The 51,771-nt window shown below is 57.3% G+C and carries 54 protein-coding genes, 1 tRNA gene and 1 pseudogene (1 of these 56 only partly in view); 27 read left to right on the plus strand and 29 right to left on the minus strand.

The window, feature by feature from the left end:
• From aroC to ACW4YW_RS13045, 3 genes are all read left to right on the plus strand, one after another.
• Positions 1-620: the 3' portion of a chorismate synthase gene (aroC, locus tag ACW4YW_RS13035; protein ID WP_457137948.1), read on the plus strand. 466 nt of this gene lie to the left of the window's left edge; only the last 620 of its 1,086 coding nucleotides appear in the window; the start codon falls outside the window, past its left edge; it ends in the stop codon at positions 618-620.
• Between the two features lie 83 nt (positions 621-703).
• Positions 704-1,855, plus strand: a complete 1,152-nt coding sequence (locus tag ACW4YW_RS13040; RefSeq protein WP_457137949.1) for an MFS transporter — start codon at positions 704-706, stop codon at positions 1,853-1,855.
• Between the two features lie 126 nt (positions 1,856-1,981).
• On the plus strand, positions 1,982-2,623 hold the full coding sequence (locus tag ACW4YW_RS13045) for a retropepsin-like aspartic protease family protein (RefSeq protein ID WP_457137950.1): 642 nt from the start codon (positions 1,982-1,984) through the stop codon (positions 2,621-2,623).
• Between the two features lie 72 nt (positions 2,624-2,695).
• Here ACW4YW_RS13045 and folE2 read toward each other — a convergent pair whose 3' ends face one another.
• The 5 genes from folE2 to ACW4YW_RS13070 all read right to left on the minus strand — a co-directional run bounded on the left by folE2 (position 2,696) and on the right by ACW4YW_RS13070 (position 7,324).
• Positions 2,696-3,496, minus strand: coding sequence for a GTP cyclohydrolase FolE2 (gene folE2, locus ACW4YW_RS13050; protein WP_309566354.1), 801 nt, complete (start codon positions 3,494-3,496; stop codon positions 2,696-2,698).
• Between the two features lie 46 nt (positions 3,497-3,542).
• Complete coding sequence (dxs, locus tag ACW4YW_RS13055; RefSeq protein WP_457137951.1) at positions 3,543-5,387, minus strand: 1-deoxy-D-xylulose-5-phosphate synthase; 1,845 nt, start codon at positions 5,385-5,387, stop codon at positions 3,543-3,545.
• Positions 5,388-5,398: 11 nt separating this feature from the next.
• A complete protein-coding gene (locus ACW4YW_RS13060) occupies positions 5,399-6,289 on the minus strand; it encodes a polyprenyl synthetase family protein (protein ID WP_457137952.1) in 891 nt (296 codons plus the stop codon).
• Positions 6,286-6,543, minus strand: a complete 258-nt coding sequence (locus ACW4YW_RS13065; protein ID WP_457137953.1) for an exodeoxyribonuclease VII small subunit — start codon at positions 6,541-6,543, stop codon at positions 6,286-6,288. The genes ACW4YW_RS13060 and ACW4YW_RS13065 overlap by 4 nt, the downstream gene beginning before the upstream one ends.
• A gap of 112 nt (positions 6,544-6,655) precedes the next feature.
• Positions 6,656-7,324 (minus strand): alpha/beta hydrolase, encoded by a 669-nt coding sequence (locus ACW4YW_RS13070; RefSeq protein WP_457137954.1) that lies wholly within the window; start codon positions 7,322-7,324, stop codon positions 6,656-6,658.
• Positions 7,325-7,469: 145 nt separating this feature from the next.
• On the opposite strand from ACW4YW_RS13070, the gene ACW4YW_RS13075 reads away from it, so the two are divergent.
• Both ACW4YW_RS13075 and ACW4YW_RS13080 read left to right on the plus strand, forming a co-directional pair.
• Complete coding sequence (locus ACW4YW_RS13075; protein WP_457137955.1) at positions 7,470-9,695, plus strand: CHASE2 domain-containing protein; 2,226 nt, start codon at positions 7,470-7,472, stop codon at positions 9,693-9,695.
• The gene (locus ACW4YW_RS13080) at positions 9,692-10,456 is read left to right on the plus strand and encodes a 3',5'-cyclic-nucleotide phosphodiesterase (RefSeq protein ID WP_457137956.1); all 765 of its coding nucleotides are present in this window, start codon (positions 9,692-9,694) and stop codon (positions 10,454-10,456) included. The genes ACW4YW_RS13075 and ACW4YW_RS13080 overlap by 4 nt, the downstream gene beginning before the upstream one ends.
• A 161-nt stretch (positions 10,457-10,617) precedes the next feature.
• On the opposite strand, the gene ACW4YW_RS13085 is transcribed toward ACW4YW_RS13080, so the two are convergent.
• From ACW4YW_RS13085 to ACW4YW_RS13095, 3 genes are all read right to left on the minus strand, one after another.
• Positions 10,618-11,052: a pilin gene (locus ACW4YW_RS13085; protein ID WP_457137957.1), complete on the minus strand. Its 435-nt coding sequence runs from the start codon at positions 11,050-11,052 to the stop codon at positions 10,618-10,620.
• A gap of 227 nt (positions 11,053-11,279) precedes the next feature.
• Entirely contained in the window at positions 11,280-11,810 is a 531-nt protein-coding gene (locus ACW4YW_RS13090) for an SRPBCC family protein (protein WP_457137958.1), read from the minus strand.
• Between the two features lie 99 nt (positions 11,811-11,909).
• On the minus strand, positions 11,910-12,872 hold the full coding sequence (locus tag ACW4YW_RS13095) for a YncE family protein (RefSeq protein WP_457137959.1): 963 nt from the start codon (positions 12,870-12,872) through the stop codon (positions 11,910-11,912).
• A gap of 221 nt (positions 12,873-13,093) precedes the next feature.
• On the opposite strand from ACW4YW_RS13095, the gene ACW4YW_RS13100 reads away from it, so the two are divergent.
• Positions 13,094-13,612, plus strand: coding sequence for an RNA pyrophosphohydrolase (locus ACW4YW_RS13100; protein ID WP_457137960.1), 519 nt, complete (start codon positions 13,094-13,096; stop codon positions 13,610-13,612).
• A 72-nt stretch (positions 13,613-13,684) separates the two neighbouring features.
• Here the strand turns inward: ACW4YW_RS13100 and ACW4YW_RS13105 are convergent, their stop codons facing one another.
• From ACW4YW_RS13105 to nadC, 8 genes are all read right to left on the minus strand, one after another.
• Positions 13,685-14,059 (minus strand): HVO_A0114 family putative DNA-binding protein, encoded by a 375-nt coding sequence (locus tag ACW4YW_RS13105; protein WP_457137961.1) that lies wholly within the window; start codon positions 14,057-14,059, stop codon positions 13,685-13,687.
• Complete coding sequence (locus tag ACW4YW_RS13110; RefSeq protein WP_457137962.1) at positions 14,052-14,393, minus strand: hypothetical protein; 342 nt, start codon at positions 14,391-14,393, stop codon at positions 14,052-14,054. The genes ACW4YW_RS13105 and ACW4YW_RS13110 overlap by 8 nt, the downstream gene beginning before the upstream one ends.
• Positions 14,394-14,425: 32 nt before the next feature.
• Positions 14,426-15,292 carry an archaetidylserine decarboxylase gene (asd, locus tag ACW4YW_RS13115; protein ID WP_457137963.1) on the minus strand — a complete coding sequence of 289 codons (867 nt, stop codon included), beginning with the start codon at positions 15,290-15,292 and terminating at the stop codon, positions 14,426-14,428.
• A gap of 85 nt (positions 15,293-15,377) precedes the next feature.
• Complete coding sequence (gene ilvC, locus ACW4YW_RS13120; RefSeq protein ID WP_457137964.1) at positions 15,378-16,394, minus strand: ketol-acid reductoisomerase; 1,017 nt, start codon at positions 16,392-16,394, stop codon at positions 15,378-15,380.
• A 58-nt stretch (positions 16,395-16,452) separates the two neighbouring features.
• Positions 16,453-16,944, minus strand: a complete 492-nt coding sequence (gene ilvN, locus ACW4YW_RS13125; protein WP_089374550.1) for an acetolactate synthase small subunit — start codon at positions 16,942-16,944, stop codon at positions 16,453-16,455.
• A gap of 8 nt (positions 16,945-16,952) precedes the next feature.
• Positions 16,953-18,659: an acetolactate synthase 3 catalytic subunit gene (locus ACW4YW_RS13130; RefSeq protein WP_457137965.1), complete on the minus strand. Its 1,707-nt coding sequence runs from the start codon at positions 18,657-18,659 to the stop codon at positions 16,953-16,955.
• A gap of 160 nt (positions 18,660-18,819) precedes the next feature.
• The gene (locus ACW4YW_RS13135; RefSeq protein ID WP_457137966.1) at positions 18,820-20,604 is read right to left on the minus strand and encodes a GspE/PulE family protein; all 1,785 of its coding nucleotides are present in this window, start codon (positions 20,602-20,604) and stop codon (positions 18,820-18,822) included.
• Positions 20,605-20,658: 54 nt separating this feature from the next.
• Positions 20,659-21,531, minus strand: coding sequence for a carboxylating nicotinate-nucleotide diphosphorylase (nadC, locus tag ACW4YW_RS13140; RefSeq protein WP_457137967.1), 873 nt, complete (start codon positions 21,529-21,531; stop codon positions 20,659-20,661).
• A 46-nt stretch (positions 21,532-21,577) separates the two neighbouring features.
• Here nadC and ACW4YW_RS13145 point away from each other — a divergent pair, with 46 nt between their 5' ends.
• Complete coding sequence (locus tag ACW4YW_RS13145) at positions 21,578-22,189, plus strand: glutathione S-transferase family protein (protein WP_457137968.1); 612 nt, start codon at positions 21,578-21,580, stop codon at positions 22,187-22,189.
• Between the two features lie 47 nt (positions 22,190-22,236).
• Here the strand turns inward: ACW4YW_RS13145 and mnmA are convergent, their stop codons facing one another.
• Positions 22,237-23,319 carry a tRNA 2-thiouridine(34) synthase MnmA gene (mnmA, locus tag ACW4YW_RS13150; RefSeq protein WP_457137969.1) on the minus strand — a complete coding sequence of 361 codons (1,083 nt, stop codon included), beginning with the start codon at positions 23,317-23,319 and terminating at the stop codon, positions 22,237-22,239.
• A 30-nt stretch (positions 23,320-23,349) separates the two neighbouring features.
• Positions 23,350-23,793: an NUDIX hydrolase gene (locus ACW4YW_RS13155; RefSeq protein ID WP_457138001.1), complete on the minus strand. Its 444-nt coding sequence runs from the start codon at positions 23,791-23,793 to the stop codon at positions 23,350-23,352.
• A gap of 174 nt (positions 23,794-23,967) precedes the next feature.
• On the opposite strand from ACW4YW_RS13155, the gene ACW4YW_RS13160 reads away from it, so the two are divergent.
• The 3 genes from ACW4YW_RS13160 (at position 23,968) to ACW4YW_RS13170 (ending at position 27,013) form a co-directional block, all read left to right on the plus strand.
• Positions 23,968-24,567 carry a Maf family protein gene (locus ACW4YW_RS13160; RefSeq protein WP_457138002.1) on the plus strand — a complete coding sequence of 200 codons (600 nt, stop codon included), beginning with the start codon at positions 23,968-23,970 and terminating at the stop codon, positions 24,565-24,567.
• A gap of 55 nt (positions 24,568-24,622) precedes the next feature.
• Complete coding sequence (gene rng, locus ACW4YW_RS13165) at positions 24,623-26,074, plus strand: ribonuclease G (RefSeq protein ID WP_457137970.1); 1,452 nt, start codon at positions 24,623-24,625, stop codon at positions 26,072-26,074.
• 216 nt (positions 26,075-26,290) lie between these two features.
• Entirely contained in the window at positions 26,291-27,013 is a 723-nt protein-coding gene (locus ACW4YW_RS13170) for an NADPH-dependent F420 reductase (protein ID WP_457137971.1), read from the plus strand.
• A 70-nt stretch (positions 27,014-27,083) separates the two neighbouring features.
• Here ACW4YW_RS13170 and ACW4YW_RS13175 read toward each other — a convergent pair whose 3' ends face one another.
• From ACW4YW_RS13175 to ACW4YW_RS13185, 3 genes are read right to left on the minus strand one after another with little or no spacing between them, the layout of a single operon-like run.
• The gene (locus ACW4YW_RS13175) at positions 27,084-27,659 is read right to left on the minus strand and encodes a YggT family protein (RefSeq protein WP_457137972.1); all 576 of its coding nucleotides are present in this window, start codon (positions 27,657-27,659) and stop codon (positions 27,084-27,086) included.
• Positions 27,660-27,693: 34 nt separating this feature from the next.
• Positions 27,694-28,503 carry a pyrroline-5-carboxylate reductase gene (proC, locus tag ACW4YW_RS13180; RefSeq protein WP_457137973.1) on the minus strand — a complete coding sequence of 270 codons (810 nt, stop codon included), beginning with the start codon at positions 28,501-28,503 and terminating at the stop codon, positions 27,694-27,696.
• On the minus strand, positions 28,500-29,207 hold the full coding sequence (locus tag ACW4YW_RS13185) for a YggS family pyridoxal phosphate-dependent enzyme (protein WP_457137974.1): 708 nt from the start codon (positions 29,205-29,207) through the stop codon (positions 28,500-28,502). Before ACW4YW_RS13185 ends, proC begins: the two co-directional genes overlap by 4 nt.
• 75 nt (positions 29,208-29,282) lie before the next feature.
• On the opposite strand from ACW4YW_RS13185, the gene ACW4YW_RS13190 reads away from it, so the two are divergent.
• The 6 genes and pseudogenes from ACW4YW_RS13190 to ACW4YW_RS13215 all read left to right on the plus strand — a co-directional run bounded on the left by ACW4YW_RS13190 (position 29,283) and on the right by ACW4YW_RS13215 (position 35,306).
• Positions 29,283-30,326 carry a type IV pilus twitching motility protein PilT gene (locus ACW4YW_RS13190; RefSeq protein WP_309566387.1) on the plus strand — a complete coding sequence of 348 codons (1,044 nt, stop codon included), beginning with the start codon at positions 29,283-29,285 and terminating at the stop codon, positions 30,324-30,326.
• Between the two features lie 18 nt (positions 30,327-30,344).
• Complete coding sequence (locus ACW4YW_RS13195; RefSeq protein ID WP_457137975.1) at positions 30,345-31,481, plus strand: PilT/PilU family type 4a pilus ATPase; 1,137 nt, start codon at positions 30,345-30,347, stop codon at positions 31,479-31,481.
• A gap of 56 nt (positions 31,482-31,537) precedes the next feature.
• Complete coding sequence (locus ACW4YW_RS13200; RefSeq protein ID WP_457137976.1) at positions 31,538-32,299, plus strand: TerC family protein; 762 nt, start codon at positions 31,538-31,540, stop codon at positions 32,297-32,299.
• 51 nt (positions 32,300-32,350) lie between these two features.
• Positions 32,351-33,157 (plus strand): hypothetical protein, encoded by an 807-nt coding sequence (locus ACW4YW_RS13205; protein ID WP_457137977.1) that lies wholly within the window; start codon positions 32,351-32,353, stop codon positions 33,155-33,157.
• 333 nt (positions 33,158-33,490) lie between these two features.
• Positions 33,491-33,697: pseudogene (locus ACW4YW_RS13210) on the plus strand (TerC family protein); the annotation flags it as partial.
• Positions 33,698-33,854: 157 nt separating this feature from the next.
• Entirely contained in the window at positions 33,855-35,306 is a 1,452-nt protein-coding gene (locus tag ACW4YW_RS13215; protein ID WP_457137978.1) for an acetamidase/formamidase family protein, read from the plus strand.
• A gap of 56 nt (positions 35,307-35,362) precedes the next feature.
• Here ACW4YW_RS13215 and ACW4YW_RS13220 read toward each other — a convergent pair whose 3' ends face one another.
• From ACW4YW_RS13220 to ACW4YW_RS13250, 7 genes are read right to left on the minus strand one after another with little or no spacing between them, the layout of a single operon-like run.
• Positions 35,363-36,637, minus strand: a complete 1,275-nt coding sequence (locus tag ACW4YW_RS13220; protein ID WP_457137979.1) for a dihydroorotase — start codon at positions 36,635-36,637, stop codon at positions 35,363-35,365.
• Positions 36,634-37,587, minus strand: coding sequence for an aspartate carbamoyltransferase catalytic subunit (locus ACW4YW_RS13225; protein ID WP_457137980.1), 954 nt, complete (start codon positions 37,585-37,587; stop codon positions 36,634-36,636). Before ACW4YW_RS13225 ends, ACW4YW_RS13220 begins: the two co-directional genes overlap by 4 nt.
• Positions 37,587-38,111: a bifunctional pyr operon transcriptional regulator/uracil phosphoribosyltransferase PyrR gene (pyrR, locus tag ACW4YW_RS13230; RefSeq protein WP_457137981.1), complete on the minus strand. Its 525-nt coding sequence runs from the start codon at positions 38,109-38,111 to the stop codon at positions 37,587-37,589. Before pyrR ends, ACW4YW_RS13225 begins: the two co-directional genes overlap by 1 nt.
• Positions 38,108-38,548, minus strand: a complete 441-nt coding sequence (gene ruvX, locus ACW4YW_RS13235; protein ID WP_457137982.1) for a Holliday junction resolvase RuvX — start codon at positions 38,546-38,548, stop codon at positions 38,108-38,110. The genes pyrR and ruvX overlap by 4 nt, the downstream gene beginning before the upstream one ends.
• Positions 38,541-39,110, minus strand: a complete 570-nt coding sequence (locus ACW4YW_RS13240; protein WP_457137983.1) for a YqgE/AlgH family protein — start codon at positions 39,108-39,110, stop codon at positions 38,541-38,543. The genes ruvX and ACW4YW_RS13240 overlap by 8 nt, the downstream gene beginning before the upstream one ends.
• Before the next feature lie 51 nt (positions 39,111-39,161).
• Positions 39,162-40,247, minus strand: a complete 1,086-nt coding sequence (gene ribBA, locus ACW4YW_RS13245) for a bifunctional 3,4-dihydroxy-2-butanone-4-phosphate synthase/GTP cyclohydrolase II (RefSeq protein WP_457137984.1) — start codon at positions 40,245-40,247, stop codon at positions 39,162-39,164.
• A 35-nt stretch (positions 40,248-40,282) separates the two neighbouring features.
• Positions 40,283-40,882 (minus strand): riboflavin synthase, encoded by a 600-nt coding sequence (locus ACW4YW_RS13250; RefSeq protein WP_457137985.1) that lies wholly within the window; start codon positions 40,880-40,882, stop codon positions 40,283-40,285.
• 293 nt (positions 40,883-41,175) lie between these two features.
• On the opposite strand from ACW4YW_RS13250, the gene ACW4YW_RS13255 reads away from it, so the two are divergent.
• The 11 genes from ACW4YW_RS13255 (at position 41,176) to ACW4YW_RS13305 (ending at position 51,478) form a co-directional block, all read left to right on the plus strand.
• Positions 41,176-41,943, plus strand: a complete 768-nt coding sequence (locus tag ACW4YW_RS13255; protein ID WP_457137986.1) for a PEP-CTERM sorting domain-containing protein — start codon at positions 41,176-41,178, stop codon at positions 41,941-41,943.
• 105 nt (positions 41,944-42,048) lie between these two features.
• Positions 42,049-43,314 (plus strand): lipoprotein-releasing ABC transporter permease subunit, encoded by a 1,266-nt coding sequence (locus ACW4YW_RS13260; protein WP_457137987.1) that lies wholly within the window; start codon positions 42,049-42,051, stop codon positions 43,312-43,314.
• Positions 43,307-43,984, plus strand: coding sequence for a lipoprotein-releasing ABC transporter ATP-binding protein LolD (gene lolD, locus ACW4YW_RS13265; RefSeq protein ID WP_457137988.1), 678 nt, complete (start codon positions 43,307-43,309; stop codon positions 43,982-43,984). Before ACW4YW_RS13260 ends, lolD begins: the two co-directional genes overlap by 8 nt.
• Positions 43,985-43,998: 14 nt before the next feature.
• Positions 43,999-46,407: a DNA internalization-related competence protein ComEC/Rec2 gene (locus ACW4YW_RS13270; RefSeq protein WP_457137989.1), complete on the plus strand. Its 2,409-nt coding sequence runs from the start codon at positions 43,999-44,001 to the stop codon at positions 46,405-46,407.
• Positions 46,408-46,444: 37 nt separating this feature from the next.
• On the plus strand, positions 46,445-47,059 hold the full coding sequence (locus ACW4YW_RS13275) for a MotA/TolQ/ExbB proton channel family protein (RefSeq protein ID WP_457137990.1): 615 nt from the start codon (positions 46,445-46,447) through the stop codon (positions 47,057-47,059).
• Complete coding sequence (locus tag ACW4YW_RS13280) at positions 47,056-47,478, plus strand: ExbD/TolR family protein (protein ID WP_457137991.1); 423 nt, start codon at positions 47,056-47,058, stop codon at positions 47,476-47,478. The genes ACW4YW_RS13275 and ACW4YW_RS13280 overlap by 4 nt, the downstream gene beginning before the upstream one ends.
• Positions 47,479-47,496: 18 nt before the next feature.
• The gene (msbA, locus tag ACW4YW_RS13285; protein ID WP_457137992.1) at positions 47,497-49,248 is read left to right on the plus strand and encodes a lipid A export permease/ATP-binding protein MsbA; all 1,752 of its coding nucleotides are present in this window, start codon (positions 47,497-47,499) and stop codon (positions 49,246-49,248) included.
• 24 nt (positions 49,249-49,272) lie between these two features.
• Positions 49,273-50,280 carry a tetraacyldisaccharide 4'-kinase gene (gene lpxK / locus ACW4YW_RS13290; RefSeq protein WP_457137993.1) on the plus strand — a complete coding sequence of 336 codons (1,008 nt, stop codon included), beginning with the start codon at positions 49,273-49,275 and terminating at the stop codon, positions 50,278-50,280.
• Between the two features lie 3 nt (positions 50,281-50,283).
• Positions 50,284-50,466, plus strand: coding sequence for a Trm112 family protein (locus tag ACW4YW_RS13295; protein WP_457137994.1), 183 nt, complete (start codon positions 50,284-50,286; stop codon positions 50,464-50,466).
• The gene (gene kdsB, locus ACW4YW_RS13300) at positions 50,466-51,239 is read left to right on the plus strand and encodes a 3-deoxy-manno-octulosonate cytidylyltransferase (protein ID WP_457137995.1); all 774 of its coding nucleotides are present in this window, start codon (positions 50,466-50,468) and stop codon (positions 51,237-51,239) included. The genes ACW4YW_RS13295 and kdsB overlap by 1 nt, the downstream gene beginning before the upstream one ends.
• Before the next feature lie 162 nt (positions 51,240-51,401).
• A tRNA-Met gene (locus tag ACW4YW_RS13305) sits at positions 51,402-51,478 on the plus strand.
• Here the strand turns inward: ACW4YW_RS13305 and ACW4YW_RS13310 are convergent.
• The coding region (locus tag ACW4YW_RS13310; protein WP_457137996.1) for a hypothetical protein at positions 51,449-51,771 on the minus strand (323 nt) is incomplete at its 5' end. The genes ACW4YW_RS13305 and ACW4YW_RS13310 overlap by 30 nt on opposite strands.

Below are 51,771 nucleotides of genomic sequence, written 5' to 3' on the forward strand. Positions count from 1 at the left end.
ATATGAGCCAGCTGGGGGAAATCCAGATTCCTTTCAGTTCATGGGATGCGGTGAGCCAGAATGCCTTTTTTGCGCCTGACGCATCCATCCTGCCTGAGCTAGAGGCCTATCTCGACCGCATCCGCAACGAGCGCGACTCCGTGGGGGCGAGGATCACCGTGGTCGCCGAAGGCGTGCCGGTGGGCTGGGGCGAGCCGGTCTATGATCGCCTGGACGCGGACATTGCCCATGCCATGATGGGGATCAATGCCGCCAAGGGCGTGGAAATCGGCGACGGGTTCGCCAGCGTGGCCCAGCGCGGCTCGGTGCACGGCGACGAGCTGACGCCGCAGGGGTTTGCCAGCAACCATGCTGGCGGCATACTGGGCGGGATTTCCAGCGGGCAGGACGTCATCGCCCACGTCGCGTTCAAGCCGACTTCCAGCATTCCGCAACTGCGCCATTCCATCGACAAGCAGGGCGCGGCGCTGGAAATGCAGACCACGGGCCGGCATGACCCTTGCGTGGGCGTGCGCGCCACGCCCATCGTGGAAGCCATGATGGCGCTGGTGCTGATGGACCACGCCTTGCGCCATCGCGCCCAGAACGCCGACGTCTCTGTGGATACCGTCAAGCTCTGAACGGGGTTCACCAGCATGCAGGCGGGCAGTGTGCATTTTCTCATCCACTGCTTTCATCCGCTAAATCAGCGTACTGAGTCGGCATGAAGAGCCATGTCCCGCTGCCTTATTGGCGCTTGTCCGGCTTTTACTTCGCCTATTTCGGCTTCGTCGGCGCTTTTACCCCGTTCTGGACCCTGTATCTCAAGTCGTTGGCGTTCAGCGCCTTCCAGATCGCCATCCTGATGTCCTTGTTCCAGGTTGCCCGCAGCTTTTCACCCAGTCTGTGGGGCTGGGTGGCAGACCATCGGGGGCATCGCGTCCCGATTATCCAATTCCTCGCGGGAGCCAGCCTGCTGGCTTATGTCGGCGTGTTTTTCGGCAACAGTTTTTACTGGCTGTTCGCCATCATGCTGACCTTGAGTTTTTTCTGGAGCGCTTCCTTGCCCCTGATCGAGGCGGTCACCCTGGGCCATCTTGGAGACAGGCTGGACCGCTACGGGCATATCCGCCTCTGGGGCTCGATCGGGTTTGTGGTCGCGGTCATCGGGTTGGGATATGCCGTGCAATACCTGGGCATGATGGCGTTGCTGTGGGTGATCCTGGTCTTGCTGGCTGCCGTCTGGGGCTTGTCATGGCGCTTGGCGGATCCGCTGGTGGCGTTGCAGCATCACGATAGCGATGGTTCCTGGTGGGCGATATTGCGCAGGCGCGAGGTCATTGCGCTGATGGCTGCCTGTTTCGCCATGTCCGCCGCGCATGGCGTCTACTACACTTTCTACTCGATCTACCTGGTGGACCACGGCTACAGCAAAGGGATTGTCGGTTGGCTGTGGGGCCTGGGCGTGATATGCGAAATCATGGTGTTCCTGTATATGCCCAGGTTGTTTGCCCTGTTCGGCTTGCGGCGCATCATGCTCGCCAGCCTGTTCCTGGCATTCGTGCGTTTCTTCGTGATTGGCTGGGCCGTGGATGTCTGGTGGCTGATCGTGCTCGCGCAGACATTGCATGCGGCGACATTCGGGTCTTACCATGCGGCGGCGGTTGCGCTGACGCACCGCTATTTCAAGGGTAAGCACCAATCCAAGGGGCAAGGGCTTTATACCAGCATCTCCTACGGTGTTGGTGGGACACTGGGGGCCGTGATCAGCGGTTTTGCCTGGGAGAGCATTGGCCCAAGCTGGACATTTACCGCATCTGCGCTATGCGCTATGCTCGGTTTTATCTTTTTCATGTTCATGATGCGGGAAGATTAAGAGCTGCTAAAAATCCAGCGAAGTGATTCTGGCTCGGAGTTCTGCCGCAGACAGTACAACGAGTACGGCAAGGCAGGGCAACGACGACAGAAGGGTTTTGTCAGCGGCTCTAAAAAGGGGAAATCAATGCGGATATTGATGTGGGTGCTGCCATGGCTGTTGCCTTCGCTGGCATGGGCAGAAACCCAGGTGAACATCGTGGGGCTGTTCCAGGGCAAGGCGATCGTGGTCGTCAATGGCGGCAAGCCGCGTACCCTCTCGGCGGGGGAAATGAGCCCTGAAGGCATCCGCCTTGTTTCCGCCAGCAGCGACAAGGCGGTGATCGAGGTGGACGGCTTCAAGCGGGAGCTGGGCATGGGGCAGGCGATCGCGCTGCCAAGCAAGGATGCTGCTGCAGGCGGCAGCGTCACCTTGTATGCCGATTCGACAGGGCACCATTTCGTCGAGGGCCAGATCAATGGCGCTGCATTGCGCTTCCTGGTGGATACGGGCGCATCCGCCATTGTCATGAACAGCGGCGACGCCAAGTATGCCAAGATCGATTACAAGCGCGGCATACCCGTATCCGTTCAGACGGCAAACGGCGTAGCCAATGCCTATAAGGTGGTGATCAATCACGTTCGGCTCAATGGTCTGGTACTGAGCCAGGTGGATGGGCTGGTAATGGAGGGCGGCTCTCCAGCGGTCGTACTGTTGGGCATGAGCGCGCTCAACCGAATGGAAATGAAGCGTGACGGTATTGCGCTGACGCTGACCAAGAAATATTAAGCGTTATGGGTTAGACAATATAAAAACGGCAGCCTAGGCTGCCGTTTTTATATCAACGCGAAAGCGTTGCATTTACTTGCGCTTGTCCTTTTCGATCAGGGCATAAGCGGAGTGGTTGTGGATGGATTCGAAGTTTTCCGATTCCACGGTGTAATTCACGACGCGTGCTTCGGCATTGAGCTGGGCCGCGACATCGCGCACGATATCCTCGACGAATTTCGGGTTGTCGTAGGCGCGTTCGGTGACGTATTTCTCGTCGGGACGCTTGAGCAGGCCATACACTTCGCAGGAAGCCTGATCTTCCACCAGGCGGATGATGTCTTCCACCCAGATGAAGTCGTTGATCAGGGCTGTCACAGTGACGTGCGAACGCTGGTTGTGCGCGCCGTAGTCCGAGATCTTCTTGGAGCATGGGCAGAGGCTGGTCACGGGCACGACGACTTTGACCGTGATGTCGTACTTACCCTTGTTGATTTCGCCAATGAAAGTGACTTCATAGTCGGACAGGCTTTGCACGCCGGAAACCGGGGCAGCCTTGTTGACGAAATACGGGAAAGTCATCTCGACGTGGCCGGACTCGGCATCGAGGCGCTCCACCATCGCGCGCAGGATGCTTTCGAAGGATTCCACCGATATTTCGCGCTCGTTGTTGTTGAGGATCTCAACAAAGCGCGACATGTGCGTGCCCTTGAAGTTGTGCGGCAGGAACACGTACATGTTGAAGTTCGCAACTGTATGCTGGACGCCGCCGGTCTTGTCCTTGACCTTGACCGGGTGGCGGATGGATTTGATCCCTACCTTATCAATGGCAAGCTGCCGGGTATCCGGGGTGTTCTGCACATCTTCAATCGGCGGAATGGAGGGTTGGTTCATGGGATTCCTGAAATGCTATAAGTGAATTCGGTAATAGTTGAGTATACTACTTGGTTAATCTTTTCTCAATTGCGGCAACGACGCCCGTAGCATTGAGACCGCATTCCGCCAGCATGGTTTCATGCACGCCATGCTCGATGAACGTATCGGGCAGGCCGAGGCAGAGCACAGGCATATGGATGCCCGATGCCTGCATGGATTCCATCACGGCGGCGCCCGCACCTCCCATGATGGCATTTTCCTCAACGGTGACGATGAGGTCATGGCTGTTTGCCAGCTGGCTGACCAGTCCCGTATCCAGCGGTTTGACGAAGCGCATGTTGGCCACGGTGGCATCCAGGGTTTCGGCGGCTTCGAGCGCTGGGCTCAGCATGCTGCCGAACGCGAGGATCGCGACACGGCTGCCCTGCCTGCGCAACTCGCCCTTGCCGATCGGGAGCGACTGCATTTCACTGGCGATGGTGGCACCTGGGCCGCCGCCGCGCGGATAACGCACGGCGGATGGGCCGTTGTGCTGGTAAGCCGTGTACAGCATCTGCCGGCATTCATTCTCGTCGCTTGGCGTCATGATGACGATGTTGGGGATGCAGCGCAGGTAGCTGAGGTCGAAGCTGCCTGCATGGGTCGGGCCATCCGCACCCACTAGGCCAGCGCGGTCGATCGCAAACATCACCGGCAGGTTCTGCAAGGCGATATCGTGGATGAACTGGTCGTAGGCGCGCTGCAGGAATGTGGAGTAGATGGCGACAACCGGCTTCAGGCCGTCGCATGCCATGCCTGCGGCGAAAGTGAGCGCGTGCTGTTCGGCGATGCCGACGTCGTAGAAGCGGTCGGGGAATTGCTCGGCAAAGGCATTGAGGCCGGAGCCGTCGCACATGGCAGGGGTAATGCCGATCAGGCGTTCGTCCCGGGCGGCCATGTCTACCAGCCAGTCGCTGAACACCTGCGTATAGGTTTTCTTGCCGGCCTGGGCAATCGAGCAGCCGTTGCTAGGGTCGAACTTGCCGACGCCGTGAAATTTGCCCGGGTTATCCTCGGCAGGCTGGTAGCCGTGGCCTTTTTGCGTTGCGATATGCAGGAACTGCGGACCCTTGAGCTCGCGGATATTGCGCAATGTCGCGATCAATACATCGATGTCATGGCCATCGATCGGGCCGATGTAGTTGAAGCCGAACTCCTCGAACAGCGTACCGGGAGTCACCATACCTTTGACGTGCTCTTCCGCGCGCTTGGCGAATTCGCGCACCGGGGGCATGACGCCCAGCACTTTCTCGCCGGAGCGGCGCATCGAGGTATACAGCGGCCCTGACAGCAGTTTTGCCAGATAGTTGGTCAGCGCGCCGACATTGGGCGATATCGACATGTCGTTATCGTTGAGGATCACCAGGATGTTGGCATCCATAGCACCTGCATTGTTGAGCGCCTCGAACGCCATGCCTGCGGTCATGGCGCCATCGCCGATCACGGCAATCGAATGGCGGTCGGAACCGGTTTTTTGCGCCGCAATCGCCATGCCTAGCGCGGCAGAGATCGAAGTGCTGGAGTGCCCTGTGCCAAACGTGTCGTAGATGCTTTCATCCCGGCGCGGAAACCCGGCAATGCCTCCTGGCCTGCGCAGGTTGCTCATGTCCTGGCGGCGGCCGGTGAGTATCTTGTGCGGGTAGGTTTGGTGCCCTACGTCCCAGACCAAGCGGTCTTCCGGTGTATTGAATACATAGTGCAGGGCGATGGTGAGCTCGACCACGCCCAGGTTGGAGGATAGGTGCCCGCCCGTTTGCGCGACGCTATTGACGAGAAAGCCGCGTAATTGCCTGGCAAGCTCATGCAGCTCCCTGCGGTCAAGCCTTCGCAGTTGCTCTGGTGAGTTGATGCTTTCTAGCAGTTCGTACATGGCTGGCCCGCTTAAAAGCTACGTTGAGTAATGAAGTGCGCCACCTGCTTCAACTGGTTGGCGGCTTCGCCATAAGGCGCCAGCGGCGCGAGCGCATCGTCCAGCAGCTCTTGCGCCAGCCGTTTGGCATGCTCTATGCCCAGGATGGTGACATAGGTCGGCTTGTCGCTTTCGGCATCCTTGCCTGCCGTCTTGCCCAGAGTCTCGCTGTCGGCCTCGGCGTCGAGAATGTCGTCCACTACCTGGAAGGCGAGCCCGATGGCCTGGGCATAATGGTCGATTGCATGTAGTTGCGCTTGGTCCAGCTCGTCGGCGCAATGCGCGCCAAGCAGGGCTGCGGCACGGATTAGGGCTCCGGTTTTGTGGATATGCATGTATTCCAGCTCGGATTGGTCGAGCGCCTTGCCTACGCTGGCAAGGTCGATCGCTTGCCCGCCCGCCATGCCGCGCGAACCGCTGGCGATAGCCAGCAGGTTGACCATTTCCAGTTGCCTGCCTGGATCGGTGCATAAGCCCGGCGTCGCCAGCGATTGGAACGCCAGGGTTTGCAGGGCGTCGCCTACCAACAGCGCTGTCGCGTCGTCATATTGCTTGTGACAGGAGGGTTTGCCGCGGCGCAGGTCGTCGTCGTCCATGCAAGGCATGTCATCGTGCACGAGGGAATAGGCATGGATCAGTTCCACTGCGGCGGCTGCAATATCCACTTTCGCAGGATTGGCGCCGCAGAGTTCGCCTGCCGCATGCGCGAGCAATGCGCGCACGCGCTTGCCGCCGCCCAGTACGGCATAGCGCATGGCTTCATGCAGGCGGGTGGGGGCAATGTGCGATGCTGGAAGCAAGCTGTCCAGTGTGTTTTCCATACGGTGTTGGGTATGGCGGGCCCAGCTTTGGAATTCGGTCATTTAGCGTCGTTGTAGGGTTGTAGCTGATTGGACTCGGTGAGGATGCGCACTTGCTGCTCGACGTCTGCCAATGATTTCTGGCAGTGTTGCAACAACTCCGAGCCGCGTTTGTAGGCGGCCAGAGATTGCTCAAGCGGCAGTTGACCGGACTCGATCTGCCCGACCAGGCCCTCCAGCTCGGTCATGGCTGTTTCGAAGCTCAGGGCTTCAAAGATGCTGGCTTGCGGGTCGTCAGCTTTGGTTTTTTTACTCATGAAACAACCGGTGCAGGAACATGTGGCACGACCTCATCAAGCCGTGCCTGCTCATTGCATTATTGTGAAATTAATGCGCTATTTTACGCCGAACTGCTTCTGTAAACCATGATTAAGTTAATGATAATCCGAACTGCTGCTGCATGAAGCGGCGGATATCATCAATTTCTTCCATACAAACGGAATGCGGCATCGGGTATTCATGCAGTTCCAGTGAATATCCTTGACTTTGCAATGCTTGGGCGGATGCCTGGTAACGCGCCAGCGGAATGACATTGTCCAATGTACCGTGCGCCATGAAGATCGGCAGGTGCTGGTTGGCGGCATGTTTTTCCATCGACAAGCTGTCTGCCAGCCCGAGATAGGTGGAAAGCGCCAATACTCCGGCAAGAGGCGTGGGATGGCGCAACGCGGTGTGCAGCGCGATGACGCCTCCTTGCGAGAAGCCTGCCAGCATGATGCGCTGGCTGGGAATCCCGCGTGCCAGTTCATTGGCGATCAGGGCCTCGACTTTTTGCTGGGTGGCGCGGATGCCGTCGCCATCCTGGGGTGCACCCGGCTCGAAGCTGTAAATGTCATACCATGCAGGCATGGTATAGCCGTTATTGATCGTGACCGGGATTGCCGGAGCGTGCGGCAGGATGAAGCGCGTGTGCGGCAGGGCCAGCTCGCGCACCACTGGCGAGAAATCGTTGCCGTCTGCGCCCAGGCCGTGCAGCCATATCACGCTGTTGCGGATGGCGTCATCGGCGGAAATTTCAATACAATCGAGTAAGGACATCGGTTCTGTCTGGATTTTGGGCGAAAGCTGCATTCTGCCACGCAATCCAGCATATGGCATACGGCACATTCCCCATGTGCAAGGCTTTTACGCTATGCTTCTGTAAAATCAACGCACTGGCATAATCCGACAACTTCATTCCTGCATGCGTATTTCCCGTCTTTTTTCCCATCACCACATCCGCCTGTTGCTCGGTATCCTGGTCACAATCCTGTTGCTGGCCCATGTCGTGGGAGCCTTGAATCTGGGCTTCATACAGGCGATGGAGCGCTTTGCCTATGACGCTCGGCTGCAGTTGCTCGCACCGGGAGGGCAGGATGACCATATCGTCATCGTCGATATCGACGAAGTCAGTCTGCAGCAAGAAGGGCATTGGCCCTGGGGGCGCAATAAGCTGGCGCAATTGCTGGACAAGCTATTCGACCAGTACCAGGCCAGGCTGGTGGCATTTGATGTCGTGTTTGCCGAAAAGGACGAAAGTTCGGGCCTGGCGGCACTACAAGCCATGCGGCAAGCGCAATTTGGTCAGCGGCCAGACATCGCGCAGCTAATTGATGCGGTAGCGCCCGGGCTGGATTATGACCAACAGTTTGCCGACAGCATGCGAGGACGCAATGTCGTGCTGGGATATTACTTCCGCCACGACGCCCGCATGTCACATAACATTGGCGTGTTGCCTCCGCCGGTGATGCTGGCCGATGTGCTGGCCGGGCGCGATATTGCCTATCTGCAGGCCAGCGGGTACGGCGCAAACCTGCCGGTCTTGCAGCAACAGGCAAAAGCGGCCGGGCATTTCAATCCCGATCCCGACGAGGACGGCATTACCCGCCGCATCCCGTTGCTGGTGGCATACCAGGATGGCGTGTATGAAGCCTTGTCGTTGGCGGTGGCGCGCCAAGTGCTGGGAGATGTTCAGGTGACTCCCGGCTTTGCCGACAGCATGCATTATGCTGGCATGGAGTGGCTGGCGTTAGGTCAACGGAAAATCCCGGTCGATGCCAATCTTAATGCGCTGATTCCCTATCGTGGCAAGCAAGGGAGCTTCGCCTATGTATCAGCTGCCGATGTATTACACGGCAAGGTGCCGCGGCAGCAACTGCAGAACCGGATTGTACTGATTGGCACGACGGCGCCGGGCCTGATGGATTTGCGCGCGACGCCTGTGCAGAGCGTGTACCCCGGCGTGGAAATCCATGCCAACATGATCGCTGGCATTCTCGATGGCAGCGTCAGGCAACAACCGGCCTACACGCTAGGGGCCGAGTTCCTGCTGCTGCTGTTCCTGGGCATGGGGCTGTCCATCCTGCTGCCGCGCGTGCGGCCTGTGCCTGCCACTGTCCTGGCAACGTCAGTATTATCTCTGTTGGTATTGTTCAATCTCCTGTCATGGCAGATCGGTGTCGTGCTGCCATTAGCCACGGCCTTACTGCTCGTGGCGCTACTCTATGTGCTCAACATGAGCTACGGCTATTTCATCGAGTCGCGCAGCAAACGGCACCTGGCTTATTTATTCGGCCAGTACGTGCCGCCTGAACTGGTCGCGGAAATGGCGGATCGGCCGCATCAGCTTGGGCTGGAAGGGGAAAGCCGGGAGATGACGGTGCTGTTCTGCGATATCCGCGGCTTCACCACGATCTCGGAAGCGCTTGAGCCGCAAACGTTGGCTAAGCTCATGAACGAATATCTGACAGCGATGACGCGTGTCATCCACCAGCATCGCGGTACCATAGACAAATATATGGGCGATGCCATCATGGCGTTCTGGGGCGCGCCGCTGCATGACGAACAGCATGCGGCCAATGCAGTCAACGCGGCGCTGGACATGGCGCGGGAGCTTGAAAAAGTGAATGCAGTCTTTCAGGAAAAAGGCTGGCCTACATTCAAAATAGGTATAGGCCTTAACAGCGGCGAAATGACGGTGGGTAACATGGGCTCAGAATTTCGCATGGCGTATACCGTGCTGGGCGATGCGGTCAACCTGGGCGCGCGCTTGGAAAGCTTATGCGAATATTACGCGGAACCTGTCATCGTGAGCGAGTTTGCTGTTAGAGCCGCGACGCAATATCCCTATCGCGAGTTGGACCTGATCCGTGTAAAGGGCAAGGATGCCCCAGTACGGATTTATGCTCCCATCACGGATGAAGATCCTGATGTGGCGCAGGAATTGGCTCAATACGAACTGGCGTTGGCAGCCTATCGCCAGCAACAATGGCAACAAGCCAATACGGCTTTCAAGGCATTGCAAACCGCTTATGGCGAGCGCAGGATATACGTGCTTTATCTTGAGCGCATCAGTCATTTCAGCCATCATGCGCCAGAAGCGGATTGGGACGGCGTATACAATTTTGAAAGCAAGCGGGGGGAAGCATGATTGTCCAGGTATTGGGCTGCAGCGGCGGTATAGGCCAAGGCCTGCGCACGACATCCTTGCTGGTGGATGAGGATATTCTCGTGGATGCCGGCACCGGCGTGGGCGACCTTACGCTTGAGCAGATGTCAACGATTGATCATGTGTTCCTGACTCACTCACACCTCGACCATGTCGCTTTCCTGCCATTGCTGCTGGATGCCGTGCTGGGCAAGCGCGAAAGGCCGGTGATAGTGCATGCGTTACCGGAAACTATTGCCAGCCTCAAGGCGTATATTTTCAATGGGCAAATCTGGCCTGACTTCAACCGAATTCCCACTCCTGACCAACCTTTACTGCAATATGAACCTATGACGGTGGGAGACGAGGTCGAGATTGCAGGCCGACGCATTGTGGCACTACCTGCCAACCATAGTGTGCCCGCAGTTGGCTATTTGCTGGATAGCGGATCAGGCAGTCTTGCATTCAGCGGCGATACCACCAGTTGCGACGAGTTCTGGCAAGTGCTGAACCAAGTAGACAATTTACGTCACCTGATCATCGAAGTGTCATTCACTAATGCCGAGATCGCCTTGGCGCTGGTTTCTCACCATTATTGTCCGGCGTTGCTGCTTAATGGGCTGGATCAACTCAGAAGCAATCCTAAGGTCTGGATTACCCACCTCAAGCCAGGAGAGGGTTCCTTTATTATGCATGAGATTGAAGGAGAGAATCGCGGGCTATTATTGCAGGCCTTGCAACAAGGGCAATGGTTGAGCTTCTGAATGACCATATTGCTATCGACGATGCTGCATTCTGCATATGACGGTAGATTGAAGATTAAAAGAAAAGGAGACAGGCCAGTGATGGCGTTGTCTCCTGTGGAGGAAGATGCTTTATTTGACGCAATCAACTTCAGTAGTTACGCCTTAAGGATGTATTGTTTTTAGTTTTTCACAAAACCTTGTGTCACGCAGGCGCCACTGTAAGCCCAGACCAGTCGTTGTTCGCCAGCAGCTCCATCCGCCGTAGGTGTTAATACGCAAGTATCAGTCGCAAGAATGCCTTTGTAAGCATTTGGTGTAGCAGTAATAACTCCATCTGCAACAGTCAAGCTATTAAAGGCTTTTGTTGTTGTTGCTGCTGGTGCAGCAGGAACACCTCCCGAACCAGCGTCACATGCGGTTAAGTCTGCGCCATCTTGAAAACACATATCTACTGCTGTTTTGAATGGAGCCATTGCGCCAGTAATCTCAGTATATGCGGCTTTTTTGATGTAGTTCTGATAATTTGGAATTGCTACCGCAGCCAAAATACCAATGATCGCTATAACAATCATTAATTCGATCAACGTAAAACCTTGTTGTACTTTTTTCATCATGAACCCCTTTAGTTGAGTTGAGTGTTTCTGCGGCTGGAGGAGTACCGCATGCCTGGTGTATTGCAATGGCTGTGCCAGCTTTGCGAGATAACAGTTTTCTTATTGAGTTTTAAGGGTTTTATTGGCATAAAAATAAAAAAGCGAAGCAATAGCTCCGCTTTTTGTTTGCGTTTAACTGACAATTTTTGTCACTAAGTGACAAGCATTGTTAGGTTCGCTCAGAAAGTTTACTTGCCTTCGGCTACTTTCTTCAGGTTGGCAAGGCCGGCGTCATATACGCCATTGACCGCATCCAGGGCGGACTTGTCATCCTGGCCTGGAGGGATAGGTGGGTTGAGCTTATACACGCGGTAGAAGCGGCCCATCCATTTGACTTCGGACTTGCCGCCGTCAACAGCTTTGACGGAAATGGTGGAGTAGTAGTCGGCAACTGGCAGCACGCCTTCGATGATGCCGTACTTCATTTGCTTACTGTCCTCATCCAGGCTCTTGAGGTTTTCCAGGATGGTGCCGCCGCCTTTGAGGGTAAGCAGGCGTACGGTTTCTTCCGTGCCGTCTACATTGCGCTTGTCGAGCTTGGTGCTTTCAACGGCAGGGTGCCATTTCTGCCAGTTGCCGAAGTCCTTGACCAAAGCCCAGACTTTGTCGGGGCTGGCATCGATGACGACAGTCTTCTCAACTTTCTGAGGCGAAGGCCCGTGGGCGGCAGCGGTGAGCGGCAGCAGGCCGATGGCAAGCAATGCGAGGATTTTCTTCATCTATGTTTCTCCATGTTTTTGCAAGTTATAAAAGTGGAACCGTCAATGTGCTGTCCTGCTGCTAGGTTGTAGCGGGACAGCATACTAATCAGCTCCCAATCAATGCGACGTCTTGTTGAGTATAAACTGTCCGAACGCCCGGCTTTGCTTGCCGGTGGAAATGTCCTGGATATGTTTATGGCTGCTGGCGTCTATCACTGAAACCGAGTTGTCAAACCAGTTGGCAACGTAAATTTTGTTGGTGGCGGCATCATAGTTGATGCCCTCCGGGAAGCCGCCGACGCGGATCTTGGCGGTTTCCTTGTTCTGTTCGAGGTCGATCACGGAGACTGTGTCCGCCTGGGTGTTGGTGACATAGGCATATCGGCTGTCCGGGCTCACCGTGACGCAATATGGATGCTCCCCCACGGCAATGGTGCGGGTTTCAAGGTTTTCCAGATTGATGACCGACAGGCTGTTGGCATAGACATTGACGGCAAAAACCTGCTTGCCATCCGGCCCGAGGGTGATGCCGAACGGGTGCTCGCCGGTGGCGATGCGTTGCAGCACTTTGAGGGATTGCGTGTCGATCACCGCCAAGTCGTTGCTGTCGCGATTGGCGACATAAAGCTTGCTGCCGTCGTGGCTGACGATGAGCCCCGCAGGCGCTTTGCCGATGCTGACTTCGCGGCGCTGGCTGGGATCGGCAGTATCGATTGCCAGGACGCGGTCATCGCCCCAGTCTGCAACGTAGAGTGTTTTGCTGTCCGGCGAGAGGGCAATGCCGACTGGCGAGCCGGATATCTCGATGGTGTCGATGACTTCATGTTTTCTGCTGTCTATCACTGACACCGAGTGGCTATCGACATTGCTGATATAGACTTTGCCCAGACTGGCGGAGGCGGCAACGCCTACAGGAGCCTTGCCTACGGCAATGGTGGCGATGATGCTGTGAGCGTGGAGGCTGAGAACGGAAACGGTGTTTTCACCCTGGTTGGTGATATAGGCCTCATCTGCCAGAGCCGGGAAGACAAATGCCAGAAGAAGCAAAAAGCTGCTGAGGATACGGATGTGGTGTTTCACTGTCGATTACGTTTTTGCGATCAGGTTTTGCCAGTTGGATAATGTAACGCGTCAACGTTGCTACAGGTTGACCCAGCAGTATACGGGGGGCTTGTAAACAGCGTCAAGGCTGGATTTCTCCTGTGTTTTCCGGGATTTTGATCGTGGCGTTGCCACTTGCTCAGCTTTCAATATCTGGCGAAATATGGAAAAATGACGACAAACTATAGAGGTATGTTGTCATGATAGATCGGGATGGATATCGCCCGAATGTCGGCATTATTTTATGTAATGCCCGCAATCAGGTGTTTTGGGGTAAGCGCATCCGCGAACACTCTTGGCAGTTTCCGCAAGGCGGGATCAAATATGGCGAGAGCCCTGAGCAAGCCATGTACCGCGAATTGATGGAGGAGGTCGGGCTGCGTCCCGAGCATGTCAAAATCCTGGGCCGCACCCGGGATTGGCTGCGTTATGACGTGCCTACCAACTGGATCAAGCGCGAATGGCGTGGCAGCTACAAGGGCCAAAAACAGATATGGTTCCTGCTCCGGCTGGTGGGGCGTGATAGCGACGTGTCATTGCGTGCCAGCACGCATCCGGAATTTGATGCCTGGCGCTGGAGCGACTACTGGGTGGCGATGGACTCCGTCATTGAGTTCAAGCGTGATGTGTACCGGCTGGCATTGAAGGAGCTTTCTTCCCACCTGGCGGATCGCCGACGCGCGCGCGTGACGGCCCACTTGGATCAAGTCACACGCTGATCACTTAGCTCATGATGAGTCTGTTCTAAGGCGGTGTGGGGTCATGCTGGCCGCAAGGCGCCAGAGCGATTGTCAGCCCAATGTAGCTACTAGCTCAATCCGGGGCGCAATCGATTTCACAACTTTTCGCATGCCATGTCCCGGATTGGGTTGGCGTTGCGACACGATGAGCCCTGTTTTTTCCAGAAAACTGATGTCCTTGCTGACCGCCCAGCGGTTGCGATGCAGGCGATGGGCCAGATCATTGATGGTTCTTGGTTCATGCAGAATCTCAAACATCAGTTTGCGGCGCGCTTCCGACAAGACGGCAAACATCGCTTGCGGATCTTCAAACGAGAGTGTGACGGTGCCATCAAACTCATGCCCTTGATCGGCACGGCGCGCAGCATCCTTCGCGCGAGCAAAGAAACCGTCACTGTCATCAGTGCGAACAATCACTTTAGCCATGATCCACTCCTTTGGATTTTACGATTTCCAGCCATTCTTGCTGGAATCTTGCTACGGTTGTTTCGTAACTTACAAACTCAACTGGCTCAATTTGTCCCATGTAATGACGGTGATGATAGTCATGAGCATTATCAAAACCTAATACGCGGCCATTATCGCGGCTGTATATCGTGTGATTGATATAGGCGATGTTATATCTGCAAACGATAATTTTGCCACTGGTTTTATAGCCCCATACTTCATAGCTGAGTAATCCTCCCCCATCTTTGGGCTTGGGTTCAAAGCGTTCTTTCTCGAGTAAGAACATCTCAGGCTTTTGAAGTTTCTTAACCATTTACCATGGCCTGGCAGGTGTGCGTTATTACATCATATCTGTGTGGGCAAATCAATGTGATGTGCCATTGCCTCGCCTAGGGAGACAGCCATCAATGGGTGCCAGCCGGCCTGAAATTTAAGCCGTGCTGTTTCCGGGTAGAGGAGTACCACAGTCGAACCTAGCAGGAATCGTCCCATTTCCTCGCCTTGTTTCAAGCGAATGTCCTGGTCATGATAGTGCCAGGTTCGGATTTCCCCTGGACGTGGCGGGTTGACGATGCCATGCCATACGGTTGCCATGCTGCCGACGATGGTAGCGCCCACCAATACCAAGACGAACTTGTCTTCGCCATCTGCAAATTCGCACACCACGCGCTCATTGCGAGCAAATAGCCCTGGTACGTGCTCGGCAGTCAACGGGTTGACGGAAAACAGGTCCCCGGGAACATAGGTCATGGAAAGCAGCTTGCCGTCGCACGGCATGTGGATGCGGTGGTAGTCGCGGGGGCTGAGATAAATGGTGGCGAAGTAGCCGTTTTCATAATGCTGTGCCATGGAGGCATTGCCGGCCAATAGGGTCGTGGTCGAGTAGTGATGGCCCTTGGCCTGGAAAATCTGGTCCTTCTCTATGCGCCCGAACTGGCTGATGGCGCCATCCACGGGGCAGATTTGCGCTGCATCGGCGAGCGGCCGTGCGCCGGGCTTCAATGCCCGGGTAAAGAAGTCGTTGAAGCTGGCATAGCTGGCAATGTCGGGATTGACCGCTTCCAGCATGTTGACCCGGTAGCGCTTGGCAAACCAGCGGATGACCGCAGTGGTCAGCCAGCCCGCACGCAAATGGGCGAGTTTGCCTGCCAAGGCGGTCAGTGCGATTTTGGGAATCAGGTATTGCAGTTTGACGGAACAGGGTTTAGACACACAAACCTCTTAACAGGAGACTGGATGTAAAAAAGAGGCTGGACGTCGTCCAGCCTCTTTCTATTTTAACGTAGACTTTGATCGCTTAGTTCTTGGACTGGTCTACCAGCTTGTTCTTGGCAATCCAAGGCATCATGGCGCGCAGTTGACCACCGACTTGCTCGATTGGGTGAGCAGCGTTGAGGCGGCGGCGTGCAGTCATGGATGGGTAGTTGGTACGGCCTTCCAGGATGAACTGCTTGGCGTAATCGCCGTTCTGGATGTTGGTCAGGCACTCCTTCATCGCGGCGCGGGCCTGGTCGGCAATCACGCGAGGGCCGGTGACGTACTCGCCGTATTCTGCGTTATTGGAGATGGAGTAGTTCATGTTCGCGATGCCGCCTTCGTACATGAGGTCCACGATCAGCTTGAGTTCGTGCAGGCACTCGAAGTAGGCCATTTCCGGAGCGTAGCCAGCTTCGACCAGGGTCTCGAAGCCTGCCTTGACCAGTTCCACCGCACCACCACAGAGCACGGCCTGTTCGCCGAACAAGTCGGTTTCGGTTTCTTCGCGGAAGTTGGTTTCGATCACGCCGCCCTTGGTGCCGCCGTTGGCTGCAGCGTAGGAAAGCGCAATGTCCTTGGCCTTGCCGGAAGCATCCTGGTAAACCGCGATCAGGGACGGCACGCCGCCGCCCTTGAGGTATTCGGAACGCACGGTGTGGCCAGGGCCCTTAGGAGCGATCATGATCACGTCCAGGTCCTTGCTCGGCACGATCTGGTTGTAATGCACGTTGAAGCCGTGGGCGAAGGCCAACGCGGCGCCTTTCTTCAGGTTGGGCTCGATTTCCGCGTGGTAGATTTCTGCCATGGTTTCGTCAGGCAGCAAGACCATGACGACATCCGCGCCGGTCACTGCATCCTTGATTTCCTTGACGTCATGGCCTGCGTTCACAGCCTTGGTAAAAGAGCTGCCGTCCTTGCGTGCGCCGATGGTGACGGTCGCGCCTGAATCCTTCAGGTTCTGCGCGTGGGCATGGCCTTGGGAGCCGTAGCCGACGATGGTCACCTTCAGCTTCTTGATCAGGGAGAGGTCAGCGTCCTTGTCGTAATAGACTTTCATTTTTTACCTTTCAATACAAATGGATTCTGCCGCCCGGTGTGGCGGGCAGCTTGAGTGTTTAAAGCTTGAGTATCCTGTCGCCGCGGCCTATGCCGGAAGCGCCGGTGCGCACGGTTTCCAGGATGGCGGCCTTGTCCAGCGCTTCCAGGAAGGCATCCAGCTTGGAGCCGGAGCCGGTCAGTTCGATGGTGTAGCTGCCGTCTGCTACATCGATGATGCGGCCACGGAAAATGTCGCACATGCGCTTCATTTCATCGCGGAACGACCCGGTCGCCTTTACCTTCACCAACATCAGCTCGCGCTCGATAAAGCGGCCATCGTTGAGGTCCAGTACCTTGACCACATCAATCAGCTTGTTGAGCTGCTTGATGATCTGCTCGATCACTTCGTCCGATCCGGAGGTGACGATGGTCATGCGTGACAGCGTGGCATCCTCGGTGGGCGCCACGGTCAGGGATTCGATATTGTATGCTCGCGCGGAAAACAGGCCGGCAACGCGGGAAAGGGCGCCGGCTTCGTTTTCCATCAATATTGAGATGATATGTTTCATGGTTCTTCTTACAGGTCTTCAGCCAGGATGATTTCAGACAATCCCTTGCCGTTCGGCACCATCGGGAACACGTTTTCGTTCTGGTCGGTGATGAAGTTCATGAAGACGAACCTGTCGGTGAGGTTGAACGCCTCGGTCAAGGCGCCTTCAACGTCAGCGGGCTTTTCGATGTTCATGCCGACATGGCCGTAGGACTCCGCGAGCTTGACGAAATCCGGCAAGCTGTCCATATAGGATTCGGAGTAGCGGTTTTCATAGAAGAACTGCTGCCATTGACGCACCATGCCCAGGTAGCGGTTGTTGAGCAGTATCACCTTGATCGGCAGGTGGAACTGCTTACAGGTGGACAGCTCCTGGATGTTCATCTGGATGCTGCCCTCGCCGGTGACGCAGGCCACCTTGGCGGTAGGGTCTGCAAACTGCACGCCCATGGCGTAAGGCAGGCCGACGCCCATGGTGCCCAGACCGCCGGAATTGATCCAGCGGCGCGGCTTGTCAAACTTGTAGTATTGCGCGGCCCACATCTGGTGCTGGCCGACGTCGGAGGTCACGTAGGCCTCGCCCTTGGTGACTTCCCAGAGTTTCTCGATGACGAACTGCGGCTTGATGATCTCGCTGTTGCGGTTGTAGCCGAGACAGTTGCGTCCGCGCCATTCCTCGATCTGCGTCCACCAGGCCTTGAGCGCGGCGGCATCCGGCGTGCGGGTTTCCGCATCCAGCAATTCGTTCATCTCGGCGAGCACGGACTGCACATGGCCGACGATGGGTACGTCCACCTTGACGCGCTTGGAGATGGAGGAAGGGTCGACATCGATATGGACGATGGTGCGGTCCTTATTGTAGAAATGCTGCGGGTTGCCGATCACGCGGTCGTCAAAACGCGCGCCTACGGCCACCAGCACGTCACAGTTCTGCATCGCCATATTGGCTTCCAGTGTGCCGTGCATGCCGAGCATGCCGACAAACTGCTTGTCAGTGGCAGGATAGCCGCCCAACCCCATCAGGGTGTTGGTCACAGGGAAGCCCAGCCTGTGCGCGAGCTTGATCAGCTGGTCCGCGGCATCGCCGAGCACCACGCCGCCGCCGGTATACAGCATGGGGCGCTTGGCTTCGAGCATGAGCTTGATGGCTTTCTTGATCTGGCCGGAGTGTCCCTTGAGGATAGGCGTGTAGGAACGCATCTCCACGCTTTTCGGGTATTCGTAATGGCCGAGATGCGCGGTGATGTCCTTGGGAATATCCACGACCACGGGGCCGGGGCGTCCGGTTGCAGCAATGAAGAACGCCTTCTTGATGGTGGGCGCGATGTCTTTGACATCCTTGACCAGGAAATTGTGCTTCACACAGGGGCGCGAGATGCCGATCATGTCCACTTCCTGGAACGCGTCCAGGCCGATGGCCGGCGTTGGCGCCTGGCCGCTGATGACGACCATGGGAATGGAATCCATGTGGGCGGTGGCAATGCCGGTGATGGCGTTAGTGGCGCCCGGGCCGGATGTCACCAGGGCGACCCCGACTTCACCCGTGGCGCGGGAATAGGCGTCTGCTGCATGGACAGCGGCTTGCTCATGACGGACCAGGATATGCTTGAACTTATCCTGTTTGAATATTTCATCGTAAATATTGAGCACTGCGCCGCCAGGATAGCCAAAAACGTATTTGACGTTCTCTTCCTGCAAGCAGCGAATGACGATTTCTGCGCCAGATAATTCCATAGATATTGCTTGTTATGCCGAGAATTTGGGAAACTTAGAACACTAACGGTTTGTCCCCGTTTGGTCAAGGTCGATTAAGTGAATAAGCGCTTTAAGCCGGTGATTTTTAAGTGGCTTGTGGTCAGTTCAGCCTGAGCCGTTGCGAAGCGCTTTGCGTTGGTTATTCAAATGGCGGCGGCGCGACCTTGAGCAGTTCTTCTATGGTGGTCAGGCCAGCGGCAATTTTCTCGGCGCCGTTGATCAATAAAGGCTGCATGCCTTGCTGGTAAGCCAACTTCTTGATGCTGGAGAGATCGGCGTCGTGGGTGATGAGTTTCTTGAGTTCCTGCGTCAGCGACAGCATCTCGTAAATACCGCTGCGGCCGCGATAGCCGGTCATGCGGCATTCCAGGCAGCCATTGGCGGCATAGGTTTGCGCGGGCTTGGGCAGTTTCCATGCGCCCACCAGGTCATTCCATCGCTCCTGGCTGATTTCGGCAGGCGTCTTGCAATGCGGGCACAAGGTGCGCACCAACCGCTGCGCCATGATGCCGATCAGCGAGGAGTGGATCAGGTAGGGCGGAATGCCCAGGTCCAGCAGGCGGGTCACCGCGGCAGGCGCGTCATTGGTGTGCAGGGTCGAGAGCACCAGGTGGCCGGTCAATGCGGCTTGGATTGCCATTTCACCGGTTTCCACGTCGCGGATTTCGCCCACCATGATGATATCCGGGTCCTGGCGCAGCAGGGTGCGTACGCCGTCGGCGAACGTCAGCCCGATGTTGTGCTGCACCTGCATCTGGTTGAAGGCGGGTTCCACCATCTCGATCGGGTCTTCCACGGTGCAGACGTTGACTTCCGGTGTCGCGAGCAGCTTGAGGGTGGAATAGAGCGTAGTGGTCTTGCCCGAGCCGGTCGGGCCGGTGACGAGGACGATGCCGTTCGGGCTTTGCGTCCACTGCGTCCATTTTTGCGCCTGCTCGCTGGAAAACCCTAGTTCCACAAAATCCTTGACCAGGATTTCCGGCGTGAAGATACGCATCACCAGTTTCTCGCCGAATGCCGTGGGCATGGTGGAAAGGCGCAGCTCGATTTCCTCGCCCTCGTCCGTCAGCGTCTTGATGCGGCCGTCCTGGGGGCGGCGCTTCTCCACCATGTCCATGCGGCCCAGCAATTTGATGCGGTTGGTGATCGCATTCATGATGGCGCTGGGCAGTTGATACACCTGGTGCAGTACGCCGTCGATACGGAAGCGCAACATGCCCATGTTGCGGCGCGGCTCAAGGTGGATGTCGCTCGCGCGCTGCTCGAAGGCATACTTGAACAGCCAGTCGACGATGTTGACGACATGCTGCTCGTTGGCATCTAGGTTCTTGTTCTTGCCTAATTCAACCAGCTGTTCCAGGTTTTGCACGCCTATGACCTGCCCGGCCTTTGCCGTGTTGGCGAGATTGATGGAGTTGGCTAGGTTGTAGACTTCCGGCAGGTAGCGGCTGATTTCGCGCGGGTTGGCGACGACCAGCCGGATGCTGAGCTTCAGGATGCGTTCGAGGTCAGGGATCCAATCGGTGAAAAAAGGCTCGGCGGTGGCGATGATGGCTTCCTGGCCGCTGACCTTGACCGGCATGATCTTGAGGCGCTCGGCATAAGCCTTGGAAATGACCTGGGCCACGGCGCTGAAATCCAGCTTGAGCGGGTCGACATGAAAATGTTCCAGGTTGGCCCGTTTCGCCAGCCAGGCGGTAAGCATTTCGAGGGAAAGCTGCTTGTTCGGGGACTGCAGGCTTTTCCATTTCTGTTCGCTGATGATGATCAGCGGATGCAGGTTGGAGCTGTCCAACCTGCGGTCCTTGAACAATTGCTCGGCCTGCAGCTTGTGTACCAGTCCGTCATTGACCAGCATGCGCAAGGTATCGCCCAGTGACAGGCGGCCGGGAGCGGGGTGGAAAATGGCGCTAGGTTGACTCATGTGAGGAATACTAAAGATTCGCGCAGCAAAAGTCGATGCAACGGCGCGTATTCGTCAAATAGTTTCCGGCTGGAAGCGCATGGAAAGGTCAATCGCGTGCACATGCTTGGTCAGGCTGCCGATGGAAATGCGGTCGACCCCCGTCAGGGCGATTTCGCGCACATTGTGGATGTCGATGCCGCCGGACGCTTCAAGGGTGGCCTGTCCGCGGTTGATCCTGACGGCTTCAGCAAGTGCCGGGATATCGAAATTGTCGAGCAGGATCAGTTTGGCATGTGCTTTCAGCGCGATCTGTAGTTGTACGAGGGTTTCCACCTCGATCTGGATCGGCACCTCAGCATTCAACGCCCGGGCATTTGTTAGCACTGCCTCGATACTGCCGGCTGCGGCGATGTGGTTTTCCTTGATTAATATTCCATCGTAAAGCCCGATGCGCTGGTTGAGCCCACCGCCTATGCGCACGGCGTATTTTTGCGCGATGCGCAGTCCGGGCAATGTCTTGCGCGTGTCGAGGATATGGGCGTTTGTCCCGGCGATGGCGTCGACATATTGCCGTGTGGCGGTTGCGGTCGCGGAAAGCGTCTGCAGGAAGTTGAGCGCGCAACGTTCGGCTGTCAGCAAGGCGCGGGCGGGGCCGGATAAGGTGCAAATCGTGCTGCCGGCCTTGACCTGGTCACCTTCCTGAACCAGCCATTCGATCGCAATCTCCCTGGATACGTGGCGGAACGCTGCGCTTGCCCACGGGATGCCGCAAATCACGGCATTCTCGCGTGAAAGGATAGTGGCGGTTGCCAATTGGCCTGCGGGCACCAGCTGGGCAGTGATATCGCCAGCGCCGACATCCTCTTCCAATGCGCGCAGGATATCCGCCTCGATGACTTTTTGCAGGGCGTTGGGGAGCAGTGCTTGCTGTGATGTGGAGTCCATGATTTACATTATAATGCAGTCATCCATCTCTTAAGTCTTATTCAAGATGAAGCTCCTATACTCCAACACCAGCCCATATGCGCGCAAGGTGCGCGTGGTGGCCGCAGAAAAGCGCATCGACGTGAACATGGTGCAGGTTGTGCTTGCCGACCCGGACTGTCCGGTCATGGACCATAATCCGTTGGGGAAGATCCCGGTGCTGATTCTGCCGGATGGCGACAGCCTCTATGATTCGCGCGTGATCGTGGAGTACCTGGATCATCGTACGCCGGTGGCGCACCTGATTCCGCAGGACCATACCGCCAAGATTGCTGTCCGGCGCTGGGAGGCGCTGGCTGACGGCGTGACGGATGCGGCCATTGCGGCCGTGATCGAGGGACGCCGCCCGGAAGAGGCGCAGGACCCGGCAGTGATTGCCAAGCAGCTAGGCAAGGTGGAGCGTGGCCTCAAGACCCTGGATCAAGACCTTGAAAAGAAAAAATGGTGCGTCAATGAAAGCTTCAGCCTTGCTGACATTGCCGTGGGATGCATGCTGGGCTATCTGGAGCTGCGCTACCAGCATCTGGACTGGAAGCAGCAGTATCCCAGCCTGGCCAAGCACTATGCGGCGATGATGAAGCGGGCTTCATTCAAGGATACTGCGCCAGCCGCGACCTGATCGGAGGCGGTGGGAAGCGAAGATAAACAGTCCTGAGGCCGAGCTCGTTAAAGGGCTGAGGTGATGATGCCGCCGCCCAGGCAGACGTTGCTTTCATAGACCACGACCGATTGACCCGGCGTGATGGCCCATTGCTTCTGGCCGAAGCGGATGTCCGCGCTCTCGCCGGTCAGCTTGTCGATTTCGCAAGGCGCATCGGGTTGGCGATAGCGGGTCTTGGCGGCATAGACCCAATGGGTTTTCGGCTCTTCTCCCGCAATCCAGTGCAGGTTGCCTGCGACCAGTCCGTCATTGAGCAGCAAGGGGTGGCCGTGCCCTTGTACCACGATCAGCACGTTGCGCTGCATGTCCTTGCCAGCGACGAACCAAGGTTCTCCGTTGCTTTCCTTCGAACCGCCGATTCCCAATCCCTGGCGCTGCCCCATGGTGTAGTACATCAGGCCATTGTGCTGGCCGACGACCTTGCCTTCCGGCGTCTGGATTTCCCCGGGCGCGCGCGGCAGGTAGCGGCTGAGGAATTCCTGGAACGGGCGTTCGCCGATGAAGCAGATGCCGGTGGAATCCTTCTTTTCGCTGGTGGGCAGGCCGGCGCGGCGCGCGATGTCGCGTATTTCGCGCTTGAGCAGGTGACCTAGCGGGAACAGTGTCTTGGAGAGCTGCGCCTGGTTGAGGCGGTAAAGGAAATAGCTCTGGTCCTTGGTACCGTCGTCCGCCTTCATGAGCTGGAACAAGCCGTTCTTCTCGCGCACCTGCGCATAATGGCCGGTGGCCATGAGGTCGCCGCCCAGCGCCATGGCATGGTCGAGGAAGGCCTTGAACTTGATCTCGGAGTTGCAGAGGATATCCGGGTTGGGCGTGCGGCCGGCACTATACTCCTCGAGGAAGTTGGCAAACACTCGCTCCTTGTATTCCTTGCTGAAGTTCACCGCCTCGATCTCGATGCCGAGCTTGTCGGCGACTGCCGCCGCATCGATCAGATCCTGCTTGGCCGGGCAGTATTCGTCGGTATCGTCATCCTCCCAATTCTTCATGAACAGGCCGACGACTTCGTAGCCTTGTTCCTTGAGCAGTAGTGCGGCGACGGAGGAATCGACGCCGCCGGACATGCCGACGATGACTTTTTTCTTCATGATGGATGTTCTATCTGCTAAATGACAACGCTATAAATGGGTAACCACATTGAGCGGGAAATGCTGCCCCGCCAGGTAGTGCTCGACGCAAGTAAGTACTTGCGGGCTGCGGTGCCTTGCCTGGCTGGTGCGGATCTCGTCCGGAGTCATCCAGATTGCGCGGATGATGCCGTCATCCAAGGGCAAGCCGGGCTGATGGTCGTCAACATGGCCGATAAAGGCGAACCGCAGGTAGGTAATGTCCTTGAGCGGATGGCACCAATGGTAGATGCCCAGCAGGCTTTGCGGCGTGAAACGGTAGGCGGTCTCCTCGCGGGCTTCCCTGACGACGGCTTCCAACAGGCTTTCGCCATTCTCCACATGCCCGGCGGGCTGGTTGAGGCGGATGCCGTCCGCGGTTTCTTCCTCCACCAAGAGAAAGCGGCCATCCTGCTCCACGATGGCAGCGACAGTGGTATGGGGTTTCCAGATCATGGACTTCTTCACCAGGCAACTGGCCGCATCCGCAGCCAGGTAACGTAAACCCATAATTTTACAGCGGGATTGATCGTGAAGCCAGCATTGCCGTCGGCGTGCCGCTGCAACTTTCTTGTTGGAGGCGAAGGCTATCGGGTAGTATCGTCGCCCAATATCAACCTACTACCAGCCATGGACACCAAGATGATACGCGTTTATCTCGCCTCCCGCTCACCGCGGCGTGCGGAGCTGTTGCAGCAAATCGGCGTGGAGTTTGTCGTCATCCCTTCCGATATAGACGAGTCTGTATATAATGCGGAGTCGGCTGCAGATTACGTGTTGCGTCTCGCGCGCGAAAAAGCCCATGCTGGCGCGGCCAGCTTGCAGACGCTGGATATGCCGGTGCTGGCTGCGGATACCACGGTATGCGTCGATGGCGCCATTCTCGGCAAGCCGGAAAACGACCAGGAAGCCTATGCCATGTTGGCGTCCATGTCGGGCCGCTGGCATGAGGTGCATACGGGGGTCGCGCTGGCAAGCAGCCGTGGCGTGGAGGTCGCGTTGTCAACGACGCGCGTGAAGATGACGGCATTGAGCCATGACCTGATTGCTGCCTATGTGTCCAGCGGGGAGCCGCGGGACAAGGCTGGCGCTTACGGCATACAAGGCCTGGGGGGTATATTGATAGAACGCATTGAGGGTAGCTATACCGGCGTGATGGGATTGCCATTGTTCGAGACGGCGAACCTTCTGAGAAATTGCGGATTTGCCATTCCGGGCCAGGCAGTTTGAATTGAAGCCGGCCTAGGTTGAACATCCAGAGATCAAGAATTTAAAAACAATCAATATGAGTGAAGAAATACTGATCAATGTCACCCCGCAGGAAACCCGCGTCGCGATCGTCGATCAGGGGGTATTGCAGGAGCTGCACGTAGAGCGCGCCACCTCGCTGGGGCTGGTGGGCAACATCTATCGCGGCAAGGTGTGCCGCGTATTGCCGGGAATGCAGTCCGCTTTCGTCGAGATCGGCCTGCAGCGTGCCGCCTTCCTGCATGTGGCGGATATCCTGGAGTGCTGTAGCCCGGAGAAGGAAAAAGCCATCCAGGAAGTATTGCACGAAGGCCAGCCCGTCATGGTGCAGGTGATCAAGGAGCCGATCGGTACCAAGGGCGCGCGCCTGACCACGCAGATCAGCATTGCTGGCCGCTTTCTCGTGTATCTGCCGCAACAGCAGCATATCGGCGTATCGCAGCGTATCGAGGACGAGGCCGAGCGCGAACTGCTGCGCGAGCGCCTGCTGCGCCTGCTGCCGGAAAAGCGCGAGGGCGGCTACATCATCCGCACCATGTCGGAAGCGGCGACCGATGAAGAACTGCTGGCGGATATCGATTACCTGCAAAAGGTCTGGAGCAATATCCAGGCGGCCAGCCACGGGGCTGCCGACCGTTCATTGGTGTTCCAGGACCTGGATTTGCCCATGCGCGTGCTGCGCGACGTGGTCAATGACGAAACGGAGCGCATCCTGGTGGATTCGCGCGAGACCTATCAAAAGCTGCTGGATTTCGCCAGCCACTACGCAGTAGGGGCGGTAAAGCGCATCGAGCATTACCAAGGCGCGCGCCCGTTGTTCGACATGTACAACGTCGAGCACGAGATCAACAAGGCCATGTCGCGCAAGGTGGAGCTCAAGTCGGGCGGCTACCTGATCTTCGACCAGACCGAGGCGCTGACCACCGTGGACGTGAACACGGGCGGCTTCGTCACCGGGCGTAGCTTGTCAGACACTATCTTCAAGACCAACCTCGAGGCGGCGCAATGCATCGCGCGCCAGTTGCGCGTGCGCAACCTCGGCGGCATCATCATCATCGACTTCATCGACATGGATGAGGAAGAGCAGCAAAACGCCGTGCTCGCCGAGTTGAAAAAGACCGTGGCCAAGGACAGGGCGCGTACCGGCGTGAACGGGTTTTCCACGCTCGGCCTGGTCGAGATGACGCGCAAGCGCACGCGCGAAAGCCTGGCGCACCTCCTGTGCGAGCCTTGCCCGGCCTGCAAGGGGCGCGGCGAGGTCAAAACCGCGCAGACCGTCTGCTATGAAATTTTCCGCGAACTGCTGCGCAACGCCAAGCAGTTCACCGCCCGCGAGTTCCGCATTCTGGCCGCGCCCAAGGTGATTGACCTGCTGCTGGACGAGGAGTCCCAGAGCCTGGCCAATCTCTCTGATTTCATCGGCAAGCCGATTTCCCTGCAGGCGGAAACGCATTATGCGCAGGAAACCTACGATATCGTGTTGATGTAGGTTTAGAAGCCTGTTCATGATCTTTTCATAAGGTACGTTGTCCCGGCAGCGCAGCCGCTGCTGCGTTGCGAATCGGCTCTTAGTACGGGCATCCGCGCCCATGCTGGCTTACTTCCGCTTACATTCTTTTGCATAAGCTTTACCTTGAGCTTTGTCATGGTCTTGTTTCTGGATTTATACTCGAACAGGACCATGTTTTGATCAAGGAGAAATGCCATGCGCAACATGTCCCGAAGACAGCTTCTGCAGCTTGGAGGAGGTCTGGGCCTGTTGGCCGTTCTGCCCGTAGTTGGACATGCCGCTTTTGCAACTGAAGGGAAGCCCCTGAAAATCGGCACTATCGGCGCGGGGAATCTGGGTGGCGCGGTCGGTGCTTTATGGGTGAAGGCAGGTCACGAAGTCCTGTTTTCCTCACGCGATCCTTCAAGCCTGAAATCGTTGGTCGATAGATTGGGGGCCAAGGCGCGTGCAGGCACTGTGGAAGAGGCGATTGCATTCGGCGATGCTATTTTGCTGGCCGTGCCTTATGAGGCCTATCCGCAAATCGGCCGCGACTACGGCGCAGCGCTCAAGGGCAAGATTGTGCTGGACGCCGGCAACGCCAACCGCAGCTCGCTGTATCCGGAGACGCAAGCCAACGGCATCGGCGTGACCACGGCCAAATACTTGCCTGGCGCACGCATCGTGCGCGCCTTCAATGCCGCAAACAACCGCGTATTCACCGACAATGCGGGACGCACGCCGCGCATCGCCATCCCGATTGCCGGCGACGACCAACAGGCGCTGGAGGTTGCCAAGGCACTGATCTCCTCAGCCGGTTTCGATCCCCTGGTCGTAGGCAGGTTGACGGATGCGGAAAAGTTTGCCATGGGAACCGATGGCTTCGGGCATATCATGACGGCTGACGAACTGGCAAAAAAGCTCGGCGTTGCACGTTGACCCTTGCAGGACTGAAGACCACAAACAGCTGGCTGTTTGTGGTGAGTCTTAGCCAGTTTGGAATACGCTCTTAGAACAAGCGCAGCAATTGCTGCTCCATCGGCGTGACGAATACGATCAGGATTAGTTGCGCGGCGATGAACACGACCAAAGGGCTGAGGTCGAAACCGCCGGCCGTGGGGATGCGGTTGCGCAATGGGCGCAACAGCGGCCGGGTAAGCGCATCCAGCACCGGCGTGAGGATGGTGTGGGGGTTGATCCAGCTGAGAATGGCCTGCAGCAGTACCGCATAAAGGAAGATATAGATGCTGAGCTTCAACAGGCCGACAAATGCCAGGCCCAGCAAGGCGATCCAGATGGTGTTGTCCGCCACGAGCAATGGGAAGTCGCGTATCCACAACGATCCCACTTGCAGCAGGAATTGTGCGATGAATGCCAGCAGCAGGGTAGATGTGTCGAGTCCGCCGATGCCCGGAATAAAGCGCCGGACTGGCCTGACTGCGAAGTTGGTGACGGCGACCATGGCCTGGGAAACAGGATTGTGGAAAGGCGCGCGGGTCAGTTGCAGGTAAAAGCGCAGCAACAAGGCTAGGGTAAACAGGCCGAGGATGGTATGCAGGAGGAACTGCAAGGCGTTGTTGATCATGCAAGCTCCCGGCATGAGATAGTGATGAGCATGGTTAGTCCTTTCCTAGCTGTTCGCCCAGTTCGCGCGCACGCTCAGCAGCGGCCTGCGCGGCCTGGATAATGGCTTGTTTGATGCCAGCCTGCTCCATGGAGAGGATCGCGCGCTCGGTGGTGCCGCCCTTGGATGTCACCTGGGCGCGCAGGGTTGCGGCGGGCGCATCGCTTTGGCTGGCGAGCCGGCTGGCCCCTAGGAAGGTCTGCAGGCTCAAGGCGCGTGCCTGGTCGGGAGCGAACCCCAGGTCCAGGGCTGCCTGTTCCAATGCCTCGATGAAATAGAACACATAGGCCGGGCCGCTGCCTGAAATCGCGGTCACCGCATCTATCTTGCCCTCGTCATCGACCCATAATGTGCTGCCTGCCGCAGACAACAGCAGGTCTGCCTGCTCGCGCTGCTCTATGCTGACGCCATCCGCCGCATAGAGGCCGGATATGCCGGCCTGGATCTGGGCGGGCGTATTGGGCATGACGCGCACGATGGCGCGGTAGCCGTTCAGCCAGCGGCTGAGCGCGGCGCAGGTGATGCCTGCCGCAATCGAGATGACGAGCTGCTGGTTGAGGAAGCTGGCGAGAAAGATCGCCAGGTCGCGTAATTGCTGCGGCTTGACAGCCAGTACGATGATGTCGGAATTGGCGACGCTGGGCAGGTGCTCGGTGGCGTGGATGCCGAACTCTTCCGTCAACTGCTCCCGCCTCGCAGCGTCAAGTTCAATGACACTGATGGCCGCCATGTTGTGGCCTTTTTGCTTCAGGCCGCCGATGATGGCGCGCGCCATGTTGCCGCCGCCGATAAAGCTGATTTTCATGTTGATTGTTCTGCGGTTGGTTTGATCCGGGCCCCGAAAATGGCGGAACCCACCCTCACTATTGTCGCACCCTCTTGAATGGCTGCGGGAAAATCTTCAGACATGCCCATGGATAAGGTATCCAAATCGTATCCTGCCGATTGCAGGCTGTCGTAGATCTCACGCACGGCGCGAAACTGCGACAGTTGCTCCTGCGGGTCATGGGTGGGGGCTGGAATCGCCATCAGTCCGCGCAAGCGCAGCTTGGGCAATTGCCTGATATGCTCCGCCAGCGCAATCGCGTCGGCAGCGCTGGTGCCGCTCTTGCTGTCTTCCCCACTGACGTTGACCTGGATGCAGACTTGCAGCGCCGCTTGCCCAGGCTCGCGGGCGGCATTGAGCCTGTCTGCGATCTTGGCGCGGTCCACGCTGTGCACCCAGTCGAAATGCCGGGCGATCGGCTGCGTCTTGTTGCTTTGGATCGGGCCGATGAAGTGCCATTCGATATCCAGGCCTTGGAGTTCTTCCTGCTTGGCGAGCGCTTCCTGCAGGTAGTTCTCGCCGAACTGGCGCTGTCCGAGCGCATATGCCTCGCGGATGGCACTTGCAGGATGCGCCTTGCTCACCGCGAGCAGGCTGACGGAATCCGGCGTCCGTCCGGCGTCAAGCGCAGCGGCCCCGATACGGGCCTTGATTGCTTGCCAGCGCTTGCCAATTGTGTCCATAATCCGTCCATTCTTCATGATTGCAACCATCCCGGTACCGGCGTGCTAGGTGCGGAATTATAACAGGAGCCTGTTTTGGATATTTCTGATTTGCTGGCGTTCTCGGTCAAAAACAAGGCTTCCGACTTGCACCTTTCGGCGGGCATGCCGCCGTTGATCCGGGTGCATGGCGACGTGCGAAAGATCAACGTGCCGCCGCTGGATCACAGCGCCGTGCACGACATGGTGTACGACATCATGAACGACGGCCAGCGCAAGGTATACGAAGAAACGCTGGAGTGCGATTTTTCCTTCGAGATTCCCAACCTCGCGCGCTTCCGCGTCAATGCCTTCAACCAGAACCGCGGCGCGGGCGCGGTGTTCCGTACCATTCCCTCCAAGGTGCTGACCATGGAGCAGCTCGGCTGTCCGCCTATTTTCCGCGAGATTGCGCAGAACCCGCGCGGCATCGTGCTGGTGACCGGGCCGACCGGCTCCGGTAAATCCACTACACTGGCGGCGATGATCGATTTCATCAATGAAAACGAGTTCGGCCATATCCTCACTGTGGAAGACCCGATCGAATTCGTGCATACCTCGAAAAAGTGCCTGATCAACCAGCGCGAGGTCGGGCCGCATACCCTGTCTTTCGCCAACGCCTTGCGCTCAGCCCTGCGCGAGGACCCGGACGTGATTCTGGTCGGCGAAATGCGCGACCTGGAAACCATCCGCCTCGCACTCAGCGCCGCTGAGACCGGCCACCTGGTGTTTGGCACCCTGCATACCAGTTCCGCAGCCAAGACCATAGACCGTATCGTCGACGTGTTCCCCGCGGCGGAAAAGGAAATGGTGCGTTCCATGCTGTCGGAATCGTTGCGCGCCGTGATCTCGCAGACCCTGTGCAAGACCAAGGACGAGCAAGGCCGCGTGGCGGCGCACGAGATCATGATCGGCACGCCCGCGATCCGCAACCTGATCCGCGAGAACAAGATCGCGCAGATGTATTCCGCAATCCAGACCGGGCAGAACGTCGGTATGCAGACGCTGGACCAGAACCTGCAGGACCTGGTGCGCCGCAACGTGATTTCCCTGGCCGAGGCAAGAACCAAGGCCGCCAACAAGGATGCCTTCGTCGGCTAACCGGGAGTAAGGAATAGCATGGATCAGGGGCAAGCGGAGAAGTTTGTATTCGACCTGTTGCGGTTGATGTTGGGCAAGAAGGCATCCGACCTTTTCATTACGGCCGCCTATCCGCCCGCGATGAAGATCGACGGAAAAATGACGCCAGTGACGCAGCAGGCGTTAACGCCGCAACAGGCGCGCGAGATCGCGCGTGCGATCATGAACGACAAGCAGGCTGCGGAATTCGAGGCGACGCGAGAGTGCAACTTCGCGATCGGCATGCCCGGCGTGGCGCGTTTCCGCGTCAATGCCTTCGTGCAGCGCGGCAGCGTCGGGCTGGTGTTCCGCACCATCACCACCAAGATTCCGCGCCTCGAGGAGCTGGGGCTGCCTGAAGTGCTCAAGGACGTGGCGCAGTCCAAGCGCGGGCTGGTGATCTTCGTCGGCGGCACCGGTTCGGGCAAGTCCACATCGCTGGCCGCGATGGTCGGTTACCGCAATGAAAACAGCCACGGCCACATCATTACCATCGAAGACCCGATCGAGTTCGTGCACGAGCACAAGAACTGCATCATCAGCCAGCGCGAGATCGGCGTCGATACCGACAATTGGCATACCGCGCTCAAGAACACCTTGCGCCAGGCGCCCGACGTAATCCTGATCGGCGAGATCCGCGACCGCGAAACCATGGATTACGCGATTGCCTTCGCCGAGACCGGGCACCTATGCATGGCGACCTTGCATGCCAACAGCACCAACCAGGCGCTGGACCGCATCATCAACTTCTTCCCCGAGGAGCGGCGGCACCAGTTGCTCATGGATCTGTCGCTCAACGTGAAGGCTTTTGTCTCCCAACGCCTGATCGCGCGTAAAGACGGCACGGGACGGGTAGCGGCCATGGAAATCATGATCAACTCGCCCCTGATTTCCGACCTGATCTTCAAGGGGGATGTGCACGAGATCAAGGACATCATCGCCAAGTCGCGCGAGCTGGGCATGCAGACATTCGACCAGTCGCTGTTCGACCTGCACGAGGCCGGCCTTATCACCTATGAGGATGCCTTGCGCAATGCGGATTCGGTCAACGACCTCAGGCTCAGGATCAAGCTGGAGGGCAAGGATGCGAAAGACCGGGACCTCTCCGCAGGACTGGATAATCTCGGTATAGTGTGACCTGCCATGCCAGCGCGTTTGCTGGCAATTCACAATTTCTTTTCTGAAAGCTTGATATGCTGGAATGGTTGGCAAGCCCCGAAGCCTGGATTGCACTCGCAACGTTGACCGCCCTGGAAATCGTCCTCGGCATAGACAACATCATCTTCATTTCCATCCTGGTCGGCCGTCTGCCGGAAAAGCAGCGCAATACCGCCAGGCGGCTCGGGCTCAGCCTGGCAATGATCGCGCGACTGGCGCTGCTGTTTTCCATTTCCTGGGTCATGGGGCTGACCAAGCCCTGGTTCGAGATCGCAGGCGTGGAGATCTCAGGCCGCGACTTGATCCTGATCGGCGGCGGCTTGTTCCTCCTTGCCAAGGCCACCCACGAAATCCATAACAGCCTCGAAGGCGTGGACGGCCATGGGGACGGCAATGTCACGGTCAACAGCATGGGCATGGTACTGGTGCAGATCGCGGTGCTGGATATCGTTTTTTCACTGGATTCCGTGATTACCGCGGTCGGGCTTGCCGACCATGTCGGCATCATGGCGACGGCCATCATCATTGCGGTCGGCGTGATGCTGTTTGCCGCGAAGTCGATAGGCGATTTCGTCGACAACCATCCCACCATCAAGATTCTCGCCCTTTCCTTCCTGATCTTGGTTGGCGTGACACTGATGGTGGAAGGTTTCGATGTGCATGTGCCTAAAGGCTACATCTATTTTGCCATGGCGTTCTCGGTGGCGGTCGAAATGCTCAATATCCGCATGCGTAAGCGCGTGGCTACGAGAAAGCCAGTGAAGTTGCGCAAGAGGCCGATGCAATCAGATGGTTAATATTGGTAATTGAGTCGTAATGGATCAAAACATTAATCAAATAGGGAGGACTTGATAGTGTTGGTTAACAGAAAAACTTTTCTTTGCCCAAGATATATTGCAAAAGGGGTGAAGCTGGTAGGTACGATAATAATGATATTAATGAGTGTGTTTTATAGATACACAATGGCTGAGCCTGCTTTGGAACAGAACTCATCGATTGAGCTTCCTCAAGAGGGTAATTATTTTTCAGAAAAAGTAATTATTCCAGAGGCACTCGATAAGAACGGAGTACCTCTAACCGAAATGCAAAGACGTGCCTTGATTCAGCAGAGTACAGCCCAAGCTATCCTAGAGGGCGTGCGCTCTGGGGTAGTACCTCAGCCTTCCGGTATCTCACCCGCTGATCTAATGAATCAGCAATCTAAAGCACTTATGGAGCAAAAGCAGGTAGCGAAAGATGCGCGCCCTAGTGCTCTTGTATCCGCAGGTGCTGCGGCAGGCGGTCTTACGCGCGACCTGTGGGAGGCAGCAACTTCTAAGACAGCGAATACTGATGTGGACTCCTCGTGGGACGTAGGTCAGCACCGCAGGGAGTACACTTCGCTATACCCTCGGGAACTGTGGCACTCGTTCGAGCGCACACGGAATGAGGATGAGTACAACGCCTTGAAGGCAAGGTATGCAGAGCGCTCAGAGCGTGAGGCTGCTATGGCAGCGCACCCTTGGGTGTCTGGGGTTATTCGTATGATTACAGATCCCTTGGTAATAATGGTTGTTTTACTATTGGTCTGGATTGTTGGTCGCACTCAGGTCAAGGCTTTAGTGCCTAAGCTTGGGCTAAACTCAAATAATTTTCATAGACAAAAAAATAAGTAGTAGAGGCAACTGGGCGTGTATGTTGAGGTGAAAAAAGCATATTCCCGGCACGTGCGTTCTAGTTTGTTTTTATTGTTATGAAAGCCAGCCCTGCAATTTGCAAGGCTGGCTTTGTTCTACTTGTGCATATAGGATATTTGACCATTGACCAAGTTGTATCGAGCCCTACCGGCTAATTCCAGTCCGTTGAAGGGCGCGTATTCTTGCCTTGACTCAGTAAATTTGAAGCTTCCACTTTCCAATATTGCTGCGGGTCGAAAATGCAGATGTCTGCCTGCGCATCCAGGCCCAGATGCCCTTGGCTGATGCCCGGGCTGGCCGCGGGTACGCTGCTCCGTCATTACTGCCGTCGGCTTGGCCGACCATGTCGGCATCATGGCAACCGCTATTATTATCGCTGTGAGCGTTATGCTGTTTGCCGCCAAGTCCATAGGCGAGTTTGTCGACGAGCATCCCACGATCAAGATTCTCGCCCTGTCCTTCCTGATCTTGGTTGGCGTGACACTGATGGTGGAAGGTTTCGATGTGTATGTACCACGATAGTGCACGGTATTAGATAATGGTGCGTAGGGATGTGAGTAAGTCGAAGTGTTTAACACTATCCTAATGATTAATATGTAATTTTATACATCCACTCATTTGGTATTTATATTGCTTTGGTTCCTAATGACCTTTTCAATATCATGGGAGTTACTAAATGAGTGAGCATGTCTGTCAGCAAGGGTGCCGTCATCATTCACATGCAGCGGATAACCCGGAAATCCAGCAAGAGTTTCAGGAAGGCCGGCGCGATTTTATGCGCGATTTTGCCGTTGGAGGCGTGCTAGCCTCTGCGGCAAGCCTGGGTATCAGCTCTAGTGCTTTTGGCCAGACCATGCCCAAGGCCGGAGCCTCCTCGGGACATGCCACCCATTACTATATTCCTGCCAGCGATAAAACCGTCAATTGGGGGTTTTTCAGTAAATCCCTGAAACCCGTCGCGGAGCTTGAGTCGGGTGACTTTGCCACCATGGAAACCCTGACCCACCATTCTAATGACGATGCATCGCTCATGATCAAAGGCGATCCTGGCGCCGAGAGTGTGTTTTATTGGGATAGCAAGCACAAGAATGTTGACCGGCGCGGCATAGGTCCGATGGATCACAAACTGGGAGCCGGCGGTGGCCTGGGCGTACATATCTGTACCGGACCGGTTGCGATCAAGGGGGCGCAGCCGGGAGACGTGCTGGAGGTGCGGATTGTTGATGTAGCCTTACGCCCGAGCGCCAACCCTGAATTCAAGGGCAAGACTTTCGGTTCCAATGTCGCCGCCAACTGGGGGTTTCACTATAACGACCTGATAGAGGAACCCAAGAAGCGCGAAGTGGTGACGATTTACGAGCTGGATGCCACGGGTGAGCGCAACTGGGCCCGGGCATTCTATAACTATCGCTGGACGCCGCAGACTGATCCTTTCGGCGTGGTGCACCCGATTGTCGATTATCCAGGCGTGCCTGTGGATCACAGCACCATCAGCAAGAATTACGACGTGCTGAAAAATATCCGCGTTCCGGTACGCCCGCATTTCGGCACCATGGGATTGGCGCCCAAGGAAGCCGATATGGTCAATTCCATCCCGCCCAGCTACACCGGCGGCAATATCGACAACTGGCGCATCGGCAAGGGGGCAACCATGTATTACCCGGTGTCGGTGCCGGGAGGCATGTTCTCGGTGGGCGACCCGCATGCCTCGCAAGGCGATTCTGAAATGTGCGGTACGGCGATCGAGTGCTCGTTGACCGGCACATTCCAGTTCATCCTGCACAAGAAGGCCGATCTTGCAGGCACCGCGCTGGCGGATTTGCAATATCCGTTGCTGGAAACCCAGGACGAGTGGGTATTGCATGGCTTCAGTTATGCCAACTATCTTGCCGAGCTTGGCGCAGATGCGCAGAACAGCATTTTCAGCAAATCCTCGTTGGACTTGGCGCTCAGGGACGCATTCCGCAAGATGCGGCATTTCCTCATGCATACCCAGCATTTGAGCGAGGATGAGGCGGTTTCACTGATGTCGATCGGGGTCGATTTCGGCGTCACCCAGGTCGTTGATGGCAACTGGGGCGTGCATGCCGTTGTAAAGAAAGGCATTTTCCCGGCACGTGATGCTTGACCCGGCGTATTGAAGCAGCCATACGGGAGCCCTGCTTTAGCAGGGTTCCTACTATGCTAGCCTTTGTAGGCAATCTCGCCGTTGACCAGCGTATAGCGCACCTTGCCCGCCAGCTCCAGGCCGTCAAAGGGCGTGTTCTTCCCCTGGCTCAGCAGGTTTGCCGCTTCGATTTTCCAGTACTGCTGAGGGTCGAAGATGCAGACATCGGCCTGGGCGCCCAACCCCAGGTGGCCTTGGCTGATCCCCAGGGTGGTAGCTGGCGCGCTGGTAATGCGCGCCAATGCCTCGACCAGGGCAACCTTCTGTTCTTCGGCCCATTTCAGCGTCAGCGGCAGCAGTAGCTCCAAGCCGGTCGCGCCTGCCTCTGCTTCGCCAAACGGTACCAGCTTGGCGTCGTCATCTACCGGTGCATGGTCCGAGCATGCGAGGTCGATAGTGCCGTCGGCCAGGCCTTGGCGCAGGGCATCGCGGTCGCGCTGGCTGCGCAATGGCGGCCGCAAGTGGCAGTTGGCGTCGAAGAAGCCGATGTCATGTTCGTTGAGATGCAGGTGGTTGGCGCTGACGTCACAACTAATCTGCAGGCCTCGCTGCTTGGCCTCACGCACCATGGCGACGCCTTCGGCGCTGGAAAGCCGGCATAGGTGCACCTTGGCCCCGGTTTCACGGACGATGTGCAGGATGGTGGCGAGCGCCAGGGTTTCCGCGGCCACGGGGATGGTCTTGAGGCCCAGGCGTGCGGCAACTTCCCCGTCATGCGCGACGCCGCCTTGCGCCAGGTAGGGCTCCTGCGGGCGCAGCCAGACGGTAAAGCCGAATGTAGCGGCATATTGCAGGGCGCGCCATAGCACCAGCGTATCGACAATAGGCGCGTCCGCCTGGGAAAAGCCGACGCAGCCTGCCTCGGTGAGTTCGCTCATTTCCGTGAGCTGCTTGCCGGCCAGTTGGCGGGTAAGCGCGCCCAGGGGATAGACATTGCTCAAATGCAGTTGCTTGGCGCGGTGCTTGAGCATTTCGACCAGGCCGGATTCGTCGAGCACCGGGTCGGTATCCGGCGGGCAGGCCAGGCTGGTGACGCCGCCGGCCACTGCGGCATGGAGTTCGCTCTTCAGCGACGCCTTGTATTCGTTTCCGGGCTCGCGCAGGCGGACCGAGACGTCCACCAGCCCCGGGCAGACAATCAACCCGTCGGCATCGATCACCTGGTCTGGCTTGAAGTCTGCTGGCGCGTTGCCTATGCCCGCAATCCTGCCATTGCTGACGTAAAGGTCTTGTACCGCATCGACATGGTGTCTTGGGTCGATCAGCCGCCCCTGCTTGATATGAATGTTCATTCGGAATTTCCTGCGAGGATGCTCATGACGGCCATGCGTACCGCAATACCGTAGGTAACCTGGGGAAGGATCACGGATTGCTTGCCATCGGCCACTGCGGAATCGATTTCCACACCGCGGTTCATCGGGCCCGGGTGCATGACGATGGCATCCGGCTTGGCGAGGGCAAGTTTCTCTGGCGTGAGCCCGTAACACTTGAAGTATTCCTGCGCGCTGGGCAGCAGCGCGCCATTCATGCGTTCGTTCTGCAAACGCAGCATCATGACGACGTCCACGCCTTTCAGGCCTTCGCGCATGTCATGGTGAACCTGCACGCCTAGTTTTTCCACGTGTTGCGGCAGCAGCGTCTTGGGCGCGATGACGCGGACCTCGGGCACGCCCAACGTAGTGAGCGCATGGATTTCGGAGCGCGCCACGCGGGAATGCAGCACGTCGCCGATCACGGCCACGCGCAGATTGTGCATGTCCGGCTTGTAGCGGCGGATGGTGAATACGTCGAGCAAGCCCTGGGTCGGATGGGCATGGCGGCCGTCGCCGGCATTGATGACATGGATATGCGGGGCGACATGCCGGGCAATGAAATGGGCGGCGCCGGATTCCGCATGGCGCACGACGAACATGTCGGCATGCATGGCGGTCAGGTTGTCGATGGTGTCGAGGATGGTTTCGCCCTTGGATTGCGAGGAAGTGCCCACATTCAGCGTGATGACGTCCGCGGAAAGGCGCTTGGCGGCGATTTCGAATGTCGTCCGTGTGCGAGTGCTGTTCTCGAAGAAAATATTGCACACGGTCTTGCCGCGCAGCAACGGCACTTTTTTGACCTCGCGCTCGGCCACGCCGACGAAGGACTCGGCGGTATCCAGTATCTGGTTGAGGATGGCGCGGGGCAGGCCTTCTGTCGTAAGCAGGTGCTTGAGCTTGCCGTCCTTGGTCAATTGAGGGTTATGCATCAGGCACTGGCCTCCAGGCTGAATTGGAGTTGATGGTGTTCATCGCGGGATAATTGCAGTTTCTGGTCGATGGGGATATCGAGTTGCAGCGCGGCAACCTGCGGGCAGATCGGCAGCTCGCGGCCGCCGCGGTCCACCAGCACGGCCAGGCTGATGCTGGCGGGCCTGCCGTAGTCGAACAGCTCGTTCATGGCGGCGCGGATGGTGCGCCCGGTGTAGAACACGTCGTCGATCAGGATGATGTGGCGCTCTTCGACGTCGAACGGGATTTGCGATGGCCGCGTATCCGCATGCAGGCCGCGCTGGTTGTAGTCGTCCCGATAGAATGAGCTGTCGAGCATGCCCAGTTCCAGCGAACAGTCTGGATGGGATGCTTGCAGCCGGGGGAAAAGCCGTTCCGCAATCCATGCGCCGCCGCTGTGGATGCCGACGATGGCGGTTTTCGGCTGGATGAATGGGGCGAGTTTCTGCTCCAGCGTCAGGAGCAGGGCTTCTGCATCGGGCAGTTGGGTGTTCGATATCATGAGGCAAGTCCGTCAAAATAGGATTGCAGTATATGTTGCGCAGCGACCTGGTCCAGCATTGGCTTTTGCTTGCGCCCGCTGATGCCGCTTTGCTTGAGCGCCTGGCTGGCCTCTGCTGAGCTCAAGCGCTCGTCGACCAGCGTCACGGGCAAGCTGAAGCGGCCTTCGAGGCGGCGTGCAAACTTGCGGCATAGCTGGGTTAGCGCGTGTTCGTCGCCATTGAGGTAGCTTGGTAGGCCCACGACTAAGCTTACTGGCTGCCACTCCTCGATCAGGCTGGCAATGGTGGCGAAGCGTTTGTCGTTGGCTTCGGCATCGATGGTCGCGAGCGGATGGGCGATACCGAGCAGGTGTTCGCCTATTGCCACGCCGATGCGTTTCTCGCCGAAGTCGAATCCGAGCACGCAGCCCTGCTGGCCGACAGCCGGCTCAGGCATGCCCGGCTTCCTCCGCGAAGCGGGCGAAATCAAGCCCCAACAACGCCATGGTGGCTTGTACCTTTTCTTCTGCAGGCAGGCCGAACAACAAGTGGTTGCGTTGTGCGGGCGTCGCCTCTACCGTCAGCCAGGCATTCTGCCCAAGCTCCTGTTCCAGTTGGCCTGCCGACCAGCCGGCATAGCCGAGACTGACCAGGAACTGGTCGGGGATATGGCCTTCGGCAACGGCTTGCAGGATGTCCTTGGAGGTGGTGAGGCCGGTATCGCCGTCGATGCTGAGGGTGGAGTCCCAGTCTTCCAGCGGTTGGTGCAGGACAAAGCCGCGATCCAGCTGTACCGGGCCGCCGAAATATACCGGCCGATCTGTAAGATCGCTAGAAAGCGGCAGGTTCAATTGCTTGAACAGGGCCTGCAGCTTCATATCGATGGGACGGTTGATGACAATGCCCATGGCGCCATCGGCATTGTGTTCGCAGATGAAAGTCACCGACTTTGCAAAATAGGGGTCGGTCATGGCGGGCATGGCAACCAGAAACTGACCAGTGAGATTAACATTTTCCACGCTGCTATTATCTCACATAACGATTCTCACATCATGGCTCGCATCAGCCGGTCAGGGCGTCTCGACGTAGCCGGTAATTTCCAGGCCGAAACCGACAATGCTCGGCATCTTGCGCGGCGCGGCCAATAGCTTCATTTTCTTCACGCCGAGATCCAGCAGGATTTGCGAGCCTATGCCGTAGTTGCGCAGGTCCTGGCGGAGGCGCACCGGCTCGTCGGCAAACTTGATGCGTTCCACCAGGTCTTCCGCATTTTCGCCATTGTGCAGCAACACAACGACGCCAGCTTCGGCCTCCTGGATCTTGCGCATTGCCTGCAAGGTGTTCCACGAATGTGAGCGGCTACTTTCGTCGATGAGGTCAAACACGGAAAGCGGCTCATGAACGCGTACCAGGACTTCCTTATCGGGAGTGATCTCGCCCTTGACCAGCGCCAGGTGGGTTTCCTTTGCGATCATGTCGGCATAGGCAATCAGGCGCATCGGGCCGTACGGCGTAGTGACTTCACGTTCTGCGGCGCGCTTGACCAGGCACTCGTTCTCGTTGCGGTATTGGATCAGGTCGGCGATGGTGCCGATCTTGAGCTTGTGCTGCTTGGCGAATTCAATCAGGTCCGGCAGCCTGGCCATGCTGCCATCCTCCTTGAGGATCTCGCAGATGACGGACGCAGGCGTGAGCCCGGCGAGTGCGGACAGGTCGCATCCCGCCTCGGTATGTCCGGCGCGTACCAGCACGCCGCCGTTCTGCGCCGCCACCGGGAATATGTGGCCGGGGCTGACGATGTCGGCTGGTTTCGCATTCGGGGCTACAGCTGCCTGTATCGTCCTGGCGCGGTCACTGGCGGAGATGCCCGTGGTCACGCCCGTGGCAGCCTCGATGGAGACGGTAAAGTTGGTGCCCATGCCGCTGCCGTTCTTCTGCACCATCGCAGGCAGGTTAAGCTGCCTGCAGCGCTCTTCGGTCAAGGTGAGGCAGATCAGTCCGCGGCCATGCTTCGCCATGAAGTTGATATGTTCGGCAGTGGTGAACTGGGCGGCGAGCACCAGGTCGCCCTCGTTTTCGCGGTCCTCTTCGTCAACGAGGATCACCATGCGCCCTTGGCGCATTTCTTCAATGATTTCTATGGTTGGGCTGATCATGATCTATGTAAAGGGTAAATGCTGATGCGGAAAGTTCAGGCTGGAATGTCGCTCCATTGCGTCATGCGGTCCACATAACGGGCAATCAGGTCTACTTCGAGATTGACGCGGCTGCCCACGCCCAGGCCTTTCAAGGTCGTGACTTCAACCGTGTGCGGGATGAGGTTGACGTTGAAGTCGTCGCCATCTACATGGTTGACAGTCAGGCTGACGCCGTCAATCGTAATGGAGCCCTTCACCGCAATATAGCGCGACAATAGATTCGGTGCCCTGACGGCTAGCAGCATGCTCTCGCCGACCGGTTCAAAGCGGATGACCTGGCCTACGCCGTCCACGTGCCCGCTGACCAGGTGGCCGCCGAGGCGGTCGGAAAGCCGCAAGGCTTTTTCCAGGTTGACCTCGCGCAGCGTGTCCAACCCGACCGTGCATGACAGGGTTTCCTTGGAAACATCCGCCTCGAACGTGTCCGTCCCCAATGTGACGACGGTCAGGCATACGCCATTGACCGCGATGCTGTCGCCAATCGCGACATCCTGCAGGTCGAGGCTGCCTGTATCGATAACGAGCCTGGCATCGTCGCCGTGGGGGATGATGGTCTTGATATGGCCTTGGGCCTGAATAATGCCGGTAAACATAGATCAATTCTAGCAGACGCACGCGCGGTATTGGCGGAATTTTGTTCGGAAGCTAAACGCTTCCCATGCGTTGATTTCGACTTGTAAAGTCTCAATAAAATTAACTACTTATTTTGATGAGCCAGAGATTAGTCCGATGGTACTAATTAGTCCAGACGTACTAAATGCAAAAAATGAAATCATCCGTATACTGCGCTCCAGTATCAAGCGAGACAAATAAGTCCGTATCCATTTTCAAGAAGACTGTTTGTCGATTACGGCGCAGTAAAAATATTAGAGAAGGGGATGTAAGAATGTTGAATTTCAAGGGGACGATTGTAAGCGCACTGCTGATTGGTGCATCCATTATCAGTCAGGCTGCATTTGCAACACCATCTGCCGGTATTGAAGCTACGCTCACCGGCTACGAGTTTTCCAGCAAGAAGGACGTGGTTGATGTAAACGTCAACCTCAAGGGCTCAGGCTTGTTCGGCTGGTGGGGCGGTGCATCGGGCGATGTTGCAGCAGGTGCGTATTCCGGTACCTGGAGCAATGGCGATTCTTTTGCCGCGTTCTGCGTTGAGCTGACCCAGAACTTCAGGGCATTCGGCAAGTCCGCGACCTATACCGAAGGCACTTTCAGCTCCACTGTAGAAAGCAACCTGACCAACCTGGCCAACAAGTATTATTCCTTTGTCGATGACGCGATTTCTTCTGCTGCCTTCCAGGTCGCTGTATGGGAAATCGTCAGCGAAAAGTCGAATAACCTTAACTTGGACAAAGGCAAGTTCGAGGCTGATCCGGTATGGAACGGCTTCTTGTGGTTCAGCAGCTATGATGCGGAATCCAAGGCAGCGATTTCACTCGCCAAGACTTGGCTTGCTGGCGTCACCGACGACAGCGTGCTGGCTACCGGTGACTACAGCCTGACCTACCTGAAGAACAAGAACTACCAGGATCTGGTTGTGTTCACCGCAGTCGCGGCAGTGCCTGAGCCAGCGACATACGGCATGTTGCTGCTTGGCATGGGCGTGGTGGCGTTCGTTGCACGCCGTCGCCGTGCCAATACCATCCGCTTCTAAACAGCACTAGGCATCAACAAAAGCCCTTCCGATAATGGAAGGGCTTTTTTATTGGTCAATCATGCTCAATGCTGTACTTGAGTCCCTTTCACGCTAGAATGCGGCATGGCATTTTTCAGACAACTTCCCTTCGAGCTTTTTGTCGGCTTGCGCTATACGCGGGCAAAAAGACGTAATCACTTCATTTCCTTTATTTCACTCACCAGCATGGTCGGCATCGGGCTGGGCGTGGCGGCCTTGATCGTGGTGCTCTCGGTTATGAACGGATTTCAGGAGGAGTTGCGCAGCCGCATTCTCGGCGTGGCCTCCCACTTGCAGATCACCGGCCCGAACAACGTGCTGGAGGATTGGCGCGGTCTGGAGCAAAAGGTGGACGTTGCTCCCCATGTGCAGGCCGCAGCGCCATACGTCATGGCGCAGGGCATGCTCTCGTTCGGACAGGCCGTGCAAGGCGCGATCATTCGTGGGGTGCTGCCCGATGCCGAGGACAAGGTGGCGGAGCTGGGCAGCCATATGCGGGCGGGACAGTTAAGCAATCTCAAGCCGGGAGAGTTCGGCGTGGTGCTGGGCTCCGAGCTGGCCCAGTCCCTGGGCGTGGTGCTGGGCGACAAGGTCGTATTGATGGCGCCGCAGGGCCAGTTCACGCCGACCGGCGTGGTGCCGCGCATCAAGCAGTTCAAGGTGGTCGGCCTGTTCGAGATCGGCATGTTCGAATACGACTCCGGATTGGCGCTGATCCATCTCGACGATGCGGCCAAGCTGTATCGCATGGGCGAGAACGTCTCCGGCGTGCGCCTCAAGCTGGATGACCTGTTTAACGCTCCCGCCGTCGCCCGGCAGCTGGGGGAGCGCTTGATGGGGACCGGCAACTACTATATTAGCGACTGGACGCAGCAGCATGCGAATTTCTTCCGCGCCATCCAGATGGAAAAGCGCGTGATGTTCATCATCCTAGCCCTGATTGTCGCGGTTGCCGCCTTTAATATCGTCTCCACCCTGGTGATGGCGGTCACCGACAAGCGCGCAGACATCGCCATCATGCGCACCTTCGGCGCCAGCCCAAGCAGCATCATGCAGATATTTATCGTGCAGGGCGCGCTGATCGGCGTGATCGGGACAGTGGTCGGCGCGTTCTTCGGCGTATTGATCGCCCTCAATATCGATACGATCGTGCCATTTATCGAGCGCATGCTCGGGGTGCAGTTCCTAGCCAAGGATGTGTACTATATCAGCGACCTGCCATCCAGGCTGCTATGGTCCGATGTGACGGTGATCGTGGTCTTGTCTTTCGTGCTGAGCCTGCTGGCGACGCTTTACCCAAGCTGGCGCGCTGCCAGGGTCAACCCGGCGGAGGCGTTGCGTTATGAGTAATCCCACTATCCTGCAATGCGTTGACTTGCAGAAAACCTATACCGGCCTCGATGTCGCGGTGCTCAACGGCATCAGCCTGCAAGTGGATGCCGGGGAGCAGATCGCCATTGTCGGCACTTCAGGTTCCGGCAAAAGCACCTTGCTGCACTTGCTTGGCGGCCTGGATGAGCCAAGCGCCGGCAGTGTGCAGGTAATGGGCAAGCCGCTGGCGGCATTGAGCGAAGCCGAGCGGGGAGAGTTGCGCAACCAGGCGTTGGGCTTCGTCTACCAGTTCCACCACCTGTTGCCGGAATTCACCGCCCTGGAGAATGTGGCGCTGCCATTGATGATCCGGCGCCTGCGGCGGGATGAGGCATTGGAGCAGGCAAGGGATGTGCTGGTGAAGGTCGGGCTGGGCCACAGGCTGGAGCACATGCCGGGCGAGCTTTCCGGCGGCGAGCGGCAGCGTGCCGCCGTGGCGCGGGCATTGGTGACCAGTCCGCGCTGCGTGCTCGCCGATGAACCTACCGGCAACCTCGACCGGCATACTGCCGAGGGCGTGTTTGACCTTTTGCTTGCATTGAACCGCGAGCAGGGCGTGGGCCTGGTCGTCGTCACCCACGATCTTGAGCTGGCTGCGCGCATGCAGCGGCAATATCGTCTTCAAGATGGCAGGTTGCACGCCATCTGACTAGGTGACTGAAGATGCCCGCGTTCGCACTGACATTTGTAGCCGGTGCCTGGGTATTGCAGCAGTTGCCGTGGCTTCCATCCCTGTCCTGGGGATGGGGCCTGATTCCCTTGATTCTTCTCTTCTATTGCTTCCGTACGCAGCCGGTTATCTGTCACATGCTCTTGGCGGTGCTGGGGTTGGCGTTCGGCTTCTGCTGGGCGGCATGGCTGGCCCATGGCCGGATGGCGGATGAGCTGCCTCCCGAGTGGGAGGGGCGCGATATTGCCATCGTCGGCGTGGTGGCAAGCCTTCCCGGTATGCATGATCGCGGCGAACGCTTTGATTTCGACGTCGAGCAGGTCCAGACGCCGGGGGCGGTCGTACCTAGTCGAATTTCCTTGATCCAGTATGCAGGCGGGTTTTCGCTGGAAAATACTGCACCCAAGACGCAGAATGCCGATATGCCGCGTTTCCATGCAGGGGAGCGCTGGCAATTGACGGTGCGGCTGAAACGACCACACAGCACCTCCAATCCGTATGGATATGATTTCGAGCTATGGATGCTGGAACGCAACATCCGCGCTAGCGGTTACGTACGGCAGTTGCCTGCCGCTGTGCGCCTGGACGCGCGGGTGCACAGGCCTGCTTACTGGGTGGACGTGGTGCGGGAGTCGGTCAGCCGGCGCATGGCGGATGTGTTGCAGGGTCGGCCTTATGCCGGCGTGTTGAAGGCATTGGCAATCGGCGAGGATGACGCCATCAGCCAGCAGGACTGGCAGGTATTCCGCCGCACCGGCATCATCCATCTTGTCAGCATCTCCGGCCTGCACATCACCATGTTGTCGGGGATGGTGTATGCGCTGGTGTTCGGCATCTGGCGGCGGGTGCCGTACTGGACGCTGCGCTGGCCCGCACGCAAGGCCGGGCTGGTCGCGGGAGTGGTGACGGCGGTGGCATATTCGCTGGTGGCAGGGTTTTCCATCCCGACACAGCGTACCTTATATATGCTGTCGGTCATTGCATTGGCATTCTGGTCGGGCCGGCGGGTATCTATCGGCAGGGTCTTGCTACTTTCCTTGCTGGTCGTTATATGGATCGATCCCTGGGCCGTGCTTGCCACCGGGTTCTGGCTTTCATTCGGCGCGGTGGCGGTGATGGCCTATGCGCTGGGCGGACGCCTGCAAAAGCCGCACTGGCTGCGGGATGCCATATTGACGCAATGGGCCGTGACCATAGGCTTGATGCCGGTCTTGCTCATGCTGTTCGGGCAAGTGTCCCTGATTTCCCCGCTTGCCAATGCGTTTGCCATCCCGCTGGTCAGCCTAGTGATTGTGCCGTTGACCTTGCTAGGCAGTTTCCTGCCGCTGGACTCCTTGTTGTGGCTTGCACACTGGATCATGCAGCTTGCCATGGCGCTTTTGCTGTGGCTGAGCGAATTGCCTTCGGCGGTATGGCAGCAGCACATACCATCGGTCTCCGCTATGATGTTGGCCGTGGCTGGCGTTGCCTGCCTGTTGCTGCCGCGAGGGGTGCCGTTGCGATGGCTGGGGTTGGCCGGCATATTGCCGTTGTTCCTCGGGATGCCTCCTGTGCCTGCGCCGGGAGACATGCGGGTTGCCGTGCTGGACGTGGGGCAAGGGCTGGCTGTCGTGGTCAATACCCAGCACCATGTGTTGCTGTATGACACCGGTCCGAGATTCTCCAGTGAAAGCGACAGCGGCAACCGGGTAATCGTGCCCTACCTCAACGGCATGGGAGTCAAGCGCCTTAACGGCTTGGTTGTGAGCCACGACGACCTCGATCATACCGGAGGCATGGGCTCGGTAATTGCCGCCATGCCGGTCGACTGGGTGCTCAGCTCGCTGCCGCAGGAAAAGCCAGAACTGGGGCAGCTTCAGCATTCGCCATGCCGGGCCGGGCAGAAGTGGCGCTGGGACGGCGTCGATTTTGAAATGCTGTATCCCGCCAATGCAGCCAACTTGCCTGCCGGAGTCAAAACCAACAACCGCAGTTGCGTACTGCATATCCGCAGTGCCGCCGGGACATTGTTGCTGCCGGGAGACATTGAGCGCTCCGCCGAGGCCGACTTGCTGGATGCGGCAGGGCAAGGCATTGCTGCGGATGTGCTGGTGGCGCCGCACCATGGCAGCCGCACTTCTTCCACGCCAGAGTTTGTAGCGGCAGTCAAGCCGCAAGCCGTGATTTTCACTGCAGGCTACCGTAACCGCTTCCGCCATCCCCGGCATGATGTCATGGCAAGGTATGCAGCCGCCGGAGCCAGCCTGTACCGCTCCGACCATGATGGTGCGGTGCTGCTGGATTTCGAGCAGCATCGCGGGATTGCCATCACCCGCTGGCGGGAAAAATCACAGCGCTACTGGTACAACTGGCCTGCTGGTTTTACATCGCCTTCCCTTGCTGAAACCGGCAACGCGCGATAAAGTAACGCCACTTTACAGAACATCTTAGGGGCAATTTGTGTGGGAAATCATTAAAGCGGCAGGATGGCCGATCTGGCCGCTGATCTTTGCTTCAATCGTCGCAGTAGCCATTATCATCGAACGCCTGATCGCCTTGCGCGAACAGCAGATTGTCCCCAAGGCCTTGCTGCCGGAAGTGCAGAACTGGCTGGGGCAGGGCCGTGCTGGCGTGACGGCGGAAGCCCTGTCCAGGCTGGAGAAGCATTCCATGCTGGGCACCGTGTTCGCGAGCGCGCTGAAGAATATGGGTGCGCCGCGCGAAGTGATGAAGGAGGCGGTGGAGGAGTCGGGTCGTGCCGTGGCGCACAGGCTGGAAAAGTACCTGACCACCCTGGGGACGATTGCGACGGTAGCGCCGTTGCTTGGCCTGCTCGGTACGGTGATCGGGATGGTGGAACTGTTTGGCGCCTTTACCGCAACTGGCCATGACGTCGCGCAGTTCGCCCGCGGCATTTCCGTCGCGCTCTACAATACCGCTGGCGGTATCGTGGTGGCCGTGCCGGCCATGATTTTCTACCGATATTTCCGTGGCAAGATTGACGGCTTCATCGTCGAGATGGAGCAGGAAGCAGTCAAGCTGGTCGAAATCATCCATGGTGAGCGCAAGGAATGAATTTCCAACGAGGTAAAAAGCACGAAGATCTGGAAATGAATCTCGTGCCCTTGATCGACGTGTTGCTGGTGATCATCATCTTCCTGGTGGTGAGCGCGACCTTCTCTCGCGTCACGGAACTGCAGATCAATCTGCCGACCGCCGAGGCGGAAAACCCGCAGGACAAGCCATTGGTCATCAATGTCGGGGTCGATGAGTCAGGCCACTACGTCATCAATAACAAGGATGTGGCAGACGCTTCCGTGGCTGGTATCGCGGATGCCTTGAAAAAGGCTGTCGGCGACGGCAAGGACCCCACCATCATCATCAGTGCCGATGCCAAGAGCAGCCACCAATCGGTGGTCAATGTGATGGAAGCATCGCGCCAGGCAGGGTACAGCCAGATCACCTTTGCAACACAAGCACGTTCTGGTTCTTGAATTTAAAAAGTATTTATCATGTCCAAAAATGCACTTGGGAAGGCTGACGCCTCCGTGCAAAGTGCGCGGGTTCTATACCTGCGCCTTCTCAAATATGCAGCGCGCTACTGGCTGGTATTCCTGATCAGCATCATCGCGCTGGTGACTTTCTCCGCGACCAATACCGGATTCCTCGCCACCATCAAGCTGGTCACCGACGAAGGTTTCGTCAACCAGGATTCGAACAAGCTGCACCTGCTGCCATTCATGTTGTTTGGATTGCTGGCAATCCGCGCATTGGCAGGGTTTATCTCCAATTTTGCCATGCGCTGGGTGGCCAGGCGCGTGGTGGAGAATCTGCGCCAGGACACGTTCCGCCGCTTGATGAGCCTGCCGGTGAGTTTCTTTGACGCTGTTTCGGCCGGCGTGGTGACTTCCAAGCTGACCTACGATACCGAGCAGATGGCGGGTGCCGCGACCAAGGTTGCCATGAGCGCCGTGCGTGATACGCTGACCATTATCGGCATGGTGGGCTACATGCTCTACCTTGATTGGCAGCTCACCCTGATTTTTGCCGTCGTGGCCCCGGCCATGGCATGGTACCTCAAGAGCATGACGCCAAGGTTGCGCAGCTCGGGCAAGGCAGTGCAGCAAACTATGGGGGAAATGACCCAGGCGGTCGAAGAAGCCGTTTCCGGCCAGCGTATGGTAAAAATCTTTGGCGGCGGCGACTACGAATATCAGCGTTTCGCCAAAGTCGCGGGCAAGAACCGCCATATGCAAATCCGCCTGGCGCGTTTTTCCGGCATGAACAGCATGGTGGTCGAGTTGCTGGCAGGCGTGGCTTTGGCCTTGGTGGTGTTTTATGCCGTGGGCAAATTCAGTGCCGGCGAATTTGCCGCTTTCATCGGCGCCCTGCTGATGCTGATCGGGCCGGTCAAGACACTGACCAGCCTGAATGAAGAATTGCAGGTAGGCTTGGCAGCCGCGCATAGCGTGTTCGAGCTGATCGACAGCGTTCCGGAAGTCGATGAAGGCGGCGAGGAAGTTGGCCGTGCCAAGGGCGGCATTGTGTTCGAGAATGTGACATTGCAATATCCTTCCGCAAAACGTCCGGCCTTGCTTGATCTCAATTTCACGGTCAAGCCGGGCGAGAAAGTCGCCTTGGTCGGCCGTTCCGGCGGCGGCAAGACCACTCTAGTCAACCTCCTGCCACGTTTCTATGAGGCGCAACAGGGCCGTGTGCTGATCGACGGTATCGATATTCGCAAGATGAGCCTGAAAAGCCTGCGCCAGCAATTTTCACTGGTCAGCCAGGATGTCATCCTCTTCAACGATACCGTATTCAACAATATCGCCTACGGCGTGTTGCGCAATGCCAGCGAGGAGGAAGTGATCGCTGCCGCCAAGGCGGCGCACGCCTGGGATTTTATCCAGCAATTGCCCAACGGCCTGCAGAGCGAAATCGGCGATCGCGGCGTGCGCCTTTCCGGCGGCCAGCGTCAGCGCCTGGCTATTGCGCGTGCGATTCTCAAGAATGCTCCTATCCTGTTGCTGGATGAAGCGACATCCGCACTGGATACCGAATCCGAGCGTCATGTGCAGGCGGCGCTGGACGAACTAATGCAGAACCGAACCTCAATTGTGATTGCCCACAGGCTGTCGACCATAGAAAACGCGGATCGTATCCTGGTGATGGAGCAAGGGCAGATTATCGAAGGGGGAAGTCATGAAGAGTTGTTGGCTTTGGGCGGGCATTACGCCAAGCTTTACCAGAAACAATTTCATTAATAGTCCCACTAGGAGTTGTTGACAATGGGCCAGTCATTCAGCCGATGGCTGGAGCGCCAGTGGTACCAACGTACCGGCTGGCAACTTGTTCTCCGGCCGTTTTCTTGGCTTTTCTGCATCTTGACCGCATTGCGCAGGCTGGCTTACCGGTTTCGCTTGCTCAAATCCCTGAAATTGCCGGTCCCCGTCATCATCGTCGGCAATATCAATGTCGGCGGTACGGGCAAGACGCCCTTTGTCATCTGGCTGGTACAGCAGTTGCGGCAAAACGGCTGGTATCCCGGCATCATCAGCCGCGGATACGGCGGCAAGTTGATCCATACCCATCAGGTCACGAAAGACAGCCTGCCCCAGGAGGTGGGTGACGAGCCCGTCTTGCTGGTTCAACGGACCGGCCTGCCTTTATATGTTGGCCGTAAGCGCACCCGGGCCGCACGTCACTTGCTGAGGGATTATCCGGAGTGCAACCTCATCATTAGCGACGATGGCCTGCAGCATTATGCGCTCGAGCGCGACATGGAAATCGTCATCATCGATGGCGAGCGCATATTCGGTAACGGGCAGTTGTTGCCTGCGGGGCCGCTGAGGGAATCTAGCGCGCGCCTCGAGGGTGTGGATGCGGTCGTCTTCAATAGCGGGCCGCCTGCTGCCGGCGGTTATCTCATGCATCTTATGCCGGATGATCTCCGCAAGCTCAACTCTCCCGAGGAGCGCATGGCGTTGACCGAACTCATCGGCAAACACGTGCATGCCGTAGCGGGGATCGGCAATCCGCAGCGGTTCTTCGGTCAGCTGGAACAAATGGGCCTGATCGTTGAAGCGCACCCTTTCCCGGATCATCATGCCTATAGCGAGGATGATTTCCAGTTTGCCAAGGATGACATCGTCCTCATGACGGAAAAAGATGCGGTCAAGTGCACCGCGTTTGCAAGGGAGAACTGGTGGTTCATGCCCATCACCGCCGAGATAGACCGTGCGCTTGCAGAAAAAATACTAGCGCGCCTGACGCGACTTATAGAAAAGGAAATTTGATCGATGGATGCGAAACTGCTTGAAATCCTGGTATGCCCGATTTGCAAGGGGCCTCTGCATTACAAAAAAGCCGAGCAGGAGCTGATCTGCAAGCCTTGCCGACTGGGTTACCCCATACAGGACGGCATTCCTGTCATGCTGGAGGATGAAGCGCGTAAGCTGCCAGCCGAAGAAGAGGTTAAGTAATGTCGTTCAAGGTGGTGATCCCGGCTCGCTATGCCAGCAGCCGATTGCCAGGCAAACCGTTGCTTGATATTGCCGGCAAGCCGATGGTTGTGCGGGTCATCGAACAGTCTCTCGCAAGCGGCGCGACCGAAGTCGTCGTTGCAACAGATCATGAGCGCATTCAAGAGGCCGTGTCGGGTTATGGTTATGAGGTGGTCATGACCAGGGCGGATCATGTGTCCGGTACGGATCGAATTGCCGAAGTGGTGCAGCAGCGCGGCTGGAGCGATGACACGATTGTCGTCAATGTGCAGGGGGACGAACCGCTGATTGATCCGCTATTGATCGGGGAAGTCGCTGGCAACCTCGCCACCCACGCTGAAGCCTCCATGGCAACTGCGTGCCATGCCCTGCATGACACGCCATCCATCCTGAACCCCAACATTGTCAAAGTCGTCCTCGATCAACAAGGGCACGCACTCTATTTCAGCCGTGCTCCCATTCCTTACCCCAGGGATGCTTTTGCCGCCAACCAGGATATTCCTGCGGATATGCCTATCTACCGACATATAGGTATTTATGCGTACCGCGCCGGATTCTTGCAAGCATATGCAGCGCTGGCGCCTTCCGCGATTGAGCATTTTGAATCGCTGGAACAATTGCGTGTGCTTTGGCACGGATACAAAATCAGTGTCGAAATCACAGAAAAAGCGCCGGCGAGTGGCGTGGATACAGAAGCTGACCTTGCTTACGTACGCTCTGTCGTGATCAGCAACGAAAATAAGCTGCTGTGATTTTGATGCTAAGCGATTGATTGCAAGAAAGAACGGCGTTCGGCACTCAAATGTCCCACAGTGAATCCTCAAAAATACGTTGACATTGAAGTTTTGGGTTTGCTATAGTTTCACCTCTCGACGCAACACGAATCTAACGAAATGGGTTGCGGCGACATCGGTCGCGGGGTGGAGCAGTCTGGCAGCTCGTCGGGCTCATAACCCGAAGGTCACAGGTTCGAATCCTGTCCCCGCAACCAAACAAAGCAAGTTTTACAAATTGGTGTTGACATATAAATCCTGATCTGTAAAATGCGCGGCTCGCTGAAGTGAGGTGGTGCGGAGAAGGTGGTAGCGAAATTGATTGAGTAAATAAATTTCGAAACTAGCTTGACCTGGTTTGAAAGGTCTGTATAATGCGCCCTTTCGCTGAATTCGAAACGAATTGGCGGCGAGTAAAAAGAAGTAACCTGCTCTTTAACAAAACGAACAACCGATAAGTGTGGGTGCTTGTAGGTGAGTGCAAAAGATACATAGTTAAATATGTATCCGA

Source organism: Methylobacillus pratensis, assembly GCF_054072455.1.

What these genes read in the sequence shown, in the direction of transcription:
- ACW4YW_RS13040 (WP_457137949.1), top strand. Translation starts at nt 704, where the DNA reads ATGAAGAGCCATGTCCCGCTGCCTTATTGGCGCTTGTCCGGCTTTTAC.
- ACW4YW_RS13045 (WP_457137950.1), top strand. Translation starts at nt 1,982, where the DNA reads ATGCGGATATTGATGTGGGTGCTGCCATGGCTGTTGCCTTCGCTGGCA.
- folE2 (WP_309566354.1), bottom strand. Translation starts at nt 3,496, where the DNA reads ATGAACCAACCCTCCATTCCGCCGATTGAAGATGTGCAGAACACCCCG.
- dxs (WP_457137951.1), bottom strand. Translation starts at nt 5,387, where the DNA reads ATGTACGAACTGCTAGAAAGCATCAACTCACCAGAGCAACTGCGAAGG.
- ACW4YW_RS13060 (WP_457137952.1), bottom strand. Translation starts at nt 6,289, where the DNA reads ATGACCGAATTCCAAAGCTGGGCCCGCCATACCCAACACCGTATGGAA.
- ACW4YW_RS13065 (WP_457137953.1), bottom strand. Translation starts at nt 6,543, where the DNA reads ATGAGTAAAAAAACCAAAGCTGACGACCCGCAAGCCAGCATCTTTGAA.
- ACW4YW_RS13070 (WP_457137954.1), bottom strand. Translation starts at nt 7,324, where the DNA reads ATGTCCTTACTCGATTGTATTGAAATTTCCGCCGATGACGCCATCCGC.
- ACW4YW_RS13075 (WP_457137955.1), top strand. Translation starts at nt 7,470, where the DNA reads ATGCGTATTTCCCGTCTTTTTTCCCATCACCACATCCGCCTGTTGCTC.
- ACW4YW_RS13080 (WP_457137956.1), top strand. Translation starts at nt 9,692, where the DNA reads ATGATTGTCCAGGTATTGGGCTGCAGCGGCGGTATAGGCCAAGGCCTG.
- ACW4YW_RS13085 (WP_457137957.1), bottom strand. Translation starts at nt 11,052, where the DNA reads ATGATGAAAAAAGTACAACAAGGTTTTACGTTGATCGAATTAATGATT.
- ACW4YW_RS13090 (WP_457137958.1), bottom strand. Translation starts at nt 11,810, where the DNA reads ATGAAGAAAATCCTCGCATTGCTTGCCATCGGCCTGCTGCCGCTCACC.
- ACW4YW_RS13100 (WP_457137960.1), top strand. Translation starts at nt 13,094, where the DNA reads ATGATAGATCGGGATGGATATCGCCCGAATGTCGGCATTATTTTATGT.
- ACW4YW_RS13105 (WP_457137961.1), bottom strand. Translation starts at nt 14,059, where the DNA reads ATGGCTAAAGTGATTGTTCGCACTGATGACAGTGACGGTTTCTTTGCT.
- ACW4YW_RS13110 (WP_457137962.1), bottom strand. Translation starts at nt 14,393, where the DNA reads ATGGTTAAGAAACTTCAAAAGCCTGAGATGTTCTTACTCGAGAAAGAA.
- ilvC (WP_457137964.1), bottom strand. Translation starts at nt 16,394, where the DNA reads ATGAAAGTCTATTACGACAAGGACGCTGACCTCTCCCTGATCAAGAAG.
- ilvN (WP_089374550.1), bottom strand. Translation starts at nt 16,944, where the DNA reads ATGAAACATATCATCTCAATATTGATGGAAAACGAAGCCGGCGCCCTT.
- ACW4YW_RS13130 (WP_457137965.1), bottom strand. Translation starts at nt 18,659, where the DNA reads ATGGAATTATCTGGCGCAGAAATCGTCATTCGCTGCTTGCAGGAAGAG.
- ACW4YW_RS13135 (WP_457137966.1), bottom strand. Translation starts at nt 20,604, where the DNA reads ATGAGTCAACCTAGCGCCATTTTCCACCCCGCTCCCGGCCGCCTGTCA.
- nadC (WP_457137967.1), bottom strand. Translation starts at nt 21,531, where the DNA reads ATGGACTCCACATCACAGCAAGCACTGCTCCCCAACGCCCTGCAAAAA.
- ACW4YW_RS13145 (WP_457137968.1), top strand. Translation starts at nt 21,578, where the DNA reads ATGAAGCTCCTATACTCCAACACCAGCCCATATGCGCGCAAGGTGCGC.
- mnmA (WP_457137969.1), bottom strand. Translation starts at nt 23,319, where the DNA reads ATGAAGAAAAAAGTCATCGTCGGCATGTCCGGCGGCGTCGATTCCTCC.
- ACW4YW_RS13155 (WP_457138001.1), bottom strand. Translation starts at nt 23,793, where the DNA reads ATGATCTGGAAACCCCATACCACTGTCGCTGCCATCGTGGAGCAGGAT.
- ACW4YW_RS13160 (WP_457138002.1), top strand. Translation starts at nt 23,968, where the DNA reads ATGGACACCAAGATGATACGCGTTTATCTCGCCTCCCGCTCACCGCGG.
- rng (WP_457137970.1), top strand. Translation starts at nt 24,623, where the DNA reads ATGAGTGAAGAAATACTGATCAATGTCACCCCGCAGGAAACCCGCGTC.
- ACW4YW_RS13170 (WP_457137971.1), top strand. Translation starts at nt 26,291, where the DNA reads ATGCGCAACATGTCCCGAAGACAGCTTCTGCAGCTTGGAGGAGGTCTG.
- ACW4YW_RS13175 (WP_457137972.1), bottom strand. Translation starts at nt 27,659, where the DNA reads ATGATCAACAACGCCTTGCAGTTCCTCCTGCATACCATCCTCGGCCTG.
- proC (WP_457137973.1), bottom strand. Translation starts at nt 28,503, where the DNA reads ATGAAAATCAGCTTTATCGGCGGCGGCAACATGGCGCGCGCCATCATC.
- ACW4YW_RS13185 (WP_457137974.1), bottom strand. Translation starts at nt 29,207, where the DNA reads ATGGACACAATTGGCAAGCGCTGGCAAGCAATCAAGGCCCGTATCGGG.
- ACW4YW_RS13195 (WP_457137975.1), top strand. Translation starts at nt 30,345, where the DNA reads ATGGATCAGGGGCAAGCGGAGAAGTTTGTATTCGACCTGTTGCGGTTG.
- ACW4YW_RS13200 (WP_457137976.1), top strand. Translation starts at nt 31,538, where the DNA reads ATGCTGGAATGGTTGGCAAGCCCCGAAGCCTGGATTGCACTCGCAACG.
- ACW4YW_RS13215 (WP_457137978.1), top strand. Translation starts at nt 33,855, where the DNA reads ATGAGTGAGCATGTCTGTCAGCAAGGGTGCCGTCATCATTCACATGCA.
- ACW4YW_RS13220 (WP_457137979.1), bottom strand. Translation starts at nt 36,637, where the DNA reads ATGAACATTCATATCAAGCAGGGGCGGCTGATCGACCCAAGACACCAT.
- ACW4YW_RS13225 (WP_457137980.1), bottom strand. Translation starts at nt 37,587, where the DNA reads ATGCATAACCCTCAATTGACCAAGGACGGCAAGCTCAAGCACCTGCTT.
- pyrR (WP_457137981.1), bottom strand. Translation starts at nt 38,111, where the DNA reads ATGATATCGAACACCCAACTGCCCGATGCAGAAGCCCTGCTCCTGACG.
- ruvX (WP_457137982.1), bottom strand. Translation starts at nt 38,548, where the DNA reads ATGCCTGAGCCGGCTGTCGGCCAGCAGGGCTGCGTGCTCGGATTCGAC.
- ribBA (WP_457137984.1), bottom strand. Translation starts at nt 40,247, where the DNA reads ATGATCAGCCCAACCATAGAAATCATTGAAGAAATGCGCCAAGGGCGC.
- ACW4YW_RS13250 (WP_457137985.1), bottom strand. Translation starts at nt 40,882, where the DNA reads ATGTTTACCGGCATTATTCAGGCCCAAGGCCATATCAAGACCATCATC.
- ACW4YW_RS13255 (WP_457137986.1), top strand. Translation starts at nt 41,176, where the DNA reads ATGTTGAATTTCAAGGGGACGATTGTAAGCGCACTGCTGATTGGTGCA.
- ACW4YW_RS13260 (WP_457137987.1), top strand. Translation starts at nt 42,049, where the DNA reads ATGGCATTTTTCAGACAACTTCCCTTCGAGCTTTTTGTCGGCTTGCGC.
- lolD (WP_457137988.1), top strand. Translation starts at nt 43,307, where the DNA reads ATGAGTAATCCCACTATCCTGCAATGCGTTGACTTGCAGAAAACCTAT.
- ACW4YW_RS13270 (WP_457137989.1), top strand. Translation starts at nt 43,999, where the DNA reads ATGCCCGCGTTCGCACTGACATTTGTAGCCGGTGCCTGGGTATTGCAG.
- ACW4YW_RS13280 (WP_457137991.1), top strand. Translation starts at nt 47,056, where the DNA reads ATGAATTTCCAACGAGGTAAAAAGCACGAAGATCTGGAAATGAATCTC.
- msbA (WP_457137992.1), top strand. Translation starts at nt 47,497, where the DNA reads ATGTCCAAAAATGCACTTGGGAAGGCTGACGCCTCCGTGCAAAGTGCG.
- lpxK (WP_457137993.1), top strand. Translation starts at nt 49,273, where the DNA reads ATGGGCCAGTCATTCAGCCGATGGCTGGAGCGCCAGTGGTACCAACGT.
- ACW4YW_RS13295 (WP_457137994.1), top strand. Translation starts at nt 50,284, where the DNA reads ATGGATGCGAAACTGCTTGAAATCCTGGTATGCCCGATTTGCAAGGGG.
- kdsB (WP_457137995.1), top strand. Translation starts at nt 50,466, where the DNA reads ATGTCGTTCAAGGTGGTGATCCCGGCTCGCTATGCCAGCAGCCGATTG.